The sequence below is a fragment of the Janthinobacterium sp. TB1-E2 genome, assembly GCF_036885605.1.
GTDB classification, from domain to species: Bacteria; Pseudomonadota; Gammaproteobacteria; order Burkholderiales; family Burkholderiaceae_D; genus Janthinobacterium; species Janthinobacterium aestuarii.
Genome location: NZ_CP142523.1, coordinates 5,886,440 through 5,944,110, shown reverse-complemented (window position 1 = coordinate 5,944,110; position 57,671 = coordinate 5,886,440). Strand labels below are relative to the sequence as shown.

General features: G+C 63.9%; 45 protein-coding genes, 1 tRNA gene and 2 pseudogenes (2 of these 48 running past the window's edge). 23 read left to right on the top strand and 25 right to left on the bottom strand.

Annotation, left to right across the window (positions count from 1 at the left end; genetic code table 11):
* Positions 1–859: the 3' portion of a LysR family transcriptional regulator gene (locus tag OPV09_RS26755; protein WP_338679873.1), read on the top strand. 47 nt of this gene lie to the left of the window's left edge; 859 of the gene's 906 nt are visible here — the last part of the coding sequence; its start codon lies off the left edge, out of view; the stop codon is at positions 857–859.
* Positions 860–959: 100 nt separating this feature from the next.
* A complete protein-coding gene (locus OPV09_RS26750; protein ID WP_070301074.1) occupies positions 960–1,361 on the top strand; it encodes a DUF2809 domain-containing protein in 402 nt (133 codons plus the stop codon).
* Positions 1,362–1,367: 6 nt separating this feature from the next.
* On the opposite strand, the gene OPV09_RS26745 is transcribed toward OPV09_RS26750, so the two are convergent.
* The 3 genes from OPV09_RS26745 to OPV09_RS26735 all read right to left on the bottom strand — a co-directional run bounded on the left by OPV09_RS26745 (position 1,368) and on the right by OPV09_RS26735 (position 5,357).
* The gene (locus OPV09_RS26745; protein WP_338679870.1) at positions 1,368–4,196 is read right to left on the bottom strand and encodes a pitrilysin family protein; all 2,829 of its coding nucleotides are present in this window, start codon (positions 4,194–4,196) and stop codon (positions 1,368–1,370) included.
* A 90-nt stretch (positions 4,197–4,286) separates the two neighbouring features.
* Entirely contained in the window at positions 4,287–4,628 is a 342-nt protein-coding gene (locus OPV09_RS26740; RefSeq protein WP_338679868.1) for a hypothetical protein, read from the bottom strand.
* Entirely contained in the window at positions 4,629–5,357 is a 729-nt protein-coding gene (locus OPV09_RS26735) for a hypothetical protein (protein ID WP_034746168.1), read from the bottom strand.
* 191 nt (positions 5,358–5,548) lie between these two features.
* On the opposite strand from OPV09_RS26735, the gene OPV09_RS26730 reads away from it, so the two are divergent.
* Positions 5,549–7,321: a GGDEF domain-containing protein gene (locus OPV09_RS26730; RefSeq protein ID WP_319990591.1), complete on the top strand. Its 1,773-nt coding sequence runs from the start codon at positions 5,549–5,551 to the stop codon at positions 7,319–7,321.
* On the opposite strand, the gene OPV09_RS26725 is transcribed toward OPV09_RS26730, so the two are convergent.
* The gene (locus OPV09_RS26725; protein WP_338679866.1) at positions 7,311–7,793 is read right to left on the bottom strand and encodes a CinA family protein; all 483 of its coding nucleotides are present in this window, start codon (positions 7,791–7,793) and stop codon (positions 7,311–7,313) included. The genes OPV09_RS26730 and OPV09_RS26725 overlap by 11 nt on opposite strands.
* A gap of 223 nt (positions 7,794–8,016) precedes the next feature.
* Here OPV09_RS26725 and OPV09_RS26720 point away from each other — a divergent pair, with 223 nt between their 5' ends.
* The 3 genes from OPV09_RS26720 to OPV09_RS26710 are packed head-to-tail and all read left to right on the top strand — an operon-like array spanning position 8,017 to position 13,250.
* Positions 8,017–8,634 carry a YfiR family protein gene (locus tag OPV09_RS26720; RefSeq protein ID WP_175444472.1) on the top strand — a complete coding sequence of 206 codons (618 nt, stop codon included), beginning with the start codon at positions 8,017–8,019 and terminating at the stop codon, positions 8,632–8,634.
* Complete coding sequence (locus OPV09_RS26715) at positions 8,635–10,665, top strand: ATP-binding protein (protein WP_219328017.1); 2,031 nt, start codon at positions 8,635–8,637, stop codon at positions 10,663–10,665.
* Positions 10,662–13,250, top strand: a complete 2,589-nt coding sequence (locus tag OPV09_RS26710) for an EAL domain-containing protein (RefSeq protein ID WP_338679864.1) — start codon at positions 10,662–10,664, stop codon at positions 13,248–13,250. Before OPV09_RS26715 ends, OPV09_RS26710 begins: the two co-directional genes overlap by 4 nt.
* Before the next feature lie 6 nt (positions 13,251–13,256).
* On the opposite strand, the gene thiL is transcribed toward OPV09_RS26710, so the two are convergent.
* Entirely contained in the window at positions 13,257–14,237 is a 981-nt protein-coding gene (gene thiL, locus OPV09_RS26705) for a thiamine-phosphate kinase (protein WP_338679862.1), read from the bottom strand.
* Between the two features lie 89 nt (positions 14,238–14,326).
* On the opposite strand from thiL, the gene OPV09_RS26700 reads away from it, so the two are divergent.
* Entirely contained in the window at positions 14,327–14,932 is a 606-nt protein-coding gene (locus tag OPV09_RS26700; RefSeq protein ID WP_338679861.1) for a hypothetical protein, read from the top strand.
* On the opposite strand, the gene OPV09_RS26695 is transcribed toward OPV09_RS26700, so the two are convergent.
* Positions 14,929–15,450, bottom strand: a complete 522-nt coding sequence (locus OPV09_RS26695) for a MarR family transcriptional regulator (protein WP_331777198.1) — start codon at positions 15,448–15,450, stop codon at positions 14,929–14,931. The two genes, OPV09_RS26700 and OPV09_RS26695, sit on opposite strands and share 4 nt — an antisense overlap.
* Before the next feature lie 120 nt (positions 15,451–15,570).
* Between OPV09_RS26695 and OPV09_RS26690 the strand changes: the two genes are divergently transcribed.
* From OPV09_RS26690 to OPV09_RS26675, 4 genes are all read left to right on the top strand, one after another.
* On the top strand, positions 15,571–16,764 hold the full coding sequence (locus OPV09_RS26690) for an MFS transporter (protein WP_338679859.1): 1,194 nt from the start codon (positions 15,571–15,573) through the stop codon (positions 16,762–16,764).
* 40 nt (positions 16,765–16,804) lie between these two features.
* Positions 16,805–17,398, top strand: coding sequence for an SMI1/KNR4 family protein (locus OPV09_RS26685; RefSeq protein WP_338679858.1), 594 nt, complete (start codon positions 16,805–16,807; stop codon positions 17,396–17,398).
* Positions 17,391–17,744, top strand: a complete 354-nt coding sequence (locus OPV09_RS26680; RefSeq protein WP_338679857.1) for a hypothetical protein — start codon at positions 17,391–17,393, stop codon at positions 17,742–17,744. The genes OPV09_RS26685 and OPV09_RS26680 overlap by 8 nt, the downstream gene beginning before the upstream one ends.
* A 198-nt stretch (positions 17,745–17,942) precedes the next feature.
* Complete coding sequence (locus OPV09_RS26675; protein ID WP_034746204.1) at positions 17,943–20,261, top strand: NADP-dependent malic enzyme; 2,319 nt, start codon at positions 17,943–17,945, stop codon at positions 20,259–20,261.
* Between the two features lie 250 nt (positions 20,262–20,511).
* Here the strand turns inward: OPV09_RS26675 and OPV09_RS26670 are convergent, their stop codons facing one another.
* Together OPV09_RS26670 and OPV09_RS26665 are read right to left on the bottom strand one after the other, a co-directional pair.
* Positions 20,512–21,525 (bottom strand): response regulator, encoded by a 1,014-nt coding sequence (locus OPV09_RS26670; RefSeq protein ID WP_338679856.1) that lies wholly within the window; start codon positions 21,523–21,525, stop codon positions 20,512–20,514.
* Positions 21,522–24,869 carry an MHYT domain-containing protein gene (locus OPV09_RS26665; protein WP_338682388.1) on the bottom strand — a complete coding sequence of 1,116 codons (3,348 nt, stop codon included), beginning with the start codon at positions 24,867–24,869 and terminating at the stop codon, positions 21,522–21,524. The genes OPV09_RS26670 and OPV09_RS26665 overlap by 4 nt, the downstream gene beginning before the upstream one ends.
* A 295-nt stretch (positions 24,870–25,164) precedes the next feature.
* On the opposite strand from OPV09_RS26665, the gene OPV09_RS26660 reads away from it, so the two are divergent.
* Positions 25,165–25,968: a class I SAM-dependent methyltransferase gene (locus OPV09_RS26660; protein WP_319990603.1), complete on the top strand. Its 804-nt coding sequence runs from the start codon at positions 25,165–25,167 to the stop codon at positions 25,966–25,968.
* On the opposite strand, the gene OPV09_RS26655 is transcribed toward OPV09_RS26660, so the two are convergent.
* The 3 genes from OPV09_RS26655 to OPV09_RS26645 form a co-directional block, all read right to left on the bottom strand.
* Entirely contained in the window at positions 25,965–26,465 is a 501-nt protein-coding gene (locus OPV09_RS26655) for a hypothetical protein (RefSeq protein ID WP_338679855.1), read from the bottom strand. The two genes, OPV09_RS26660 and OPV09_RS26655, sit on opposite strands and share 4 nt — an antisense overlap.
* A gap of 64 nt (positions 26,466–26,529) precedes the next feature.
* The gene (locus OPV09_RS26650) at positions 26,530–27,276 is read right to left on the bottom strand and encodes a M56 family metallopeptidase (protein ID WP_338679854.1); all 747 of its coding nucleotides are present in this window, start codon (positions 27,274–27,276) and stop codon (positions 26,530–26,532) included.
* Entirely contained in the window at positions 27,276–27,692 is a 417-nt protein-coding gene (locus OPV09_RS26645; RefSeq protein ID WP_070301089.1) for a GNAT family N-acetyltransferase, read from the bottom strand. The genes OPV09_RS26650 and OPV09_RS26645 overlap by 1 nt, the downstream gene beginning before the upstream one ends.
* 128 nt (positions 27,693–27,820) lie before the next feature.
* On the opposite strand from OPV09_RS26645, the gene OPV09_RS26640 reads away from it, so the two are divergent.
* Positions 27,821–28,213, top strand: a complete 393-nt coding sequence (locus OPV09_RS26640; RefSeq protein WP_099376409.1) for an Imm10 family immunity protein — start codon at positions 27,821–27,823, stop codon at positions 28,211–28,213.
* A gap of 124 nt (positions 28,214–28,337) precedes the next feature.
* Here the strand turns inward: OPV09_RS26640 and OPV09_RS26635 are convergent.
* Positions 28,338–28,424, bottom strand: a tRNA-Leu gene (locus OPV09_RS26635).
* 172 nt (positions 28,425–28,596) lie between these two features.
* Here OPV09_RS26635 and OPV09_RS26630 point away from each other — a divergent pair.
* On the top strand, positions 28,597–29,361 hold the full coding sequence (locus OPV09_RS26630; protein ID WP_338679851.1) for an SDR family oxidoreductase: 765 nt from the start codon (positions 28,597–28,599) through the stop codon (positions 29,359–29,361).
* Between the two features lie 66 nt (positions 29,362–29,427).
* On the opposite strand, the gene OPV09_RS26625 is transcribed toward OPV09_RS26630, so the two are convergent.
* The gene (locus tag OPV09_RS26625) at positions 29,428–30,744 is read right to left on the bottom strand and encodes an enoyl ACP reductase FabMG family protein (protein ID WP_338679850.1); all 1,317 of its coding nucleotides are present in this window, start codon (positions 30,742–30,744) and stop codon (positions 29,428–29,430) included.
* Between the two features lie 273 nt (positions 30,745–31,017).
* On the bottom strand, positions 31,018–33,375 hold the full coding sequence (locus OPV09_RS26620) for a DNA polymerase II (protein WP_338679849.1): 2,358 nt from the start codon (positions 33,373–33,375) through the stop codon (positions 31,018–31,020).
* A gap of 133 nt (positions 33,376–33,508) precedes the next feature.
* Here OPV09_RS26620 and OPV09_RS26615 point away from each other — a divergent pair, with 133 nt between their 5' ends.
* Positions 33,509–35,188, top strand: a complete 1,680-nt coding sequence (locus tag OPV09_RS26615; protein WP_338679848.1) for an AMP-binding protein — start codon at positions 33,509–33,511, stop codon at positions 35,186–35,188.
* A 74-nt stretch (positions 35,189–35,262) separates the two neighbouring features.
* Here the strand turns inward: OPV09_RS26615 and OPV09_RS28430 are convergent.
* From OPV09_RS28430 to hutC, 9 genes and pseudogenes are all read right to left on the bottom strand, one after another.
* A pseudogene (locus OPV09_RS28430) lies at positions 35,263–35,382 on the bottom strand (PEP-CTERM sorting domain-containing protein); the annotation flags it as partial.
* Between the two features lie 51 nt (positions 35,383–35,433).
* Positions 35,434–36,243: pseudogene (locus tag OPV09_RS26610) on the bottom strand (choice-of-anchor A family protein); the annotation flags it as partial.
* Positions 36,244–36,442: 199 nt separating this feature from the next.
* Complete coding sequence (locus OPV09_RS26605; RefSeq protein WP_338679847.1) at positions 36,443–38,167, bottom strand: glycosyltransferase; 1,725 nt, start codon at positions 38,165–38,167, stop codon at positions 36,443–36,445.
* A 151-nt stretch (positions 38,168–38,318) separates the two neighbouring features.
* Positions 38,319–38,588, bottom strand: coding sequence for a type B 50S ribosomal protein L31 (locus OPV09_RS26600; protein WP_034746247.1), 270 nt, complete (start codon positions 38,586–38,588; stop codon positions 38,319–38,321).
* A 378-nt stretch (positions 38,589–38,966) separates the two neighbouring features.
* A complete protein-coding gene (gene rho, locus OPV09_RS26595; RefSeq protein ID WP_034746249.1) occupies positions 38,967–40,229 on the bottom strand; it encodes a transcription termination factor Rho in 1,263 nt (420 codons plus the stop codon).
* A gap of 155 nt (positions 40,230–40,384) precedes the next feature.
* A complete protein-coding gene (trxA, locus tag OPV09_RS26590; protein ID WP_034746251.1) occupies positions 40,385–40,711 on the bottom strand; it encodes a thioredoxin TrxA in 327 nt (108 codons plus the stop codon).
* A 314-nt stretch (positions 40,712–41,025) separates the two neighbouring features.
* Positions 41,026–41,484 carry a response regulator gene (locus OPV09_RS26585; protein WP_319990613.1) on the bottom strand — a complete coding sequence of 153 codons (459 nt, stop codon included), beginning with the start codon at positions 41,482–41,484 and terminating at the stop codon, positions 41,026–41,028.
* A 70-nt stretch (positions 41,485–41,554) separates the two neighbouring features.
* Complete coding sequence (locus OPV09_RS26580) at positions 41,555–44,878, bottom strand: PAS domain S-box protein (RefSeq protein ID WP_338679845.1); 3,324 nt, start codon at positions 44,876–44,878, stop codon at positions 41,555–41,557.
* 331 nt (positions 44,879–45,209) lie between these two features.
* A complete protein-coding gene (gene hutC, locus OPV09_RS26575) occupies positions 45,210–45,929 on the bottom strand; it encodes a histidine utilization repressor (protein ID WP_034746253.1) in 720 nt (239 codons plus the stop codon).
* 228 nt (positions 45,930–46,157) lie between these two features.
* Here hutC and ada point away from each other — a divergent pair, with 228 nt between their 5' ends.
* The 3 genes from ada to OPV09_RS26560 all read left to right on the top strand — a co-directional run bounded on the left by ada (position 46,158) and on the right by OPV09_RS26560 (position 49,651).
* The gene (gene ada, locus OPV09_RS26570; RefSeq protein ID WP_072454961.1) at positions 46,158–47,213 is read left to right on the top strand and encodes a bifunctional DNA-binding transcriptional regulator/O6-methylguanine-DNA methyltransferase Ada; all 1,056 of its coding nucleotides are present in this window, start codon (positions 46,158–46,160) and stop codon (positions 47,211–47,213) included.
* Complete coding sequence (locus tag OPV09_RS26565) at positions 47,210–47,899, top strand: 2OG-Fe(II) oxygenase (protein WP_425324012.1); 690 nt, start codon at positions 47,210–47,212, stop codon at positions 47,897–47,899. The genes ada and OPV09_RS26565 overlap by 4 nt, the downstream gene beginning before the upstream one ends.
* Positions 47,900–47,974: 75 nt before the next feature.
* On the top strand, positions 47,975–49,651 hold the full coding sequence (locus tag OPV09_RS26560) for a mechanosensitive ion channel family protein (RefSeq protein WP_338679843.1): 1,677 nt from the start codon (positions 47,975–47,977) through the stop codon (positions 49,649–49,651).
* Between the two features lie 5 nt (positions 49,652–49,656).
* Here OPV09_RS26560 and OPV09_RS26555 read toward each other — a convergent pair whose 3' ends face one another.
* Both OPV09_RS26555 and OPV09_RS26550 read right to left on the bottom strand, forming a co-directional pair.
* Complete coding sequence (locus OPV09_RS26555; RefSeq protein ID WP_338679842.1) at positions 49,657–50,082, bottom strand: hypothetical protein; 426 nt, start codon at positions 50,080–50,082, stop codon at positions 49,657–49,659.
* A 19-nt stretch (positions 50,083–50,101) separates the two neighbouring features.
* Positions 50,102–51,172 (bottom strand): hypothetical protein, encoded by a 1,071-nt coding sequence (locus OPV09_RS26550; RefSeq protein WP_338679841.1) that lies wholly within the window; start codon positions 51,170–51,172, stop codon positions 50,102–50,104.
* Between the two features lie 144 nt (positions 51,173–51,316).
* On the opposite strand from OPV09_RS26550, the gene OPV09_RS26545 reads away from it, so the two are divergent.
* From OPV09_RS26545 to OPV09_RS26525, 5 genes are all read left to right on the top strand, one after another.
* Entirely contained in the window at positions 51,317–52,990 is a 1,674-nt protein-coding gene (locus OPV09_RS26545) for an amidohydrolase (RefSeq protein WP_338679840.1), read from the top strand.
* A gap of 126 nt (positions 52,991–53,116) precedes the next feature.
* The gene (hutU, locus tag OPV09_RS26540; RefSeq protein ID WP_034746271.1) at positions 53,117–54,826 is read left to right on the top strand and encodes a urocanate hydratase; all 1,710 of its coding nucleotides are present in this window, start codon (positions 53,117–53,119) and stop codon (positions 54,824–54,826) included.
* An 8-nt stretch (positions 54,827–54,834) separates the two neighbouring features.
* Complete coding sequence (hutH, locus tag OPV09_RS26535; RefSeq protein WP_046684340.1) at positions 54,835–56,394, top strand: histidine ammonia-lyase; 1,560 nt, start codon at positions 54,835–54,837, stop codon at positions 56,392–56,394.
* A gap of 20 nt (positions 56,395–56,414) precedes the next feature.
* Positions 56,415–57,203 carry an N-formylglutamate deformylase gene (gene hutG / locus OPV09_RS26530; protein WP_319990618.1) on the top strand — a complete coding sequence of 263 codons (789 nt, stop codon included), beginning with the start codon at positions 56,415–56,417 and terminating at the stop codon, positions 57,201–57,203.
* Positions 57,188–57,671 carry the 5' end (the start) of a formimidoylglutamate deiminase gene (locus OPV09_RS26525; RefSeq protein ID WP_338679839.1) on the top strand. 893 nt of this gene lie beyond the right edge of the window, so the window shows 484 of its 1,377 coding nt (coding positions 1–484); it begins with the start codon at positions 57,188–57,190; its stop codon lies off the right edge, out of view. The genes hutG and OPV09_RS26525 overlap by 16 nt, the downstream gene beginning before the upstream one ends.

Genomic DNA, 57,671 nt, shown 5'->3' with positions numbered 1-57,671 from the left:
GCGCGTGGTCGAGCTGGGCGGCTTTTCCGCCGCCGCGCGCGCTTGCGGCATGACGCCGTCGGCCGTCAGCAAGCTCGTCTCGCGGCTCGAAGAGCGCCTGGGCGCGCGCCTGCTGAACCGCTCCACGCGCCAGCTGCAGCTGACGGCCGAGGGTTGCGGCCTGTACGAACGGGGACAGCACGTGCTGGCGGCGCTGGACGAGGCCGAGCGCTGCGCGGGCGTGCAGGACGTGCCGCGCGGCAGAATCAAGGTCAATGCGAACGTGCCCTTCGGCCAGCATTTCTTGTTGCCGCTGGCGCCGTTGTTTCTCGAACGCTATCCCGAGGTGACGCTCGACATCGTGCTCACGGACGCCGTGGTCGATATCCTCGAGCAGCGCACGGACGTGGCCGTGCGGGCGGGGCCATTGAAAAGTTCCAGCCTGCTGGCGCGCAAGCTCGGCCAGACGCGCATGGCCATCGTGGCATCGCCAGCCTACCTGGCGCGGCGCGGCACGCCGTTGACTGCCACCGACCTGGCATCGCACAACTTGCTCGACGCCAATTACGTGCGCGCCCGCTCGGGCTGGCCGCTGCGCCTGCCCGAGGGCGACATCGTCGTGCCCGTCGCGGGCAATGCGCAAGCGAGCGATGGCGAAGCCTTGCGGCAACTGGCGCTGGCGGGACTGGGGCTGGCACGCCTGGCCGCTTTCCAGGTGCGCGCCGATATCGCGGCCGGCCGGCTGCAGGCCGTGCTGGAAGAGTGCAATCCCGGCGACAGCGAGGAAGTGCATGCCGTGTTCGTGGGGCAAGGCGGGCATGTGCCGCTGCGCGTGCGCGTGTTTCTCGATTTCCTGGCGCAGCACGTCGACCTTGGCTGAGGTTGTCCAAGCGCATTAGGCTACAGGCAGACACGGCCGCGCAGTACAATATCGGACGGGCCGCAATGGTTCGGCCCGTATTGTGCCTTTGAATGGAAATATGTTCCTGGTAAAACCTGAACGCCGCCGCCTGCTGCAGGTGGGCGCAACCGTGGCTGTCATCGCGCTGGGCCTGGCCTCGCGCGCCTTTCCCCAATTCGTCCCTGCCGCGCTCGGCAAGTATCCGGGCGACGCCCTGTGGGCCATGATGATCGTCTTTGCGCTGGGCATTGTCGCCACGCGCATGCGCACGTGGCAGCTGGCGCTGACGGCCTTGCTGATCTGCTTTGCCGTGGAATTCGGCCAGCTATACCAGGCGCCGTGGATCGTCGCGTTGCGCGCGCATCCGCTGGGACACCTGGTGCTGGGTTCCGCCTTCGGCTGGGTCGACCTGATCGCCTACACGGCGGGCGTGGCGATCGCGGCGCTGGTGGATCAAGCGGCGCTGTTCAAGCGCCGCTAATCCTGATTACTTGACGTTACCTTCCGCGTCGCGCAATTCGACGGGCGCCAGCTTCAGCTTCGACAATTGCGGAGCGATCTTCGCCTTGTCGCCCACGCCGATGACGATCAGCTTTTCCGGCTGCAGGTATTTCTTCGCCACCTGCTGCACCTGCTTGTCCGTCACGCTGGCAAAGCGCTGCGGCAAGGTCGTGTAGTAGTCGAGGCCCAGGCCGTAGATATACGTGTTGGCCATGCTGGCGCTGATGCTGGCATTCGTCTCGAACTGGCCGGGCAAGGACAGCACTTGCGAGTTGCGCGCATTCGCCAGTTCTTGGCGAGGCAAGGGTTTTGCGATCATGGCGCGGATTTCCCTGACGGTTTCCGATACGGCCGGGCCCGTCACATCGGTGCGCACGCTGGCGGCAATCGAGAACGGTCCAGGCTGATTGCGGTACTGGAATTGCGAACGCACGCCATAGGTGTACCCCTTTTCTTCGCGCAAGTTGGTGTTCAGGCGGCTGGTAAACAAACCGCCCAAGGCTGCGTTCATCACTTGCAGCGGCGCGTAATCGGGCGTGGCGCGCGGCACGGCGATGGTTGACAGGCGCACGGCCGTTTGCGGCGCACCCGGCTTGTCGACCAAAATCAATTTTGCCTTCGTCGTCTGCGGCGCCGCAGCCACGGATGGCGCCACCGTGCCTGCCTTCCAGCTGCCAAACTTCGCTTCGGCCAGCGCCTTCAATTCCGCCTCGCCGATATCGCCCGAAACGATCAGCGCCGCATTGTTCGGCAGGTAATGCTGCTGCCAGAAACCTTGCAGGTCGGCGCGGCTGGCCGCTTTCAAGGCTGCTTCCGTGCCCAGCTGGATGTAGCCATATGGATGCTGCGGGCCATACAGGGCTGCCGCTTCCACTCTGGCCGCCACGGCGCCCGCGTTTTCGCGCTGCTGCGCCAGTTCACCGATGCGGCTGGCGCGCTGGCGCTCGACTTCTTCCTGGGGGAATTGCGGGTGCAGCACCACGTCGGCCAGCACGTCGAGCGCTTGCGGGAACGTGGCTTTGAGCGACGTCAGCTGGGCGAACGACGCGTCCACGCCGGAGCCGGTATTGAGCAGGGCGCCCAGCTGCGCCACGTCGTCGGCGATCTGCGGCGCGCTGCGCGTGGCCGTGCCTTCCTGCAGCAATTGCGCCGTAAAGCTCGACAAGCCCGGCTGCGCCAGCGGATTGGCGCCCGAGCCGCTTTTCACCACAAGCTGGCTGGACACGAGCGGCACGGCCCCGTTGTAGTGGTGGATCACGGTCAGGCCGTTCGCCAGGGTGAACGATTTTCCTTGCGGTAAAACAATCTTCGGTGCGGGATCGGCCTTCGGCACGGCATTGCGCCATGGTTCGTCCGCATTGATGGCCGTGCCAGGCGCAGGCTTGACCTTGCCCGGCGCCGGCGTCGGCACTTCCGCGCCCAGGTCCGGCGTGCCGGGCACGCCATAGACCACCACGCGCGACTGGTTCTTCAGGTACTGGTCGACGGCGCGCTGCACGCCGGCCACCGTCACCTGGCGGTAGCGTTCGATATCCTTGGCCAGGTAACCGGGGTCGCCCACGTACTGGTTGTATTCGTTGAGCAAGTTGGCCACGCCGTGGCCGCCCATTTTTTCCACTTGGCTCAGCATGCTCGTCTCGATGCTGTTGCGCGCGCGCTCCAGTTCCTTCTCGGTCGGGCCCTTGGCGCGCAATTGTTCCAGCTCCGCCTGCAAGGCTTGCTCGATTTCCTCGGGCTTGCGGCCCGGGCGCGCCGTCGCGTCGATGGTGAAAATCGACGTGAGGGCGTTCGAGCCCTGGCTGGCGCCCACGTCCTGCGCGATCTGCTTGTCGTACACGAGGGATTTATATAAACGGCTGGACTTGCCGCCGGCCAGGATGTGCGCGGCCATCGACAGTTCCGCGTCGTCCCTGGTGTAGGCGGACGGCGTCAGCCAGGCCATGAAGACGCGCGGCAACTCGACCCGGTCCTGTACCACGATGCGGCGTTCCTGCGTGATGGGCGGCGTCACGACATTCGGTTTTGGCACGGCCGGGCCGCTCTTGAAGCTGCCGAAGTATTTGTTGACCAGTTCCTTGGTCTTCGCCTTGTCGATGTCGCCTGCAATCACGAGGCTGGCGTTGTTGGGACCATAGTATTTGGTGAAGAAATCCTTGATGTCGGCCAGTTTCGCGTTCTGGATGTCCGCATGCGAACCGATGACGCTGGCGTAATACGGGTGGGTCTTGGGAAACAGCTGATGGTACAAGGCTTCCTGCACGATGCCGTACGGCGCATTCTCCACGCTCTGGCGGCGCTCGTTGCGCACGACGTCCTGCTGGTTCGTCAGCGCCGTCTGGTCGAGCACGTCGAGCAGATAGCCCATGCGGTCGGAATGCGTCCACAGGGCCAGTTCCAGCTGGTTCGATGGCACCGTGTCGAAATAATTGGTGCGGTCGAAATCCGTGCTGCCGTTCGAATCGGTGGCGCCCGCGCCTTCGAGCAACTGGTCGGCCATGCCGCGCGGCACGTGCTTGGTGGCGGCAAACATCATGTGCTCGAACAAATGCGCAAAGCCCGTCAGGCCCGGCGCTTCATTCGCCGGTCCCACGTGGTACCAGATGTTGACGGCCGTGACGGGCAATTTATGGTCTTCCACGAGAATCACGTCGAGGCCGTTCGGCAAAGTGTATTTCTCGTAGGCGATATGGGGCACGGACGTCGCCCCTGTCGTGACGGCCGCATCGGCCGCATCGGCAGCATGGGCGAGGGTGAGCGGGGCGCCGTACAGCGACAGCAGCAGGGCGGGAATGGCCAGCAGTTTGATCGGTTTCATGCATGCTTCCAGGGATGGGTGGAGAAGACGCTGCGGCTCGCTCGTGGCTGGCGCAGCGCGACGGTGCTACGGTCGTTACTACGGCCGGTGCTACAGTTTATACAGCAGGGCCGCACCGCCGAGCACCAGCAGCGCGCTGGCGATGGAGACGATGGCAGCCGCGCCCAGCAAGCGCCATTCGCGCGGAGAAAGCCAAGCGGCGGACAGGGGCGCTTGCGGCGCAGCCTGGGGCACGGCCGCAGGCAAGCCGCCCGCCGCGCGCGCCTGGGCCGCCAGCGCCTGCGTGGCGGCGTCGAGCAGGGCCAGCTGGCGCTCGACGGTTTCCGCCAGCACGGCTTCGTTCAGCGCCACGAGGGCGAATATCGGGTCATCGACGTCGACCTTGATGCCCGTCTTGTCGAACACGTGGCTGCGCAGTTTGTGCTGGTCCATCTACCACTGCACCTTGTCGAGCTGTTCGAAGATGTCGCGGTAGACGACCTTGATGCGCTGCTTTTCCATGATGTTGAACTTGTCGTTCTGCAGCACTTCCTGCATCGTCAGGCGCGCCGTGTTCATTTTCTTGACGTCCGCGCCAAAGGTGTCGGGATTGCGCTGGCTCAAGGTGATGCTGCCTTTCACGCGCGCGCGGTTGTCGCTGTACGACTGCGATTCGACGAACTGCTTGCCGGACGCCGATTGCAGCAGGCCGAAGTGTTCGTTTTGCCACAGCACCAACGGCACCTTCGTCGATTGGGCTGTCGCGACAAAGCCCGTGGCCGTGTCGTGCAAGGTATCGCCGCCGCCGACGATGGTGTGGATGTACACCTTGCGGCCCGATTCTTCCAGCAGCGAAAAACAGTCGTTCTCCAGCAAGTAGCCCATCAGCGGCGAAAATGTGTTCGCGCCATTGTCGATCACGCAGTTGCCGTCCGTGTCGAGAATGTCGATCATCAGCGCGTCGAAGCGTTTCGGGTCGATGTTGCGCGCATCCGTCATCACGGGCACGTGCTTGACGTTCATCGCCTTGTAGCGCGAGAACGTGGCGTTTTCCTGATCGGTGTCATAGCAGCGCAAAGGCGTGTCGTCCTTGCCGCCTATCCACTGGGCCAGCAGGGTCGAGACGAGGGTCTTGCCGATGCCGCCCTTGCCCTGCAGGATGAAATGTACCGTGTTTTGCATTGCGACTACTCCAAGTTGTTGCGTCAGTGACAATCAAAGATCCGTGACAGCGGCGACTGGCATTTTTACCACAATCCTTTGCAAATATGCCATGCGGAACAGCGAATCTGGTTATGATGTTAATCAGGATACCATTGATGTAGAGCAAGTTTTGTGTGAAAAATCCACCCAAGAGTGTGAACGAGGACGCAGTGCCGATCTCCAGTCTCGATAAAGCCGACATTGACCGTCTAAATCAGCAAGCCCTGTCTTGCCTGGTCGGCAACCGCCGCCAGGCGCGCCGGCTGGCGCAGATGGCGCTGGCGGCCGCGCAACGGCAACAGTATGCGCGCGGCGGCGCGTATGCGGAACTCAATCATTGCTGGCTCGCGTATTACGCGGGCGAGGCCGAACCGTCATGCGAGCGCCTGGGCGCGTATTTCCAGCACAGCGGCGACCTGGAAGGGGGCATGGAAGTGGCCGCCCTGCAGGGCGCGTATGCGAGCCGGCGCGGCGATTTTGCCGATGCCGAGCAGCATTTCCTGCAGGCGCGCAGCCAGGCCGCGCAGATACCCGACTCGCTGCACAAATTCATGCTGTATGCGCGCCTGGGCGTCGATGCCCTGAACCGTGGCGATACGCAGGACGGCCCGCGCAATTTCCTGCTGGCGCTCGACATCGCCGAGCGCTTCGGCAGCCCCGCGCACCGGGTCAACAGCCTGTCGAACCTGGCGTCGTCGCAGCATGACCTGGGCAACGATGAAGACGCGATTCCCCTGCTGGTCGAGGCGCTCGAAATCATCGGCACGCAAAAGCTCAAATACCAGCAAACCATCGTGTCGGCCAACCTGGCCATGTGTTTATTGGCCACGGGCAAGCCGGCCGAGGCGCTGGCGCTGGTGGAACCGTTTTACGAGTGGCCGGAAGAAGACCTGGCCGTGCGCGCCTTTCTTTTCTGCATCGCCGCCCACGCCGCGATCCTGCTGCGCCAGCCCGACAGTGCCCTGCAATTGCTGTTGCGGGCCGAAGAGTACGCGCGCCGGGGTCAGGACCTGGAAGAGCAGATGCATGCGTGGCTGGTGCGCGGCAAGCTGGACTTGCACGCGGGCCAGACGGCGCAGGCGCTGGCGTCGCTGACGCAGGCGCACAGCCTGCTGAGCTGGACGCGCAATCCGTTTCACCAGCAGCAGATCCTGCGCGGCTTGTCCGACATCAATGCCCAGCTGGGCGAATGGCAGGCGGCGTATGGTTTCCTGCAGCAATACCAGGCCGCGTACGAGGCCAGCAGCAAGTCGGCGCGCGCGTCGCGCAGCCTGATGCGCAATCTGGAAAAGGAAATGCACAGCCTGAAAGCCGAGCGCGACAAGGCGCTGGAGCTGCAGGCCGCGCGCGAATCGGAAAACGTCAAGCTCGAACACCTGAACCGCGAACTGGCGCACCAGATCCTGCACGTCAATTCCCTGCAGGATAGCCTGAAGGAGCAGGCCATGCGCGACCACCTGACGGGCCTGTACAACCGCCGCCATTTTGAAACCTGCCTCAATGCTATCCTGCACGAGGCCGATGCGGATGCGCCCGTGGCCATCGCCATCATCGACCTGGATTTTTTCAAGCGCGTCAACGATACCTACGGGCACAACTTTGGCGACGAAGTGCTGATCCAGTTCGCGCGCCTGGTGGAAGGCCAGCTGCGCGGCACCGATATGGTCTGCCGCTATGGCGGCGAGGAATTCTGCCTGCTGTTGCGCGAAGCCGACAGCCTCATCGCGGCGCACAAGATCGACGATATCGCCGCGCGTTACCGCCAGCTGCTGATCCAGCAGGCGCCGCACAGCTTGACGGGCTGTACCTTTTCGGCCGGCATCGCCGAATATCCGCGCCACGGCGCCGGCCGCCACGAATTGCTGATGCGCGCCGATAGCGCGCTGTATGCGGCCAAGCAGGCGGGCCGCGACCGCGCCTGCATCGCCGACGCTACTGGATAAAGCGCAGCAGTTCGCGCAGCGCGTGCGCCACGGCCTGCTCGCGCACGGCCTGGCGGTCACCCGAAAATACCAGCCGCTGCGTCTGCACGCGCCCGTCCATGGCCCAGCCGAAGCAGACAGTGCCGACGGGCTTGCCCGGCACGCCGCCCGTGGGGCCGGCGATGCCCGTGGTCGAGACGGCCACCTGGGCTTCGCTGTGGACCAGGCTGCCTTGCGCCATGGCGGCGGCCACTTCCTCGCTGACGGCGCCGTGTGCGGCAATCAGTTCGGCAGGCACGCCCAGCATGCCGCTCTTGGCCCCGTTGGAGTACGTAACGAAACCCCGTTCGAACCAGGCGCTCGAGCCCGAGATATCGGTGACGGCCTGCGCCACGCCGCCGCCCGTGCACGATTCGGCCGTGGCCAGCAGCAGGCCTTTCGCCTGCAAGGCCAGGCCGACTGCGGTGGAGAGGGGGACGAGTTCGTTGCTCATGGATGACTCCTGCATGCGGTGAAAATGGTGGCAAGACTGTAGCATGGCCGACGGCAAAAGAAACTTTCCCCGGTACCAGCGAAAATGCGTACACTCTTTTATACATTTGCTACCACTTCGGGCCGGCAGGCGCTCTGTCGCTGCGCCACCCAGGTGCGCATCGCTCGAACAGGCAAGCGGCATGGTGCCGCGCCTTCGTATGCATTATCTTTACTCGGTTGTCATGGTAATTCTGAACTGGACCTGGTGGCGTCATCCTGGCCCCTTGCGCCGCCCCGCGCGCGGCGCCGCTTGCCGTTCCCTGCGCTGGGGCTGGCTATTGCTGCTTTTGGGCGTGCTGTGCGCCGATGCGCGATCGCAGGTGCCGGGGGAGCTGGAACGCCAGGTCAAGGCCGGGTATCTGTACAAGTTCGCCGGCTATGTCGAATGGCCTGACGGCAGCTTTGCCCGGCCCGACTCGCCGCTGGTGATCGGCGTGGCGGGCGCCGATGCGCTGGCCGAGCAGCTCGAACAGAGCGTGGCCGGGCATAGCGTCAACGGCCGTGCCGTGCAGGTGAAGAAAGTACGCCGCGGCGAAGCGCTGGCCGGGCTGCACGTGCTGTACCTGGGCGCGCTGGAGAAAACGGCGCTGCAGGAAATGCTGGCCGCCAGCCGTGGCCTGGCGTTGCTGACGGTGTCCGATTCGGATGAGGTCTACGCGATGGGCAGCATGATCAATTTTGTGATGGCCGAAGACAAGGTCCGCTTCGACGTGGCCTTGAAACCCGTGGCGCAGGCGCATATCCGCATCAGCGCGCGCATGCTGCTGGCCGCCTACCGCGTGCAGACTGGGGGCGCCTAGATGATCAGACTGCGTTCCATCCGCCACAAGCTGATGTCGGTGGTCTTGCTGACCACCCTGGTGGCGCTCGTCATTTCGCTGGGCACCATCGTCGTCTACGACTTGCGCGCCTACCACCGCAACCTGGTGGCCGACATCAGTACCCAGGCCGAGCTGCTCGGGCATATGAGTTCGGCCGCGCTGGCCTTCGACGACGAACGCCTGGCGCTGGAAAACCTCAATTTGATGCGCATCCGTCCGCGCGTGACGGCCGGCGCCCTGTACAAGGCCGACGGCAGCCTGTTTGCCAGCTACCGCGCGCATCAGCACGTGGGCGAACTGCCGGCGAAGGCGGGCCAGGAAGGCGTCAGCATCGCGGGCAAATCCGTCGAATTGTTCAAGCCCATCGTCGACAATGGCGAACTGCTGGGCACCGTGTATCTGCGCGCCGATTACGAGCTGGCCGGCCGCACGGCCGATTACCTGGCCATCGCGCTGGGCGTGACGGTGCTGGCGCTGCTGGTGGCCTTGCTGCTGCTGCGCCGCCTCGATTTCGTCATCACGCAACCGATCCTCGACATCGCCGACGTGGCGCGCGAAGTGATCGAGACGGGCGATTATTCGCGCCGCGCGCGCAAGCTCAGCGTCGACGAAGTGGCGCAGCTGGTCGATTCCTTCAACAAGATGCTGGCCGAGATCGAGCTGCGCACGCAGGCGCTGGAGCGCTCGAACGGCGAGCTGGCGCGCGAAGGCGAGCAGCGCACCGAGGCGCAGCAGGAAGTCATGCGCCTGAACCAGGAACTGGAAGTGCGCGTGCACGAGCGCACGATGCAACTGGAAATGACGAATGGCGAACTGGCCATGGCGATGGAAGAGGCGCGCAGCGCCAACTACGCCAAGTCGGCGTTTTTGTCGTCGATGAGCCATGAATTGCGCACGCCGCTCAACGCCATCCTGGGCTTCGCGCAAATCCTCAGTTCCGACCGCCTGCCGTCGACCCTGGAACAAAAGAAGGAGTTCGCCGGGCATATCCTGAAATCGGGGCGCCACCTGCTGACACTGATCAATGAAATCCTCGACCTGGCCAAGGTGGAATCGGGCACGGTCAGCCTGTCGCTCGAACCGGTGGGCCTGGACGCTATCTTGCAGGAATGCCGCGACATGATCGCGCCGCTGGCCAGCCAGCGCGGCATCGGCATGACCTTTCCCGACGCCTGTCCGCTGAACGTGCTGGCCGACCGCACGCGCCTCAAGCAAATCCTGTTGAACCTGTTGTCGAATGCGCTCAAGTACAACCGCGAGCAGGGGCAGGTGGCCATCGATTGCGCGCCGCAGGCGGCCGGCCGGGTGCGCATCAGCGTGCGCGATACGGGCGTGGGCCTCGACGGCGAGCAGGTGGCGCTGCTGTTCCAGCCGTTCAACCGGCTGGGACAGGAGGGCGGCACGGAAGAAGGCAGCGGCATCGGCCTGGTGGTCACCAAGCGCCTGGTGGAGCTGATGGATGGCAGCATCGGCGTGACCAGCGCACCCGGCGAGGGCAGCACCTTCTGGATCGAGCTGCGCGTGGTCGACGCCTTGCCCATGCCTGCGGCACCCGCCTTGCCGCGGCCGGACCTGGCCGGGGCGCTGCTCGATCACAGTGCCCCCGTGACATTGCTGTACGTGGAAGATAATCCCGCCAACCTGACCCTGGTCGAGGAAATCGTGCGCTACTGCCCGCAATTGCAGCTGTTGACGGCCACCGATGGCCGCCTGGGCGTGGAAATGGCGCGCACGCACCTGCCGCAGCTGATCCTGATGGACATCAATCTGCCGAACGTGAATGGCACGGACGCGCTGAAACTGCTGCGCGCCGATCCGCGCACGGCGCACATCCCCGTCATCGCCCTGACGGCCAACGCCATGCCGGGAGACGTCGAGCGCAGCATGGCGCTGGGCTTCTACCGCTACCTGACCAAGCCGATCAACCTCGATGAATTTACCGAGGCGATCAACAGCACCCTGGCCTATGTGGCGCAGCAGCGCCGGCAGAAGGGAACAGGCGCGCCATGATCAGCCAGGCCGATATCTATGCGGCGAAAATTCTCCTCGTCGACGACCAGGAAGTCAATCTGCGCCTGCTCGAGCATTTGCTGCAAAGCGGCGGCTACACGGCCATCACCAGCAGCCTCGACGCGCGCGCCGTGGCCGGCCTGCACCAGCGCCACCAGTTCGACCTGATCATCCTCGACCTGGTGATGCCGGGCATGAGCGGCTACGAGGTGATGGATGCCCTGCGTCCGCTGGAGCTGGAAGGCTACCTGCCCGTGCTGGTGATCGCCGCCGACCCGGACGCCAAGCTGGCGGCGCTGGAAGCGGGCGCGCGCGACTTCATCAGCAAGCCCTTCGACGCGCTCGAGGTGCTCACGCGCATCCGCAACATGCTCGAAGTGCGGCTGCTGCACCGCGCCGCGCGCCACTACAACACCCTGCTCGAACGCACGGTGGGCCAGCGCACGGCCGAACTGCAGCGCTTTCGCGGCGCCATGGACGCCACCACGGACGCCATCTTCCTCGTCGACGTGCTGGGCATGACCCTGGTCGACGTCAACGACGGCGCTTGCCGTTTGCTTGGCTATGCGCGCACCGAACTGCTGGCGCTGGCGCCGGGCACCTTGCTGCCATCGCCGCCGGCCCCGCCGCTGGCCGCGCTGCCGGGCGGCGCGGCCCATCTGGCCACGGAAGTGACGGAGTGCGAACTGGTGCGGCGCGACCTGAGCCTGATCCCCGTGGAACTGGGCTGGCACTGGTATGCGCAAGCGCCCGTGACGGGCGGCTATTCTGGCACCCCTGGCGCGGGCGGCCTGCTGCTGATCGCCGTGGCGCGCGACATCAGCGAGCGGCGCCAGGCGCAGGAGCGCCTCAAGCACCTGGCCCATTACGATGGCTTGACGGGACTGCCAAACCGCAGCCTGTTCTACCAGACCCTGGCCCAGGCCGTCGAACTGGCGCAAGAGAAAAGCTGGCGCATCGTGGTGCTGTTCATCGCGCTCGACCGTTTTAAAAGCATCAACGACACCCTGGGCGCGGCGCTGGGCGACGAACTGCTGCGCCAGTTCAGCAACCGCCTCGTCGAATGCGTGCGCCTGCGCGACACGGTGGGGCGATTGGGCAACGACGAATTCGCGCTGATATTGACGATGAGCCGCAACCAGCAGGAAGCCGTGGCCGTGGCCAACCAGGTGCGCGAAGCATTGAGGGCGCCATTCGACTTGCGCGGCCATGCGGCCACCCTGACGGCCAGCATCGGCATCGCCATGTATCCGGACGACGCCACCGACCCGGAAACCCTGATCAAATATGCGAATACGGCCATGGGCGGCGCCAAGCAGGCGGGCCGCGACGGCTACCGCTTTTTCACGGCCGGCATGAACGTACAGGTGCTGGCGCGCCTGGACCTGGAACTGGCGCTGCGCCATGCGCTCGAACACGACCAGTTCATCCTGTACTACCAGCCCAAAGTGGATTTGCGCACGGGCCGCATCAGCGGCGTGGAAGCGCTGCTGCGCTGGCGCCGTCCCGGCTACGGCCTGGTGGCGCCCGCCGAATTCGTGCCCGTGCTGGAAGACACGGGGCTGATCGTGCGCGTGGGTGCCTGGGTGATCCAGGCCGCCTGCCGCCAGATCGCCGATTGGCGCGACAGCGAAGTGGGACCCGTGCACGTGGCCGTCAATGTGTCGAGCCGCCAGTTTGCCGAAGGCGACCTGGAAGGCGAAGTGACGCGCGCGCTGGCGCATCACAACGTGGCGCCGGAATTGCTGGAACTGGAATTGACGGAAACGGCGCTGATGTCGAACGCCGAGCGCACCATCGTCGTGCTGGGCAAACTGAAGAAAATCGGCGTGAAGGTGGCCATCGACGATTTCGGTACCGGTTATTCGAGCCTCGCGTATCTGCAACGTTTCCCCATCGACAAGCTGAAGATCGACATCGCCTTTGTGCGCAACATCACCAGCAACCCGAACGACGCGGCCATCGCGCTGGCCATCGTCAGCATGGCGCACAGCCTGAAACTGAGCGTGGTGGCCGAGGGCGTGGAATCGCGTCCGCAGCTCGAATACCTGCGGCGCAACCGCTGCGACGAGATCCAGGGCTTTTATTTCAGCCGCGCCCTGCCGGCGCTGGAACTGGGGCAGATGATCGTCGCCGGCGCCGGCCTGCCGCCCGGCCACGACCCGGCCGCGCAGCCCGCGCAGACGCTGCTCATCGTCGACGACGACGTCAACGTGCTGTCGTCGCTGCACCGCCTGTTCCGTCCCGAGGGCTATCAGATTCTTACGGCCAGCACGCCGGCCGAAGGGTTTGAAATGCTGGCCCTGCACAGGGTGCACGTGATCGTCTGCGACCAGCGCATGCCGAGCATGAGCGGCACGGAGTTTTTGAGCAAGGTGAAAGAGCTGTACCCGGAAACCATCCGCATCATCCTGTCCGGCTACACGGGCCTCGAAGCCGTGCTCGACTCGATCAACCGGGGCGCCATCTACCGTTTCTATACGAAACCGTGGGACGACACCCAGCTGCGCGACAACATCCGCCTGGCCTTCCAGCACTACTGGATGGTGAACCAGCCGGGGCTGGCGCGGGTGGCGGTGCGCTAGCCGTCCTTATGCGCTGAAATGGTCGAAGGAAGACAGCTGCAGATCGAGCGGCTGCCCGGCCGCATCCACCAGCCGCAAGCCCGCTTTGGCCTCGATGCTGCCAACGCGCGTGGCTGGTGTGGCGCAGCTGGCCGCCAGGGCGGCGATGGCGTCGCGCGAGGCAGCGGGCGCCGTGAAGCACAATTCATAATCGTCGCCGCCGGCGGCCGTGTAGCGGCGGCGCAAGCCTGTCTCCTGCTGCGCCAGCACTGGGCCGGCAGGCAGGGCGTCGACGTCGAGGGTGGCGCCCACCTGCGACGCTTTCAAGATGTGACCGAGGTCTCCCACCAGGCCGTCCGAGATGTCGATGGCCGCATGCGCGAGGCCCGCTTCGGCCAGCGCGCAGCCGAGCGCCACGCGCGGCGTCGGCGTGTGCATGCGCGCGCCTGCCAAGGCCAGGTCGGCTGGCGGCAATGCCTGTTCCTTGCGGTAGCCGGCCAAGGCCAGGCGCGCGTCGCCCAAGGTGCCGCTGACCCAGATGTCGTCGCCCGCCACGGCCGCGCTGCGGCGCAGGGCCTGGCCCGGCGCCAGTTCGCCGAACACGGTGATGCAGATATTCAAAGGGCCCTTGGTGGTGTCGCCGCCGATGAGTTCGCAATTAAACGCGTCGGCCAGCGCAAACAGGCCGTCGGCAAAGCCGGCCAGCCAGGCGCGCTCCGCTTGCGGCAGGGCCAGGGCCAGGGTAAATGCCACGGGACGCGCGCCCATGGCGGCCAGGTCGGACAAATTCACGGCCAGGCTCTTGTGGCCGAGCATGCGGGCGTCGGCGCCGGCAAAGAAGTGCCGGTCCTCGACCAGCATGTCCGACGAGATGGCGATCTGCTTGCCGGCGCCGGGCGTGATCAGCGCGCAATCGTCGCCGATGCCCAGGGTGGCGCGGCCGGGGCGCTGGCGCACGAAATATTGTTTGATCAGGTCGAATTCGGAAAGCGCGTCGTGTGGGGCCATGGCGTGGTCAGTTCGTTGAGTGATGGTGTGGCCCGGCTATTATAGGCTGGCATACAATAGGCGCCTTTGCCACTGCCGATCCGCTTGCCATGCCCCTCCTCGATATTCACGTCTTACTGCAATCCTGGCTCGACCACGGCTGGCTGCGCGACCCGCAAGCCGTCGGCTTGCGCACCTTCGAAGCGCAGGAGCTGGCGGAGCGCGGCTTCGACGCCATCAGCGACGGCGGCCAGCTGTGCCTGTACGAAGATGCGCGCCTGTTCCGCCGCGCCGGCCGGCCCGTGCCGGCGTCGTTCAAGGTGTATCTGCAGCGCGGCCAGCTGGGCGCGAATGGCCTGGAACTCGGCTATCAGGTACACCTGGCCGGTTTCCTGCGCGCGGCGCGGCAGCCCTTGCCGGCGTGTCGCGTGCTGCTGGAACACGGTGGCCGCAGCGGCGCCCTGCTGTTCGACAACGGCCTGGTGCTGCAGTTTTGCGCCAACTTGCGTGGCAAGCCGCGCCATTACTACCTGACCCTCGTCGAGGGGCATGTGGCCGATGCCCAGCTTCCGGACCGCGACAGCGATATCGACTTGCGCGCGGCCAGCGCGCGCCATGTCCAGGCCATCTACGACAGCCGCGACCCTGCCGAACTGCGGCGCCTGGCCCGGCGCGGCAATGCGGCGCTGCGCGAACTGGCGAGTCTGCTCGCCTAAGCTTTCTTCGCCTGCGCCATGCCGTGCAGCAGCTTGGCCAGCAACTGGTCGAGCTGGCGCTGCTCGTCCGCGCTGAGCGCCGACAGCATGGCGCGCTCGTTCTCCACGTGCAGCAGCACCAGCTTTTCTATCAATTCCAATCCCCTTTGTGTCAGGGCCACCAGCACGCCGCGCCGGTCCGTCGGGTGCTTCTGTCGCTCGATCCAGCCGGCCGCTTCCAGCCGGTCGATGCGGTTGGTCATGCCGCCCGAGGACAGCATGGCCGCTTCGTACAGGGCCGTCGGCGTCAGGCTGTAGGGCGCGCCCGAGCGGCGCAAGGTCGCCAGCACGTCGAATTCGCCCGGCTGCAAGCCGTGCTCCGCGAACAGCGGATTGAGCCAGTCGCGCGCCATCAGCTGCGCCACCGTGCCCAACTGGCCCACCAGCTGCATGGCGCGCGTATCCATCTGCGGCAGTTCGCGCTGCCATTGTGCGGCGGCAAATTGCGCGCGCGTGTGTTCTTGCGGGGTAGTTGTCATGGGCATCCATTTATCTTGACCTCAAGATAGATTTCTATCTTTATGTTAAGATACTTTTCATCGAGTCATATTTGATGACGCATTAAACCATGTGCCTCCCAGCGAGGCAAGGACTATCCCATGCCTTCCGCCCGACCTGCCGCATCCCTTTCTGCTTCATCGTCTTCGGCCCTGCTGGTGGCCGCCATCATTCTGCTGGGCTTGAACCTGCGACCCATCCTGGCCGCCATCGGCCCCTTGCTCGACAGCATCCAGGCCGGCACGGGCCTCAGCAATGCCGATGCGGGCTTGCTGACCACCGTGCCCGTGTTCGCCATGGGCGTGTGCGCGCTGGCGGGCGCGCAGCTGCAGCGCCGGCTGGGCGTGGCGCGCGGCATCTCGCTGGGCATCGCCATCATCGCCGCCGCCTGCGCGCTGCGCTGGCCCCTGCATGGCAGCGGCGGCCTGATCGCCACGGCGGCCCTGGGCGGCCTGGGCATCGCGCTGGTGCAAGCCTTGCTGCCCGCCTTCATCAAGCGCCATTTCCCCGAGCGGGCAGGCCAGTTGATGGGCTTTTATACGACGGGCATCATGGGCGGCGCCGCCATTGCCGCGGCGTCCGCTTCACCGCTGGCGCAATCGCTGGGCTGGCAGGCGCTGCTGGCCCTGTGGGCGCTGCCGGCCTTTGCCGCCGCGCTGCTGTGGCGCCGGGCAGCCGCTCCGCGCGTGGAGGTATCCAGCGGCGCGGGCGCCAGCCTGCCCGTGGGCAGTGGCCGCGCCTGGCTGCTGATGGTGTTCTTTGGCATCGGCACGGGCGCGTACACCTTGGTGCTGGCCTGGCTGCCGCCGTTTTACACGGAGCTGGGCTGGAGCGCGGCCGACAGTGGCTTGCTGCTCGGTGGCCTGACCCTCGTGGAGGTGTTGGCGGGACTGGTGATTTCCAGCGTCATCCACCGTTTCCCCGACCGCCGCATCCTGTTGCTGGTCGTCCTGCTGGCCGTGCTGGGCGGCCTGGCCTGCCTGATTGTGGCGCCCGCGCAACTGGCGTTGCCCGCCGTGATATTGCTGGGCTGCGGCATCGGCGCTTTGTTCCCCTTGTCGCTGATCGTCAGCATGGACCACGTGGTTGAGCCGGCCGGCGCCGGCGCACTGCTCGGTTTCGTGCAGGGCGGCGGCTACATCATCGCCAGCAGCATGCCGTTCATCGCCGGCCTGATACGCCAGCATTCGTCCAGCCTGGCCCAGGCGTGGATGGTGATGGCGGCCGGCGTCGTGGTGCTGCTGCTGATCGGCGTGCGCTTCGCGCCGGGGGCGCGGCTGGCCAATGCCCGCTAAGGTGCGCGTGCCGTGTGCCGGCAGCTGATATATTTCGCCCATGCACATCGTCGACCACTATTTGGCAGGATTGCGCCAGGCCTTGCCACCAGAGCCGCTGGCGGAGCTGGCGCTGGCCAGCGGCGCCAGCGCGGCGCAACTGGCCAGCTTGCGCCAGACATATCCGCTGTGCCCGGACAGCCTGCTGCGCTTGCTGGGCCAGTACAACGGCACCTATTATCAGGAATATGCGGGCGGCATGGTGCTGGTGTACATGCTGGGCTCGGACGTGTTCGAGTATCCGTATTACCTGAATTCCGTCGAGCAGATCCTGCAGGACGGGCAGGCGAACCAGCGCAGCATCGCCGATATCTATGGCCATTACCTGGAGGAAGATCCCGGTATCGTCGACGCCCGCATCGACGCCGGTATCCGACAAGGCCGGCGCCTGTGCTTTTCGCATTGCATGAACAATGGCGGCTCCTCTCGGCTGTATATCGATTTCACGCCCGCGGCGTCGGGCAAGGTCGGGCAGGTCGTGCGCTTCCTGCATGACCCCGACAACTACCAGGTCATCGCCGACAGCTTCGACGCTTATCTGCAAATGCTGATCGATGACGACTACGCATTCCTGATCGAGGAAAATTTTGAATAATCCAGCCGCGCCGCCATCGCTGCTGCCCGCCAACCGCCGCATCGTGCTGTCCGGCGAGGATGCGCTGCGCATCCTGCGCGAGATCGAATTTTTGTTAATGTCGCTCAATAACATCGGCCGCCATTACTATCCCGATGGCGACGATGACGGCGCCGATGCAGAGCGGCGCGCGCAGTATTGCGCGGAGACGACGCGCTTCATCGACGCGCAGCAGGCGACGACGCGCCTGGCGCTGATGCGCCGCATTTTGTCCGCCCAATTCGACACCACTCTTGGGGACGACGAGATGGACGATATCGAGCGCGCCGTCGCCGCGCTGCCGCTGTGGCGTGTCCCCGGTCAGTGATCACAAAAACTAATTGAAATCTAAAATTTGATAGTTTTTCCTGTTGAGGACGTTTGTGCCGCCGGACGGCCTTACAATGCTAGGTTATGCGTTTTCGTGATATCAGACTGTGGCTAGCGGAAAATACCTAGCTAATTGAAAGAATCGGTCTGATAAAATCCGGAACACCCGATCGACCAAACAGGAAGGCAGCACAGCATGGATTCGTCATCTGATAAAAAAGAAGAATTGCGTCAACAATTGCGCTTGGCCGCACTCGAGTATCACGAGTGCCCGCGCCCCGGCAAAATCAGCGTGACGCCGACCAAACAACTGACCAACCAGCGCGACCTGGCACTGGCCTACTCGCCAGGCGTGGCGGCACCGTGCGAAGAAATCGTCATCGATCCGGCGAATGCCTATAAATACACGGCGCGCGGCAACCTGGTGGCCGTCATCACCAACGGCACGGCCGTGCTGGGACTGGGTAATATCGGCCCGCTGGCCGCCAAGCCTGTGATGGAAGGCAAGGGCGTGCTGTTCAAGAAATTCGCCGGCATCGACGTCTTCGACATCGAGATCAACGAGATGGATCCCGATAAACTGGTCGACATCATCGCTTCGCTGGAACCGACCTTCGGCGGCGTGAACCTGGAAGACATCAAGGCGCCCGAGTGCTTCTACATCGAGCGCCAGCTGCGCGACCGCATGAAGATTCCCGTCTTCCATGATGACCAGCACGGCACCGCCATCATCGTCGGCGCGGCCATCCTGAACGGCCTGAAAGCCGTCGGCAAGAAAATCGAGGACTGCAAACTGGTCGTCTCGGGCGCGGGCGCCGCGGCGCTGGCCTGCCTGGACCTGATCGTCGACCTGGGCTTCCCGCTCAAAAACATCTACGTCACCGACCTGGCCGGCGTCGTCTACAAGGGCCGCACGGAACTGATGGACCCGGACAAGGAACGCTTCGCGCAAGACACGCCGCTGCGCACCCTGGCCGAGATCATCCCGGACGCCGACATTTTCCTCGGCGTCTCCGCCGGCGGCGTGCTGAAGCAAGACATGGTGCGCAAGATGGCGCCGAACCCGCTGATCCTGGCGCTGGCCAACCCGAATCCGGAAATCTTGCCGGAAGAAGTCAAGGCCGTGCGCAGCGACGCCATCATCGCCACGGGCCGTTCGGACTATCCGAACCAGGTCAACAACGTGCTGTGCTTCCCGTACATCTTCCGCGGCGCCCTCGATTGCGGCGCGACGACGATCACGCGCGAAATGGAAATCGCCGTCGTGCACGCGATCGCCGATCTGGCGCATGCCGAGCAGTCCGACATCGTGGCCACCACGTATGGCATCAGCAACCTGTCGTTCGGTCCTGAATACCTGATCCCGATGCCGTTCGATCCGCGTCTGCTGATCAAGATCGCGCCAGCGGTGGCCAAGGCGGCCGAGGATTCCGGCGTCGCCACGCGTCCGATCAAGGACTTGCAAGCGTACGCGGACAGTCTGCAGCAATTCGTCTACCGCAGCGGCACCTTCATGAAGCCGCTGTTCCTGATGGCCAAATCCACGCCGGCCGAACTCAAACGCATCGTCTACGCCGAAGGCGAAGAAGAGCGCGTGCTGCGCGCCGTGCAAGTGGTGGTCGATGAAAAACTGGCGCGTCCTATCCTGGTCGGCCGTCCACCGGTGCTCGAAGCGCGCATCCAGAAGTTCGGCCTGCGCCTCAAGCAAGGCGTCGACTTCGACGTCATCAACCCGGACTTCGACGAGCGCTATCGCGATTACTGGAACACGTATTACGCGATGACGAGCCGCAAGGGCGTCACCGAGGAATACGCGAAGCTGGAAATGCGCCGTCGCCACACCCTGATCGGTTCGATGATGATCCACAAGGGCGACGCCGACGGCATGATCTGCGGCACCTTCGGCACCACCCAGCTGCACCTGAAATACATCGACCAAGTGCTGGGCAAGCGCGCCGGCAGCAATGTCTACGCCGCCATGAATGTCCTGATCATGCCGGAGCGCCAGCTGGTGATGGTCGACACGCACGTCAATGAAAACCCGGACGCCGAGCAGCTGGCCGAGATCACCATCATGGCCGCCGAAGAGATGACCCGTTTCGGCCTTTCGCCGCGCGCGGCCCTGCTGTCGCACTCGAACTTCGGTTCCAGCGACAGCGCCTCGGCGCAAAAGATGCGCGCCGCCCTGGCCATCGTCAAGGAACGCGCGCCGGACCTGGAAATCGACGGCGAAATGCACGGCGATACGGCCCTCGACAGCAAGCTGCGTCAAAAACTGATGCCCAATTCGGCACTGAAGAACGACGCCAACCTGCTCGTCATGCCGAACATCGAGTCGGCCAACATCGCCTACAACCTGGTGAAAACGGCCGCCGGCAACGGCATCGCCGTGGGCCCGATCCTGCTCGGCTGCGCCAAGCCCGTGCACATCTTGACGCCATCGGCCACCGTGCGCCGCATCGTCAACATGACGGCGCTGTGTGTTGTTGACGCCGTCGCCCAGCGCAAAGTCTAAGGCTGTCGCTGTCAGTTAAAAGCCGCGTCATCCGCGAGGGTGGCGCGGCTTTTTACGTCAGTGCGCCATCGGCAAGGCCATCGCGAGGAAAGTGCAAGTTATTTGATGTGCATCAAAATGCTTGGCCCGCTGCCGGCCATAATGGCATCGAGCTCCTTGCCCTTCCAGTGGTCTGCATCGGCGCCGGCGCCATCTGTCCGGCACTGTTTTGTGTGACGCAACAACGCTGGCCGTGGCGGGAGTTCACTTTTCAAGCGGCCGCATGGCTTTCCTCTTTCTCTGCCCAGCGCAGCCGGATGGCGTCGATGGCGGGCAGTTCCTTGACAAACAGCTCGACCAGCCGCGCATCGAAATGGCTGCCTTGTTGCGCTTGTAAATAGCCCACGGCGTCCGTCACCGACCACGCGCGCTTGTACGGGCGCACCGAGGTCAGTGCGTCGAAGACGTCGGCCACGGCGATGATGCGTCCCGCCAGCGGGATCGCCTCGCCCGCCAAGCCGTTCGGGTAGCCGCTGCCATCCCATTTTTCATGGTGCGACAGGGCGATTTCGCGCGCCAGCGCCAGCATGCCGCCTGCGGCATGTTCGCCGATGATGTCGGCGCCGATGCGCGCGTGCGTCTGCATGACGGCCCATTCGTCCGCGTCGAGCTTGCCCGGCTTTTGCAGGATGCGGTCGGGAATGCCGATCTTGCCCACGTCGTGCATGGGCGCCGCGTGCAGCAGGTCGTCCGCGGCAGCTTCGTCCATGCCGGCGGCCACGCCCAGCAGGCGCGCGTAATGGCTCATGCGGATCACGTGCAAGCCCGTTTCATTGTCCTTGTACTCGGCCGCCAGGCCCAGGCGCTGGACAATCTGCAGCCGCGTTTCCTTCAGTTCGTCGATGCGCACCAGCGACAGATGCGTGCGCACACGGGCCCGCACGATGGCGGGGCTGAGCGGCTTGGTGATGTAATCGACGGCGCCCGCTTCAAAACCGCTCAGTTCATCGCGCATGTCGTTCAGGGCGGTGACGAAAATGACGGGGATGGCGGCCGTCAGCGGCGCCGCTTTCAGCTGGCGGCAGGTGTCGTGGCCGCTCATGCCCGGCATCATCACGTCGAGCAGGATCAGGGCCGGGCGTTCCTGCTGCGCCAGTTCCAGGGCCCGCGCGCCATCCTTGGCGAACAGCAGCGCGTAGTCGTTCTGCAAGATCTGGCGCAGCAATTGCAAATTGGCCGCTTCATCGTCGACGACGAGAATCACGGGCCTGGCTTGTGCATTCATGGGGACTCCGGGGCGAAGGTGGGCAGCAGGCCGTGCAGGAGCGACTGTGCCAGGGGAAAATCAAAGTCGTCGATGGCGTGCAGCAGCGGCGCCAGCGCATCCGCTTGCGCGCCCATGGCGTGCTGCAATTGGGCTTGCGCCGCGTCATCGAGTTCGCCGCGCTGCAAGGCCTGCAGCAGGGCGCTGGCCGCTTGCCGGGCGGCGGGCGCGTCGATGGCGCTCGTCGTCGTTGCCGCCGGCAATGCAGGCGGTGCCAGCCGGGCGATGGCGGCCAGGGCCGCCGGCCATTGCGTCAGCAGCTTGCCCAGCGTCTCATCGAGCTGCGGCGCCGTGGCGAGGGCGGGACTGGCGCACGCTTGTTCCAGGGCCGCCAGGCTGGCGGCCAGCTGTTCCAGGCCGAGGTTGGCCGCCGCGCCGCGCAGCCGGTGACTTTGCGGCAGGAGCGCCGCGTGGTCGCGTGCTTCGATGGCGGCCAGCAGGGCAGGCGGCACGCGCGGATGCTCGTGTCCGAAACGGGCCAGCGCCGCGCGGTAGGCGCTGTCGTTGCCGGCCCAGCGCTGCAGGGCGCCCGCATGGTGCAGCACTCTTCCTCCAGCGGGCGCGGGGCTGTCATCGGCCGGCTCCGCCGCCAGGCCCAGCACGCGGGCGATTTCTTGCGACAGCGCTTGCCATTCGACGGGCTTGGTGGCGAAACCGTCCATGCCGGCCGCCCGCGCCGCCTTGCGGTGCGCATCGAGCACGCTGGCCGTCATGGCGATCACGGGCACGCGCGGGCGGCCATCGCGCAGGGCGGCGGCGCGGATGGCTTGCGTGGCGGCCAGGCCATCCATGCGCGGCATTTGCAAGTCCAGCAGCAGAATGTCGAAGTCGTCCTGCTGCGTCAGCTGCAAGGCTTCCACGCCATCGCCTGCCGTGATCACCGTGTGGCCGCGTTTGCCCAGCAGCAGGCTCAGCAGTTCCAGATTTTGCGGCACGTCGTCGGCGGCCAGCACGCGCAGGGGCGGCAGGCGCACGCTGCGGCGTTCGCTGGCGGGCAGCGCCGCCTGGCGTGCCGGCAGCAAGGGCAGCATGACGTGGAATACGCTGCCGTGCGGCACGCTGGCGTCGGCCCAGATGCGCCCCTGCATCAGGGTCACCAACTGCCTGCTGATGGTGGTGCCCAGGCCCGTGCCGCCAAAGCGCCGCGTGGTCGAAGCGTCCGCCTGCACGAACGGATCAAAAATGGCGTCGCGCCGTTCCGCGGGGATGCCGATGCCGCTGTCCCGCACCAGCAGGTGCAGCTGGCCGTCGTCGCGGCGCGCCGTCAGGCTGACAGCGCCGCTGGGCGTGAACTTGATGGCGTTGTCGAGCAGGTTGCCCAGCACTTGCCGCATGCGCAATTCGTCGCCATGCAACACGGCCGGCAGTTGCGGGTCGTACTGCACCTCCATGCGCAAACCCTTGTTGCGCGCATGGATGCCATACGTGGACGCCAGTTCATCGACCAGCGCCAGCAGGCTGTAGTCGCGCATTTCCAGCGCCACGGCGCCCTTGTCCAGCTTGGCCGTATCGAGCACTTCGTTGAGCAGGCGCAACAGCGAGCGGCCGGACTGGCGCACGGTGTTGAGGTGGCGCCGCTGCTCCGGCGCCAGCGGCGAGTCGAGCAGCACATCGGTGAAGCCGAGGATGGAGTTCATCGGCGTGCGGATTTCATGGCTCATGTTGGCGACAAAGCTGGCCCGCGTGGCGGCCGCCAGCTCCGCTTTTTCCTTGGCCTTGCGCAAGTCTTCCTCCATCTGCCGCCGTTCGCTGATATCGAGGATGACGCCGTCGACCCAGCGTACGGCGCCCGCCGCATCGTGCACGACGGTGCCACGCTCCCACAGCCAGCGCGCCGTGCCGTCGGCATGCAGCAGCCGGTATTCCAGCAGGTAGGGCTCGCCGCTGGCCACGCTGCGGTTGAAGACGTCGACGACGTAGGCGCGCTCTTCGCTGGCGATCAGGCCCGTGATGCTGCGGCGCGGTGCGGCGCCGAGAAAGTCGGCGGGCGGATAGCCGGTGACGGCTTCCACGCCATCGCTGATGAACAGCATGGGCTGGTTTTCCGCCGTGGTGCAGCGAAAGGCGATGCCCGGAATATTGCCGATCAGCGAGCGCAGCTGTTGCTCGCTTTCGCGCAGGGCGGCCAGCATGGCGCGCCGTTCGCTGATGTCCGTAATGAACAGCACATATAAATCCTGGTCGGCCAGACGCGCGCTGGCCACCGAACGCTGCACGGCGACCGGCACGCCATCCTTGCGCAGGTAGACGATTTCCTCGCTGGACTGGAAAGCGCCAGCCTCGCCCGTGCGCAGGTAATGCAGCAGGCCGTGCTGTTCCGACTGGCGCACGTCGCTGACCAGCACACTGACATGGCGGCCGACAATTTCCGCCGACCGCCAGCCGAGGATGCGCTCGGCCGCGCCGTTGAAGTCGATAATGCTGCCGTGCCGGTCGATCGTGATGACGCCGTCGACTGTGCTCGTCAGCAGCGAACGGGTCCAGTGTTCGCTCTGGTTCAGGTGACGAAACAGTTCGCGGTAGCGCAAGATGCCTACGGCCGAGGCGACCAGGATCGTCAGGGCAATGGTCAGCAGGGTCACGCTGATCACCAGCATGGGCCGGTTGGCATCGGCATCATTGCCCGGGGGGATCGTACCCACGAAGCGCGCCGCCTGCATGCCCATGTAATGCATCCCGGTAATCGCGCAACCCATGACGCAGGCGCTGATCAGCGTGCGCTGCGACGAGGGCACGCGGCTGCTCCAGCCGCGCAAGCCGAAACGTATCCACAGGGCCAGGGTGGCCAGCGCCACGGCAACGACGAGCGACAGCGCGAACAGCAGCGGATCGTAGCGCAGCGACAGGCCCACACGCATGGCCTGCATGCCCGTGTAATGCATGGCGCCGATGCCCAAGCCCACCAGCAAGCCGCTGCGCAGCAGCAGCGGCGCCGTGACGGCGCGCCGGCTGATGGTGGCCAGGGCCACGAACGAGGCCGCCACGCTGGGCACGATGGACAGCAAGGTCAGGCCCGGATCGTAGGCAATGCTGGTGCCCAGCTCGAAGGCCAGCATGCCGATGAAATGCATGGCCCACACGCCGCAGCCCAGCGCCAGGCTGCCGGCCAGCAGGCACAGCAAGTGCAAGCGGCGGCTGATGCTCGCCTGCGCGCGGCTGTACGCCGTCATCTGGAAAGCCATCCACGACGTGAAAATGGCGATCACGAGCGACAGCAGCACGAGGCCAGGCGCATGTTGGCCGTGGTGCAGCTGGGCCGGGTCGGCGGGAAGGTGGAACAGATGCTGGACGCTGGCAGGTATCATCGTAGGCAAACAGGTGACGCGTTTGGCGCTGGCGTGGGCGCCTGCCGCCACTGCGGGTGATCGATGCGAATTACCTTACCAGATTTCAGGAAACAAATATCTTAATTGTAATTATTTTCCCTGTCGTGCAAGCTATTCCCGAGCGGGATAGGTGGGTCGCGGACTTGTCGTGCCCGTGGAATGGCGATGCCGGCGAGGAAGTTGCCATCAAGAATTGTGTGGTTTTTTTACAAGGTGCGACGCCTTGCCTGGTGTCATGCTACATTCGCGTCCTGTTTTTTCTGAAAGGATGACGATGCCTTCAAGTGACAACTTCTTGCGGCATAATCAGCAAGCCTGGGATGCCCAGGCTGTACAGAACAGCCCATGGTCGCAGCCTGTCGACAGCGCCACCATCGCCGCGGCGCGCGCCGGGCAGTGGCAAATCCATTTGACGCCCGGCTCCTTGCCGGCCGGCTGGCTTGGCGATGTGCAAGGCAAGCGTATCCTGTGCCTGGCCGGTGCCGGCGGGCAGCAGGCGCCCGTGTTGGCCGCGGCCGGCGCACACGTGACCGTCTTCGATTTATCTGAGCAGCAACTGGCGAAAGACCGCATGGTGGGTGAACGCGACGGCTTGCACCTGGCCACCGTACAGGGAGACATGCGCGACCTGCGCCGCTTTGCCGACGCCAGTTTCGACCTCATCGTGCACCCCGTGTCGAACCAGTACGTGCCCGACATTGCTCCCGTGTGGCGCGAATGCGCGCGCGTGCTGGCGGACGGCGGCGTGCTGCTGAGCAGTTTCTTCAATCCGGCCGTGTTCATCGGCGACCGCGATCCGCAATGGGCAAAGCAGGGATTGATACGTCCCCGTTTTGTGCTGCCGTATTCGGATGTGGAGGATATGCCCGCCGATGCGCTGGCGGCGCGCATGGACAGGGGCGAGGCGCTGATCTTCGGCCACGGCCTGGACAGCCAGATCGGCGGCCAGCTGGCGGCGGGGTTCGTGCTGGCAGGCTACCACGAGGAAATGCATCCCCACCCGCGCTTTGAAATTGAAAAATACCTGCCCAGCTTTATCGCCACGCGCGCCGTCAGGCTGGCGCGCGCGATAGCTTAATTGTAGGGCTGCAGATCGAGCCACACGGCGTACGACAGGCGCTTGCCATTCCACAGGCCGCCGCCACGGATGACGGCGTCGCACGAGGTCAGCTGGCCCACCAGGTCCATGCGACCGAGGTTGCGGCGCAGGCGCAGGGCGTCGTTGTGCGACAGGTAGCCGACCAGCAGGCCATCGATGAAGACGGCGATGGCCTTGTCCTGGAAAGGATTGGCATCGTCGCAGACGAGCAGGGCCAGGCATTTTTCTTCCGCATTGCCGGGACCGTGCTCGCCGGCCAGCTTGGCGATGGCGGGCTGGTACATCGACTCGTTTTCCACTTCCGACGCAAAGCGGCCCTCATCGCTCCAGTGGTGCGCGGGGGTGCCGGGAGGAATCGCCGGCACGTACTGGCGCACCGAGACGAGCGGCTTGTGCAGCGGTTTGACGGGCGTGCGGCCACTGAAGACGTAGTACAGCAGGGCGATGACGATCACGATGGCAAGCAGGTAAAGCATGGTATCTCTCTGATTTCGAAGGGGGAAGCCGGGATCGCGGGCGCGCCGCGCGGCGTTGCCGCTACTATAGCAAGTTCGCCGCCTGGTCCCGCGTAAATCTGCCCATGATTTGCCGCCGGCGCCGCAGTGCCAGTGGGTCGCTCAGCACGATGGGCGAGGCGCCCGTCAGGCCCGAATAATACTGGCCGTGCTGGCGCAGCACGATGGCATAGTCGCGCAGCGCGTGGCCGTGCGCCAGCATGCGCGCGTCGCAATCCACTTCGATGGCAAAGCGCAGCCGGTGCAGTTGCCACCACAGGGGCAGGTTCCACGGCATGAGAATAATCAATGCGTACGCCACGGCCAGCAGCAGCGGATCGCGCGCGGCCAGCCGGCATTGTTCGTGCGCCAGCAGCAGCGCTTGTTGCGGCGGCAGAATCAATCGCAGCCAGACGGGCATCACGATGCGGGGCCGCAGCAGTCCCGCCACGCAGGGACCGATGCCGCCGCTCAGGAAGACGGGCGTGCCCAGCAAGGTGCTCTTTTGCCAGCGGCGCTGGTGCGACAGCAGCCAGACGCTGCGCAGCGCCAATATCAACAGCATGCCCGTCGACAAGACAAACCAGCCCAGCTTCAGCTGCGCCTGTTCCGCCGGCATGGCCGCCAGCACGCCGGGCAGCCATGCCAGGGGCAAGAGGACGGACGCGGCGATGGCCGCCAGCCACAGCCAGCGCGTCGTGCGGCCGCGCCGCTGCAGCAGGCGCTCGGCGCCCCAGGCGGCAGCGCTCAACAGCAGCGCCAGCGCCATGCTGCAAACCAGCCAGACTGGCACTAGCGTGTCAACGCCATGCCGACCGAGGCGGGCGCCGTGTGCTTGAAACCGAATTGCGCATACAAGTCTTGCGCCTGGCCATCGGCGATCAGGCTGACGTACGCGCTTTCCGGTACCTCCGTCTCGATGAATTGCATGATCTCGCCCATGATGCGCTTGCCCAGGCCCTTGCCTTGGTGGGCCGGCAGCACGGCGATATCGGTGACCTGGAAGAAGCAGCCGCCATCGCCGATGACGCGGCCGATACCCACCACCTCGTCGCCATGCAGGATTTGCACGGCAAACAGCGAGTTCGGCAAGCCCTTGGCCGCCGCCGCCGTGCTTTTCGCGCTCATGCCGGCGGCGACGCGCAGGTGCTGGTAGGTGGCGCTGGAGGGGATGGCCAGGCGGGTGGTGTAGGACGATGCTGCGGTCAAGGCGGTCTCCTGTGCAATATGGATGGAATGGCCATTATAGGCGGCACGCTTTATTCGCCGCGCGCTATGTTGTCCGGGACGCTTTTGCGCTATGGTGGCGTCATCCATCCATTTGTTGAAAGCACGCCATGTCCGCAGGATTTACCGCCACCGAGTTGTCCGTCATTAATGAAGACGACGCCCTGATCACCACCCTGGCCGCGCCAGCCGGCAAAGGCGAACCCGTCTACCTGATGCTGCAGCGCGCCGAAGAATATGACGAGCAGGACGTGGCCATGGGCATGGACGAGCCCTACATCGAATACTGCGGCCAGGAATTCGCCTGGTATGGCCACATGCACGCCGTGATTTTGCATCCGAACCGATTGTCCGTGCAGATGGATGCCGAGGCCGCCATGCAGATGGATGACGATGGCCAGATCGACGTGCGTTTCAATTTGACGCCAGAGCGCTACGCCCAGCTGCAGCAGGCGCTGCGCACCACGTTCGAGGGTTGCGATTATTATCGCGAGGAACGCTGATCTGCGGGGAAGGTGTCGGCCAGCTGGCCGGCTTGCTGCCCACTGCCCATGCGGGCGCTGACGTAAAAAAACCCGCAGCATCTGGCGATGGGCGGGTTTGATCAGGTGCTACTAAAGTGTTCTGTGGTGCCGGGAGCCGGAATCGAACCGGCACGCTGTTTCCAGCGCGGGATTTTGAGTCCCGTGCGTCTACCTATTCCGCCATCCCGGCAACGCGAGACGCATTATCACTGATTTGTCACAATCTGGCAAGTTTTATGCTTGGCGCGTGTTTTACACAAGCGTTGAAGTCTTTGACCGCGCCGATTCCAGCGCAAGAAGCGGAGTGCAGCGCCTGGCCTGCCGTCCTATCGTGTCCCTTCATTCACCTGGAGGGATATCCCATGAAGCAACTGGACAACAAGGTCGCCATCATCACGGGCGCCAGCTCGGGCATCGGCCATGCGGCGGCGCGGCTGTTTGCCCGCCATGGCGCGCGGCTGGTGCTGGTGGCGCGGCGGCGGACGGAACTCGATGCGCTCGTGGCGCAACTGGAGGACGGTGGCGCGCAAGCCGTGGCCTGTGCCGGCGATGTGGGCGACGCCGCGTGCGCGCAAGGGGCCGTGGCGCTGGCGCTGCAACGCTTTGGCGGCCTCGATATCGCTTTTAATAATGCGGGCACCCTGGGGCCCATGGGGCCCACGCAGGAAGTTGCCCTGGAAGACTGGCGGGCGACGGTTGATACCAATCTCACGAGCGCCTTCCTGGCGGCCAAGTACCAGTTGCCTGCCATGGCGGCGCGCGGCGGCGGCTCGCTGATTTTTACCTCGACCTTTGTCGGCCATACCTTGGGCATGCCCGGCATGGCGGCGTATGCGGCCAGCAAGGCGGGTGTGATCGGCTTGACGAAGGCTCTGGCGGCCGAGTATGGCGCGGCGGGCATCCGCGTGAATGCCCTGCTGCCGGGCGGTACCGATACACCGTTGGGGCGGCAAGTGGCCAGTACGCCCGAGGCGCAGGCCTTCGTGGCGGGACTGCACGCATTGAAACGCCTGGCCACGCCGGACGAGATCGCCCGCTCGGCGCTGTACCTGGCGTCCGATGCATCAAGCTTTACCACTGGTACGGCGCTGCTGGCCGATGGTGGCGTATCCATCGTACGCACCTAAGCCGCCTTGAAACGCCGACGGCCCGGGGATGAGCCGGGCCGTCGATGGTGTGCTGCTAGATCAAGCTCAGTTGTGAGCCGAGTTCAGCTGGCGCGCGATGATGTCGTGGTTGAGCCAGACGACCGGTGCCGGCGGTTCCGACATGGTGTGGAACATCAGCGGGCCCGTGCCTTCCAGTACCAGCGAGCTCAGGTGGTCGGTGATCAGTTCCTTGCGGTCCTTGTGCAGCTTGGTGATGTCGTCCGAGGTACCGATCATGACGTCGGCCAGTTCTGGCGTGTTGTCCATCGGCCAGGCGGCGAAGTTGCGGAATTGCACGCTGGTCGCGTCGCCATTGTAGGCGGCGATACGGTCGAGCAAGTCTTGCAGCGAAACGCCGTCTTCCAGCAAGCCCTGGCAGATTTTCCATTGCTCTTCGGCCCAGGCGCTGCCGCCTTCTTTTTTCAGCGCGTCGAGCAGGGGGAACAGCGACAGTTCCACGCCGACGAAAATGTCGGACGAGTTCGTGCGGATTTCCGGGCAATTGAAGACGGTGGCCTTGATGCCTTTGTCCCACGCGGCCTTGGCCACGTTTTCCAGGCGCATCTTCGCCAGGCCTTGCGTGTAGTTGCTGTAGGTTTGCCACTGGTACTTGCCGTCGATCAGGATCTCGGTGCCGTGGTAGCCGTAGGCGCTGTAGCGCACCTGGCCGCCCGTTTTCTCGATGCGGGCGCGGATGGCGGCGCTGCCGTCGATCAGGTGCTGCAGGGTGTTGGCCGTGACTTCGTCGAAATTCATCAGGATCAGCTTGCCCAGGTCGCTGTCGAGCAGGGCGCGCGAGGACATGAAGCGCTCGCCGCGGCCTTTGTAGATGCGGTTGGCGATCGCCAGGAAGACTTTGACCTTCGGAATGCCGCCAGCCATGGTGTGGGCGAAATACACATTGCTGCCGTCAGGAATCAGGTTGTCCAGCTCGGCCATCGCTTTGGCCACGGAAGCGCTGAAACGGGCGACGCCGGCTTCGCGGCAGCGTTCGATCTGCGCCCAGTCCAGCTTGTCTTCCTGCCAGCTCTTCAGGGTCATGTCGGCCAGCAGGGCCGTCGGCGTTGGTTCGCCGGCTGGCGCGTCGAGGTCGAAACCGGCCATCAGCGGCACATTGATGATGCGGCCGCCCAGGTTGGCTTCCGCTTCGGCCAGCTCTTCCGCGTTCAGCGGGCGCAGCGCCATGTTTTCATCGCGGCGGCCGACCGTCATGCCGACGATATTCATGCCCACCTTGCGCGCTTCGTCCAGCAAGCCATTTACATAGCCGCGGCCGAACAGCTCGCCGAACAGCACAAAGGTGTCGCCCTTGCGGAAGATATTTTTTTGCGGGATGTCTCTTAAGGACGTGATCTCGGTCATGGTGTCAATTCATTCTAAAATTAGCAGGGCAGATGGCTGGTGCGACTGCCCGCTGGTTCAACATAGTTGTAAATTATGCGCCATTTCAGCGAGGAAAATTCTGTTGCGAACGATTCTCGTCTGGAATGGCATCTTCTTCTGCATGCAGCTCTTATTCTTTCGCCATGGCGTATTTTACGCTGCCACGGCGCACAGCGCCCGCGGACAGGGTCAGATAAGCCCGGAAGGCGCCGATATTACCTCAGCTTGGCCGCCCAGGTCAGCAAAATTGATCTAAAACAAATCCTGCTGGCCCGACACGAGGCGCGAAAAATCGTCGCCGAGGAACGGCAGGATCGCGTCGGCCACCGGTTGCAGCTGGCGCGTCAGGTAATGGTGGTAGTCGATGGGCGAGCGCTGCGTTTCCAGCGGTTCCGGCCCCGCCACCGTGATCACATAGCTGATCCAGCCGCCGTTCTGGTACTGCAGCGGTCGGCCCTGCGCCAGGTTATAGGCGTCGGCCGTGCGCGCCGCGCGCACGTGGGGCGGCACGTTGCGCTGGTAATCGTCGAGCGGACGGCGCAATCGCTTGCGGTAGACCAGCAAGGCGTCGAACTCGCCGCGTACGGTACGCGCCACGTAGTCGCGCACATAGTCCTGATAGGCGGCGCGCTGGAAGATGCGCCGGTACAAGTCCTGCTGGAATTGCTGCGCCAGCGGCGTCCAGTCGCTGCGCACGGTTTCCAGGCCCTTGTAGACCATGTCCTCGCTGCCATCGGGTTTGCCGACCAGGCCCGCATAGCGCTTCTTGCTGCCTTCTTCCGAGCCGCGTATGGTGGGCATCAGGAAACGCCGGTAATGCGTCTCGAACTCAAGTTCCAGCGCATTCTCGAGGCCAAACTCTTCGCGCAGATAGGTATTCCACCAGGCATTCACGTGCGCCACCAGGGCGCGGCCGATCTTGCCCGCCTCTTCATCCGTATGCGCCGTTTTCAGCCACACGAAGGTGGAATCCGTGTCGCCGTAGATCACTTGATAGCCCTGCTCGGTGATCAGTTCGCGCGTGCGGTGCATGATGTCGTGGCCGCGCAGGGTGATCGACGACGCCAGGCGCGGGTCGAAAAAGCGGCAGCCGCTCGATCCCAGCACGCCATAGAACGCGTTCATGATGATTTTTAAGGCTTGCGACAGCGGCGCGTTGCGCTCGCGCTTGGCCGTTTCGCGCCCCTGCCACACCTGCTTCACGATGGCCGGCAGGCAATGTTTTATGCGTGAAAACTGCGCGCCCCGGTAGCCGGGCACGGTATCGGCCTCGTCGCCGCTCGTGCCCACCACCAGGCCCACGGGATCGATGAGGAAGGTGCGGATGATGGACGGATACAGGCTTTTGTAGTCGAGCACGAGCACGGAATCGTACAGGCCCGACTGGGAGTCCATGACGAAGCCGCCGGGGCTGTTTTCGCCGGAGACGTCGCCCATGTTGGGCGCCACGTAACCTTGCCGGTGCATCAGCGGCAAGTACAGATGTTCGAAGGCGGCCACGGAGCCGCCGCTGCGGTCGGCCGCCAGGCCCGTCACGCTGGCCCGTTCCAGCAAGAAGGTCAGCAGCTCGGTCTTGGCGAAGATGCGCGTGACCAGCTCGCAATCCTTGAGGTTGTAGCGGGCCAGCGCCGGCTTGTCTTCGCGGAAACGCCGGTCGATCTCGGCCATGCGCTGATAGGGATTATCGATGGACTTGCCTTCGCCCAGCAGCGTCTGCGCCACGTTTTCCAGGCTGAACGAGGAAAAATTCCATGTCGCCGATTTCAAGGCTTCGATGCCGTCAATGATCAACCGTCCCGCAGCGGCCGCAAAATAGTGTTCCTGCTTGCCGCCGTGTTCGCGCCATTCCATGACGGCGCCGCCGCGTCCCAGTTTCAACGGTACCTGGTAGCGTTCGGCGTGCTGGCGCAGCACGCGCAAGTCGAATTGCACCAGGTTCCAGCCGATGATGGCGTCCGGGTCGTGGCGCTCCATCCACGTGTTCAGGCGTTCGAGGATCTGTGCGCGCGTGTCGCAGTATTCGAGGTCGAAGTCCAAGGCGTCATCGCCGCCGTTTGGCGGCCCCAGCATGTAGACCTGGCGCTGGCCGCAGCCTTCCAGGGCCAGCGAATACAGCTCGCCATGCGCCGTCGTCTCGATATCGAGCGACACCAGTTTTAATGTGGGGCGGTAGCCGGGCGCCGGTTTCAGCTGTACTTCCGTTTCTCCACTGAACGATACCGGTGCCGTGATGAAACGCTCCATCAGGTAGCGCTCGGGCGGGCGGATGTCGGCTTCGTACACGTCGACGCCTTGCGCGCGCAGCTGCTTTTCCAGCTTCAGCAAATGCCGGTATTGCTTGCAGTACAGACCCAGCACGGGGCGGTGGTGAAAATCGCATAGCGACAGGGGACGCAGCTCCGCATGGCGCTCGCCGCGCAGCAGCTGTTGCGCCTGTTCCTGCTGCTCCATGGGAAGGAAGGCGACGGCCGTCTGCACGGGCAGGCGCACGTGGCGGGGCCCGGCATCCGTTGCCAGCCAGAAATCGACTTCCGTGCCGGCGCTCGTGTCGCGCCAGTGGCGGGTCAGGATGAAGCCCTGTTCGGGCGTGTGCTCGGTGTTGCCTGTCATGGTGCCGTGAGTGTCGGATGTGCTGGCCTGCACATTACAGCAAGCTGACGCAGGGCGGGGGCGGTTGCGGCTATAATTTTCTGCATCGAAGACGATAACAAGAGCGCGCCGCGCCACCCACCCCGGAGACAGCATGCAAGCAATCAGTTATGTACACGGCGCCCACGAGACGCCGTTGATCGGTGCTACCATCGGCGCCTACCTGGACGGCATTGCCGCCCGCTACGGCCAGCATGATGCCCTCATCGTGGCGCACCAGAACGTGCGCTGGACCTATCTTGAGTTCCAGCAGCGCGTGCATCGGCTGGCCGCCGGCTTGCTGAAACTGGGCTTGCAACCGGGTGACCGGGTCGGCATCTGGTCGCAGAACTGCGCCGAATGGGTATTGACCCAGTTTGCCACGGCGAAAGCCGGCTTGATTATGGTCAACATCAACCCCGCCTACCGGCGCTCGGAACTCGAATACGTGCTCGACAAGGTGCAATGCAGCGCGCTGATCCTGTCGCCCAGCTTCAAGTCCAGTGACTATCTGGCCATCGTGCAAGACGTGGTGCCGGACATCGCCCGTTCGCGCGCCGGCGCCCTGCAGTCGCCGCGCCTGCCGCAGTTGCGCCACGTCATCCGCCTGGGTGCGGCCGCCACGCCGGGCATGCACAACTTCGACGCCCTGATGGACGGCATTATGGATGCCGACCTCGCGCACCTGGAAGAAGTGAGCGCTGGCTTGCAGTTTGACGACGCCGTCAACATTCAGTTCACGTCCGGTACGACGGGCGCGCCGAAAGGCGCCACCTTGACGCACCACAATATCCTGAACAACGGCTTTTTCATCGGCGAAGCCATGCGCCTCACCGAACAGGACCGCTTGTGCATACCCGTGCCCCTGTACCACTGCTTCGGCATGGTGCTGGGCAACTTGGCCTGCGTCACGCATGGCGCGGCCATGGTGTTTCCCGGCGAAGGCTTCGATCCGAAAGCCGTGCTGGAAACCGTGCAAGCGGAGCGCTGCACGGGCTTGCACGGCGTGCCGACGATGTTCATCGCCATCCTCGACCATCCCGACTTCAAGCAATACGATCTGTCGAACTTGCGCACCGGCATCATGGCCGGCTCGCCGTGCCCGATGGAAGTTATGACGCGGGTCATCGAATTGATGCACATGGCGGAAATCACGATTGCCTATGGCATGACGGAAACGTCGCCCGTCAGCTTCCAGACATCGATCGAAGACCCGCGCGAAATGCGCGTGTCGTCCATCGGCCGTGTCCACCCGCACCTGGAAGTGAAAATCATCGATGCGGAAGGCCGGATCGTGCCGCGCGGCGAAAAGGGCGAATTGCTCACGCGCGGCTATTCAGTGATGCAGGGCTACTGGGGCGACCCTGAAAAAACCAGCGAAGCCATCGACGCGGCGCGCTGGATGCACACGGGCGACCTGGCCGTGATCGATGACAACGGCTTTTGCAGCATCGTCGGGCGCTCGAAGGATATGGTGATACGCGGCGGCGAAAACATCTACCCGCGCGAAGTCGAGGAATTCCTGTACCGCCATCCGAGCGTGCTCGACGTGCAATGCGTGGGCGTACCGGACGCCAAGTATGGCGAAGAGTTATGTGCCTGCATCATCTTGCGGCCCGGCACGCAGGCCACCAGCGACGATATCCGCGCCTTCTGCGATGGGCAGATCGCCTATTACAAGATTCCCCGCTACGTGCGTTTCGTCGAGGAATTTCCCATGACGGTGACGGGCAAGATCCAGAAATATGTCTTGCGCAAGCAAGTGGCGACGGATCTGGGCTTGAGCACAGAATAGGGTTTTCGCCAGTCCATAAAAAAACACCGGGACGCTCGCGCGGCCCGGTGTTTTGCATTGATTCAGCGTAAAGCTCAGGCCATCGCGGCTTGCGGTGCGCGCGCTGGCGTACGGCGGCGCATGAAGGCCAGCAAGCCCAGTCCGGCCAGCAGCATGGCGTAGGTGCCTGGTTCCGGCACGGCCGACACGTTGACCGTGTTGAAGCCGGCGCCATTCATCGCCACGTGGCCATAATTGATCGAGCTGACGGAATTGGCGATCAGGGTGCCGTTCATGTCGCCCGAACCCGAGAACGCGCTGTTCGGCGCCAGGATGCTGCCGTTGATGCCGACGTTCTGCAGGTTGGTGGTGGTGGCGTTGGCGAAGTTGAACAGCGTGCGGTTGGCGAAGCTGGCGAAATTGTCGAAGCCGCCGCTCAGGGTGATGTTGCTGGCCGTGCCGTTGATGATGATGCTGGCCGTGCTTTTCAGCGAGGACAGGTCCAGGGTCAGGTTATGCAGGTTCGACGCATCGATGTTGAAAATGTTCACGTCGGCGTTGACGTTGCCCACCAGGGTCATGTTGCCGTATTGCGAGATCACGGTGCCGTTCGACTGCAGCTTGGCCACGTCGCCCGACAGGGTCGTCAATTGCTGCTTGGCGCCCGCGAAGTCCAGGGTGGACGCGTTGCCTTTGCTGATGTTGTTGGTTGGGAACCATTGTGGCGCCGTCAGGGTGGCGTTGGGGTTGCTGACGCCGTACACGGCCGAACCGCCTAGCGTGCCCCAGCCCGTGTTCAGGTTGCCGCCAGCAACGACGGAATTGACGGCGCTGCCTGGCTTTTTGTTCGTGCCAACGTTGTAGTTGTCCAGGTAGATATTGCCGCCAGCGGCAATGCTGCCACCGACGCTGGTAAAGCCGCTGGCGCCGCTGCTGCCGATGTTGCCGAAGATGAAGGCCGAGTAGCCATTGGCGACGCCAAGGTCAACCACGGTGGCCTGGGCCGACGCGCTGAAGGAGAAAGCGAACAGGGCGGCGCTGATGAGCGGCAAGGTGCGGGTAGCAAATAATTTCATGGACAATCTCATAGTAAATTGGGGACGATTAGGGCGGGAAAGCAAGACACCGCCATCGCGCAGTCCGCTATTATAATATAAAAAGCAATTCTAGTTCAATTTAGGTAATTAACTATATTTTAAAGCAACACTTTTCCTACGGGCAGCAATTGTCTGGCGGGCATAAAAAAACCGGGCTGGCCCGGTTTTTTTTTACTGCTTACTTGACGCGCTGGTACAGGCGGAAACGTTCCACGTCATCCGTGGGGCGGCGCCCTTCCCATAGCTTGATCCAGTCCGCGCCGTGATGCTCGGGCAACTTTTCCTTGTTGTCGGGAACCTTGATGCTGTCTTGCAACAAGAACACATCGCATTCCTGCTGCCCTACGCTGGCAAACGGCAGGTGGCCGAAATAGGCGAACGAGGCGCGCTGGGCGGCGCCGACGTTGCTGTTGATGCACTTGCTGCCTGGCGGCAGGTGGACGGAAATCTGGTGCGCCACGCTGGCGTAGCTCTTGCTGTAGTTCAGCGGCGGCAGGAACAAGGTCATGATCAGCACCCAGATCAGGATCAGGCCGCCGGACGATAGCACCACGGCGCGCCACAGCACGGCCGGCTGGCGCGAGATGCGCCAGTGCACCAGCGCCACCCAGCCCGCGCTGGCGCAGGCGGCGACAAAGAAGGCCAGCAAGTCCAGCTCGGGCTTGAAGCCTGGCATGAGTTTCAGGGCGTTATGCGACAGTTTCGGCGGCCAGCCCGTCAGGATGGCGAACCAGAACAGCCACAGCGCGAGGGCACAGATGGTCAGCACCATCACGGAGAACCAGTCGATGGCGTTGATGGCGCCCCGTTTCATGGTCAGCAGGCCGAACGCGGCCATCACGGCCAGCGGCGGCAGCAGCGGCAGCAGCTGGCTCGGGTCCGGATCGGGATGGCACAGGCCCAGGATGGCCAGCATGGCGACAAAGGTCAGCGGCACGACGATGTGCAGCACGTGATGCTGGCGGCGCCAGGCATACACGGCCCAGGCGGCGAACGGCCACGCGGGCCAGAAGAACCAGATGCCGACACGCAAGAAATACTGGAGGCTTTTCAGGCTCGGGGCGCTGAACTGGCGGCAATTCCATTCCATCCATGCCTGCAGCGGCGAATGGCCGTACGGACGCAGCCATTCGCCCGGCAGCAGCCAGACGAGGGTCAGCGCGGCGCCGATCACGATGGCCAGCGCCAGGTGGCGCACGCTGCGCAGCAGCGGCAGGCGCAGGAAAACGGTGCACAGCAGCAAAGCGATGCTCAGCGCCGCCGGCGTGATCCAGCCGCGCGCGAGGGTCAGGCCGCCCAGCGCCAGGCCCAGCAGGGCTGCATTGCGCACGGAAGGGCCTTCCACGTAGCGCACGGCGCGGTACAGCAGATAGGCCATCAGCGATACGTACAGCGCTTCGGCCGTGATGTCGTGGCTGTGCTGCAGCAAGCCCAGGCAGCCCAGGTAGATGAGGACGGCGGCATCGGCCAGGGTGCGGCCGAAGTCGTCCGGCTCGGGCTGGCCGCCGAAGGCCAGGCGCAGCGGCTGGGCGTCGTTGCGGCGGCCCAGGTTGAAGGCCGTGTACCAGACGGACAGGGTGCTGACGACGAAGATGCCGATGGTCGACATGCGCGCGCCGAAGACGTCGCCGTCGATCCAGCCGAACAGCTTGATGAAGATGGCGCCCAGCCAGAAGGCCAGCGGGCCTTCATCGGGCAGCGACAGGCCGGCGATGTTGGGCCACAGCCAGTCGTTCAGGCCGCCATGCGCCATGGTCCACATGATGCCGAAACTGGCGGCGTCATCGTTCTTCCACGGTTCGCGGCCGATCAGGCCAGGCAGGATGTACAGCAGGCCAAGTGCAAACAAGGCCCATCGTGGCAGCGCGAGTGTGGCAGCGGCGGGAAGGCGGACTGGCTTCATCGATAGTTGTATCAGAATAGTGGCAAGACGCGACGAATGGCGTCGGGTATGCGCGAGTATAAAGTAAAGCGGCCAAAGACAAAAAAGGCAGCCGTGGCTGCCTTTTCTCTGGTAGCCGAAGCTGCCCTTTTTTGCCGCAATGCGGCAAAAATTAGCCTGCTGCGACTGCGGTTTTCGAACCAACCGAACCGAACTTCTGACGGAACTTCTCGACGCGACCAGCGGTATCGACGATTTTGTGCTTGCCCGTGAAGAATGGGTGCGATTCAGCCGAAACCTCGATCTTCACCAGTGGGTATTCTTTACCGTCGTGGGTGATTTTTTCGCGGGTTTGGATGGTCGAGCGGGTAACGAATTTGAAATCGCACGACAGGTCGTGGAAAACAACTTCGCGGTATTCTGGATGGGTATCGACTTTCATGGGATTCTCTCTAAGTAGGTAGCCAAACAGCACTTCGTCGGTCGTCTTGCTTCTTGACCCGATTGCCGATCACTTGCCAGGGTTTAAAATAATGCAACCGTCGATTATATAGCGCTTTCGGGCCGGCGGCAATAAAAAAGCCGCTCAATGAGCGGCTTTACATGATCGCGTGTGGTCGGCGTGGCGCAACGTAGGTCGGATTAGCGCGCGAGCGCGTAATCCGACAACACCACTAATCCGACCTACGTCTTTGGTGGCAGCATGTTGCCGCCGGGGAGGGAGAAACCGTAGCGAGCAGGCCGCAGTTGCGATCGAGTAGCGCAACCGTACAAAAGTACGGTGAGCAACGGAGATCGCAAATGTGGCCGCGCAGTAGGTTTATCCCCCCCGGCGCATCATGTCGAAGAACTCGGCGTTATTCTTCGTGGCTTTCATCTTGTCGAGAATGAACTCCATCGCCTCGATCTCGTCCATCGAGTACAGCAACTTGCGCAGGATCCAGATTTTTTGCAGTTCGTTCGGCTTGATCAGCAGTTCTTCGCGGCGGGTACCCGATTTGTTCAGGTTGATTGCCGGATAGACGCGTTTTTCGGCCAGACGGCGTTCCAGATGCACTTCCATGTTGCCGGTACCCTTGAATTCTTCAAAGATCACGTCATCCATGCGCGAACCCGTTTCGATCAGCGCCGTGGCGATGATGGTCAGCGAGCCGCCTTCTTCGATATTGCGCGCGGCGCCGAAGAAGCGTTTTGGACGTTGCAGCGCGTTCGCGTCGACACCGCCGGTCAGGACCTTGCCCGAGGCAGGGATAACGGTGTTGTAGGCGCGGGCCAGACGGGTGATCGAGTCGAGCAGGATGACCACGTCTTTTTTCATTTCGACCAGGCGCTTGGCTTTTTCCAGCACCATCTCGGCCACTTGCACGTGGCGCGTGGCCGGCTCGTCGAAGGTCGAGGCGACGACTTCGCCGCGCACGGAGCGTTGCATCTCGGTCACTTCTTCCGGACGTTCGTCGATCAGCAGCACGATCAGGGTGATATCCGGGTGATTTGCCGTAATCGCATGCGCGATGTGCTGCAGGATCACGGATTTACCGGATTTCGGCGACGCCACCAGCAAGCCGCGCTGGCCTTTGCCGATCGGGGCGATCAGGTCGATGATGCGGCCGGTGATGTTTTCCTGGCCATTCATTTCACGTTCCAGGCGCAGCGGCTCGTTCGGGTGCAGCGGTGTCAGGTTTTCAAACAGGATGCGGTGTTTCGACATCTCCGGCGATTCGCCGTTGACCTTGTCGACTTTGACCAATGCGAAATAGCGTTCGCCATCTTTCGGGGTCCGTACCTCGCCTTCGATCGAATCGCCGGTGTGCAGATTGAAGCGGCGGATTTGCGAAGGGGAGATGTAAATGTCGTCGGTGGACGCCATGTAGCTGGCGTCGGGCGAGCGCAGGAAGCCGAAGCCGTCAGGCAGCACTTCCAGGGCGCCATCGCCAAAAATCTGTTCGCCGGACTTGGCGCGTTTTTTCAGGATAGCGAACATCAGCTCCTGTTTGCGCAAGCGGGCTGCGTTGTCAATGTCAAGACCGATCGCCATCTCAAGCAGGGCGGATACGTGTAGGGCCTTTAGTTCGGATAAATGCATATGTGTTGAGTGTCCCGAGACGGGATGTAAAGGTAGGGGAGGGGACTGCGTGGCGTTGATTAATTATTGGGGAAGGCTGTGCACGAATGAGGGCAAAGCCGCTTCCCGGTTGTTCAGTCAGGCGGCGCTGCGGGCGCAGCGCTGCCCATCATACATTAAATGTTGCTGTCGACGAAAGCGGTCAACTGGCCCTTGGCCATGGCGCCTACTTTTTGAGCAGCTGCAACACCATCCTTGAACAGGATCAGGGTCGGGATGCCGCGGATGCCGAACTTGGCAGGCACTGCCTGGTTGGCGTCCACGTCCATCTTGGCGATCTGGATGCGGCCGGCGTATTCCTTGGCTACTTCTTCCAGGATCGGAGCGATGGCCTTGCAGGGACCGCACCATTCTGCCCAGAAGTCGACCAGTACTGGCAACTCGGATTGCAGGACGTCTGCTTCAAAAGATGCATCGCTAATGTGTTTGATATTTTCGCTCATATTTTCCTCAAATGAGGGTGGGATCAATAATGCCTGGAATTAACCATACGCTGGTTCGCCATCCATGCTTCCTGGAATGCAATGAGAAGATGGGGACAATGGGCACGAATTCAATGTTCTTGGAAGGTGCGACCAGAGGTATGCAGGCGGGGATGGCTGAAATAATAACCCATTTTTTCAAAGCGTGGCGATTATTGCAGAAAAACTTGAGGCATATCGCCAGCATATCGCTTCCGCGCGTGCCTGCAGGGCGGCAAAGCCGCATGCCTGCTGGCCTGCGGTGCCGTGCCCGCCCCTCCGGCCTGGCCTTGAGATCAGGCTTGCGCGTTGGCTTGACGCGCCGTGTGTTGCAATTGCAAGTTCACCATCAGCTGCAATTCCGCGCTTTCCATCGGCTTGCGGAAGGTGCCCAATATATGCAGGCCGTTGGCCATGGCCAGGCGCTCGGCCGCCAGGCGCACGGCCGAATGCAGGCCCGACAGCAGGACCACGCCGCCGCGGAAGCCGTTTTCAGCCGCCATGCGCAAGAATTCGATGCCGTCGATGTCGGGCATGGACAGGTCGCAGATCAGCAGGTCGGGCTGGTGCTGCTTCAAGGTCGACAGCGCCTGTTCGCTGTGCGACTCGCAGCGGATGTCGAACGGGCCCATCTGCTCGAGCATGTCGCTGAGCACGTCGAGCATGAAAACGTCGTCGTCCAGCAGCAGCACGCGCAACGGCGCCAGGCCTGCTTCATTGTGTTCCCCGTTTGCTTGGTTTGGTACAGTGTTCATCGTCCTGTCTTTCTGTTGATATGCATCGCTGTCGATGCCGATACCTTGCCATAGCGTAATTTGGCGGTAGCTAATCGTCATTGGCAAAGCTGGTGTTATTCATGATTTGTTCGGTAATCTGTTCCAGCAGGGGCCACAGGCGCGCGACGATGCGCCGTGCCCGCTCCGCCTCGTCGGCCGGTTCGCCCGGTGCCAGGGTTTCCAGGTTGTGGCACAGTTCTGCCAATCCCAGGGCGCCCACGGTGCGCGCCGACGACTTGATGCGGTGCCCCAGTTCGCGCACCTGGTGCACGTCGCCGCGCGCCAGGGCCGCATCGATGTCGCCAAAGCCATCCTGCGTCGTCTGCAGGAACTTGAAGGCGAACTTGCGCACCTTTTCCGGGTTGTAGCCCAGCAACTTGGCCAGGATGGACAGGTCGATCACTTGCGGGTCGCCGGCCAAGGTGGTCTTGAAGGCGGGCGCGGCGCGGCTGCGCGCCGGTGGCGGCGGCGTGTCGCGCGCCGGCAGCCAGCTGGCGATGGTCTGGTACATCATGGCCGGCTGGATGGGCTTGGAAATGAAATCGTCCATGCCCGCGTCCAGGCAGCGCACGCGGTCTTCGCTCGTGGCCGTGGCCGTCATGGCCAGTACGCGCAAATGCGCCAGCTGCGGGTCGGCGCGGATGTGGCGCGTCGCTTGCAAGCCATCCATCAGCGGCATCTGCACGTCCATCAGCACGCAGTCGAACTGGGTCTGGCGCAGCAAATCGAGCGCTTCTTCGCCATTGTTGGCCAGGCAGACGGAGGCGCCCGCTTCTTCCAGCAATTCCAGCGCCACTTGCTGGTTGAAGGTATTGTCCTCCACCAGCAGGATGCGCGCATGCTTGAGCGTGCGCATCACCAGGGCCGCGTCGGCGCTGGCGCGCATGGCCGCCGCCGTCTGCACCATGCTGTCGAGCATGGCCGGTGCCGCCTGGTCGGAAATGCCCAGGTTGGCCGTGAACCAGAAGGTGCTGCCGGCGCCGGGGCGGCTGTCGACGCCGACATCGCCGCCCATCAGCTGCGCCAGCTGCTTGCAGATGGCCAGGCCCAGGCCCGTGCCGCCATATTCGCGCGTGGTGGAGGTGTCGGCTTGCTGGAAGGACTGGAACAGTTTGCTCATTTCATCTTGCGACAGGCCGATGCCGTGGTCGCACACTTCAAAGCGCACCAGGCAGTGCTTGGCGTCCGCCACGACCTTGCGCACTTTCACGGTAATGCTGCCCTGTTCGCTGAACTTGATGGCGTTATTGGCGTAGTTGATCAGCACTTGCCCCAGGCGCAGCGGGTCGCCCACGAGCACGGCTGGCAATTGCGGGTCGATTTCAAACAGCAATTCCAGATTCTTGCCGGCGGCGCGCGGCGCCACCACCGTCATCAGGGTTTGTACGACATGGTCGAAACTGAAGTTGACGCGTTCGATCTCCAGCTTGCCCGCCTCGATTTTCGAGATGTCGAGGATGTCGTCTATGATGCCCAGCAAGTGTTCTCCGGCAAAGCGGATTTTTTCCAGGTAATCGCGCTGGCGCGGTTCCAGATCCGTTTTCAGGGCCAGATACGCCATGCCGATCACGCCATTCATTGGCGTGCGGATTTCATGGCTCATGTTGGCCAGGAATTGCCCCTTTGCCAGGCTCGCTTCTTCGGCCACCTGCTTGGCCTGGTCGAGCTGTTCGGTACGCTGCGCCACGCGCTCTTCCAGATGTTCATTGAGTTCGCGCAAGGCGCTTTCGCTGCGCTTGTGATACGTGATGTCCGTCAGGCTGGCCACCACCATGCCCACCTTGCCGTATTCATCGCGGATGGCCTCGGTATTTACGGACAGCCACGACAGGCTGCCGTCGGGCTGCTGCACGCCCATCAGCACGTCGCGCATGGCGACACCCGTCGACAGGGTGATGTGCACGGGATGGCTGCGCTGGTCGAAGGGGGAACCGTCCTCGTGGATGGCTTGCCACAGGCTGTTGCCGGCAGGACTAGCCGCCAGCATGCGCTCGGCGGCGGCGTTGCTTTCCAGGATGTGGCCGTGGCTGTCCTGCACCACCAGGCCATTCGTCACGGCGCCAAACACGGACGCCATGCGCTGGCTCGAGTTCGACAGCGCGATCGACGCCTGGCGCCGTTCCGTGATGTCGGTGATCATCGCCAGGGTGCCGCCCGGCTCGCCGTTGTCCGACTGGATGCTGGTGCTCGACAGCAAGCCCCACAGGCTGGACTGATCCTTGCGGAAGAAGCGGAAATCGACCTGGTCCGGCTGGCTGGCGAAGCTGCCGTGGCTGGCCAGGCGGCGCTGCATCAGCAGCTGGCTGTCGCGGTCCATGAAGTCGAGCAGGGGACGGCCCAGCATTTCCTGCACCGTGTAGCCGAGCATGTGCGCCATCTTCGGGTTGACGAAGGTGGTCTTGCCGTCCGCACCCGTCATCCAGATGCCTTCGGCGGCCGTCTGCACGATCAGGCGGTAGCGTTCCGAACTGGCGTGCAGCGCTTCCTCGGCGCGTTGCCGCTGCGTCATGTCGCGCAGCGAGACGATGGAAAACACCTGGCCGGCCATGCGCAGCGGCGACAGGCTGACCTTGGCAGGAAAATGCGTGCCGTCGCGGCGGCGCGCCATCATTACCCGGCCCGGCAGGCTGTGCCGCGCTTGCGGGTCGCCCACGGAATGGCTGGCCGTGCTTTCCGGTACCAATTGCTCCAGCGACATACCCGTCAATTCGGCCAGCGGATAGCCGAAGCAGCGCGCGCCGATCTGGTTGGCGTAATGCACCTTGCCCTCGACGTCGGCCACCAGCATGGCTTCGGGCGCCGCTTCCAGCATCGAGCGCATGCGCGATTGCTCGTCCTGCTTGCGTTCGCTGATATCGCAGATGATGCCGCTGGCCTGCGTGGCGGCGCCATCCGAAGCGCGTGTCAGCACAGCGCCGCGCGCCAGCAGCCAGCGCCAGTGGCCGTCGCTGTGGCGCAAACGGAATTCGCAATTGAAGGTGCCGGGCGCCTGGCCGTCCAGATGCTGGCGAAATGCCAGGCTCAGGCGCGCGCGGTCGTCGCGGTGCACTTCGGCCAGCCACTCGTCCAGTGTATGGTCGAGCTTGGCGCTCTTGTCGCCCAGCACGTCCTGGTACTGGGGCGCGAACTGCAGCCGCCCGGACTGGCGCCGCCAGGTCCAGCCTGCCAAGGCCGCGCCGCGCAAGGCTTGCCCCGCATCCTGTTCGGCCAGGGCGTGCGCGGGCAGGAGCAGGCGGCGCAACTGTTGCCGCAGCCGCCATGCTTGCCAGCAAGCCACTCCCGCCAGGGCGGTGGCGCTGGCGGCAGCGTACGGCCACAGCACTGTTGGAGCCATGCCGTGTACCGCCGCCTGCACCGGCAACGAAAGCGCCATGCCTGCCGCCAGCATCGTATGAGCGAGCCGGTGCAGCGCAGGGCGCCGAGGGCGTGGTGCGCTGAAACTCGTGTGGCTGCAATACGACAAATGCATCCCTTTCTGGGGCATGATGGAACTGGGCTGACAGTGCATGATGCGCGCTCAAATAAACGCCTGCGGCGCTTTCTGGCGGCAACTATAGCATCGAATATTTGCTCGCAGTAGTTAAGTTCAGAAACGGCCAAAACGGGATTTTTTTTGCCCCGGAATGGCTGTTTTTTTTGCGGTTTGGTGAGAATCTGAGAGAAAGTTGGCGCGAAATCGTGCTACGGAATGGCGTTGTATGACCTCAGGTAAAACTGCCGGCGAACTGATATCGGTGTCCGGGATGCCACATGGTGGCGATCGAGGCGATCTTGCCGCCTGAGCGGGTCTGGCGGCGCAGCACCAGGCATGGCTGTTTCGTGTCGATGGCCAGCATTTCGGCGATGTCGCGCGGCGCCGACAGCGCTTCGATGCTGTAGGTCGCGCCTTGCAGGGGCGCGGCCGCCATCAGGTATTCGTTCGGCGTGATGCTGGAAAAATCCTGTGTCATGTAGTCGGGCGCGCACTCGGGATTGACCCAGCGGTCTTCCACCTGGATCGGCACGCCGTTTTCAAAATGCACGATCAGCGAATGGAACAGCGGGTGCTCCGGCGGCAGGCCGAATTGCTTGGCCAGCAAGTCGGACGCCTTGGTGCGTTCCAGCAATTGCAAGCTGCTGCGGTGGATATGTCCGCGCGCCCGCACTTCATCGGCGATACTCTTGATTTCCAACAGTGTCGCCTGGTATTTTTGCTGCGCCACATACGTGCCGGAACCCTGGCGCCGGGTCAGCACCTGTTCGCTCGTCAGTTCGCGCACGGCGCGGTTGACCGTCATGCGCGAGACGCCGAATTGTTTTACGAGGGCTTGCTCGGATGGAATCACGTCGCCTTCCTTCCAGCGTCCGGCGGCGATACCGGCCAGCAGAAAATCCTTGATGCGCTGGAAAATGGGCGTATTTTCTTGTGTATTGTGATCGTCCAATGCGGTTTCTCCGAGGCGCGGGCAGGGCACGCCGCCGGCTGGAGGCGCGATGGCCGATTTTAGCACCGAGCACGATGCCTGCCGCCAGCCTTTTTTGAATTCAAAAGCAAGCGCCGGAGTGTGGTGCGCGCGCGTGCTGGCTATGCTGGTGACTTGGAGACTATCCCAGCAGGGGATGTATTCATCTACTGGGATAGGCTCTTAATATTGACTTGCACGGAGTTCGCCATGGAACACGCTTACCTGACTGACGATGAACGCTGGGATGCCCTGCAGCGGCGCGCGCCCGACGCCGACGGCGTCTTTTATTACTCGGTGCGCACGACGGGCGTGTATTGCCGGCCTTCCTGCGCCGCGCGTCCCGCCTTGCGCCGCAACGTGGCTTTCCACGCCAGTTGCGAACAGGCGGAGGCGGCCGGCTTTCGCCCCTGTTTGCGCTGCAAGCCGAATTTGCCGCCGCTGGCCCAGCGCCAGGCGGCCATCGTGGCCGACATTTGCCGGCTGATCGACGCCAGCGACGAGCTGCCTGACCTGGACAGCCTGGCACAGGCCGCCGGCATGAGCCGCTTTCACTTCCACCGCGTCTTCAAGGCGCACACGGGCATCACGCCGAAAGCGTACGCGGCGGCGCGGCGCGGCGAGCGCCTCAAGGCCGGTTTGCAGGGCGAAGCGAACGTTACGGAAACCTTGTATGCGGCCGGCTTCAATTCCAGCGGCCGCCTGTATGCGGCCACGCCCGGCTTGCTGGGCATGACGCCGGGCGCTTTTCGCGCGGGCGGCAGCGGCGCCGTGATCCGTTTTGCGATCGGCGCCTGCTCGCTGGGCGCCATCCTCGTGGCCAGCACGGACAAGGGCATTTGCGCCATCCTCATCGACGACGACCCGGAAGTGCTGCTGCGCGACTTGCAGGACCGCTTTCCGCAAGCCGAGCTGCGCGGCGCGGAAGCCGACTATGAACAGACGGTGGCGCAAGTCGTCGGCCTGGTCGAGGCGCCGGGCCTGGGACTGGACTTGCCGCTCGACGTGCGCGGCACCGTGTTCCAGCAGCGCGTGTGGCAAGCCCTGCGCGAGATTCCCGCCGGCAGCACGGTCAGCTATGCCGAGCTGGCCCGCCGCATCGGCGCCCCGCAGGGCGCGCGCGCCGTGGCCGGTGCCTGCGCCGCCAATGCGCTGGCCGTCGCCATTCCCTGCCACCGGGTGGTGCGCAACGATGGCGCGCTGTCCGGCTACCGCTGGGGCGTGGAGCGCAAGCAGGCATTGCTGGAACGCGAGGGCGAGCGGTGAGGGCGCTCGATTGGCAGCGGATCGAGGATGAGCTGAATGCGCATGGCTGCGCCGTCGTGCCGGGCTTGCTCGATCCCGCGCAGTGCGCGGCGCTAGCGGCGCAATACGACGACGCGTCGCGCTTTCGCAGCAAGGTCGTGATGCAGCGCCACGGTTTTGGGCAGGGCGAGTACCAGTATTGGGCGCATCCATTGCCGGACGTGGTGGCCGCCTTGCGCACGAGCTTGTATTCCCCCTTGGCGGCGATTGCCAACCGCTGGCACGCCGCCCTGGGCATCGAGACGCGCTTTCCATCCAGCCACGCCGATTTCCTCGCGCGCTGCCATGCGGCCGGGCAAACCCGGCCCACGCCTCTGCTGCTGCGCTACCGCGAAGGCGATTACAACTGTTTGCACCAGGACTTGTATGGCGAGCACGTGTTTCCGCTGCAACTGGCCGTGCTGCTGTCGCGCCCGCAAGACGATTTCACGGGCGGCGAGTTCGTGCTGACGGAGCAGCGCCCGCGCATGCAGTCGCGCGCCGAAGTGGTGCCGCTGGCGCAGGGCGACGCCGTCCTCTTTCCCGTCGCGCTGCGCCCCGTGAACGGCACGCGCGGCACTTACCGCGTGAACATGCGCCATGGCGTGTCGCGCCTGCGTTCGGGCTTGCGCCACACCCTGGGCATCATTTTCCATGATGCGAGCTGAGCAGTACGTGTGATCCTTGAGTTTCCAGGATTACATGGCATGATGGCTACTCCTTGTCACTCTTTCATTTCCGCCATGTCCGCGTTGCTCCGCCTGTTGTGCCTGTTGACCATTTTCCTGCTGCCCTCAGCCCATGCGGACGATGGCGTGCCCGCGCTCGTTGCGGAGGCCGGGACCGTCGTGGCGCCGTCGCAAGCCGCAGCCAGGACGGCGCCGTTGATGTTCGCCAATCGCAAGGTATTTGTCTTCCGCGCCGCGCTGGCCGGCTATCCGCCCGATGAGCGGGCCATCGGAGCGCAGCGCCGCCTGGAAAGCGTGCTGGCAAAAAACGGCCCCTTGCAGGCGAGCACGCGCACGATTTCCGAAGGTACGCAGGTGCTGCTCGATGGCGTGCAGCTGTTCGTCGTCGTGCCCGGCGACGTCAACCTGCTGGCGGGCGACACGACGGAAAGCGTGGCGAAAGCGGCGGCCGGCGAACTGAGCAAGGCTGTGTTTGACTATCGCGAGCAGAGCAGCTGGCGCTACCTGGCCATCGCCGCCGCCGTGTGCGCGGCCGCCACGCTTGTGTTCTGGCTGGTATGGATGGGCTTGACGCGCTTCTATCGCTGGGCCAAGCGCCGCAGCGGCATCCTGCTGGCCTCGCGCCTGCGCGACGTGCGCCTGAAGAATGTGCGCGTGCTCGATGCCGAACACTACATCGCCTTTGCGTATCAACTGCTGAGCGCCGTGCTGTGGGGCTTGCGTCTGATGGCCACGTACCTGTGGGCCGCCTTCGTGCTGGGCCGCTTGCCCTACACGCGTTCCTGGGGCGAAAGCCTGAACGGCTATCTGTTCGACGTGGCGGCCGACGTCTTCCACGCCATCATCGGCGCCTTGCCGGGGCTGGTGCTGGTGTGCGTGATCTTTGCCATCGCGCGCCTGATCGCCGCCACGGCTGCCTCGCTGTTCAAGCGCGTGGAAAGCGGAGAATTGCAAATCGGCTGGCTCGACAAGGACACGGCCCTGCCGACGCGCCGCATCGCTAGCGTGGTGATCTGGCTGTTCGCGCTGGCCATGGCGTATCCATATCTGCCCGGCTCGCACACGGCTGCCTTCCAGGGCCTGTCCGTGCTGGTCGGCCTGATGGTGTCGATCGGCGCGTCGAGCATCGTGGGGCAGGGCGCCAGCGGCCTGATCCTGATGTACACGCGCGCTCTGCGTAAGGGTGAATATGTACGCGTGGGCGACAGCGAAGGCACGGTGGTCGACGTGGGCATGTTCGAGACGCGCTTGCGCACGGGCCTGGGCGAAGAGGTCGCTTTGCCGAACGCGTGGGTGATGTCGCAAACGACAAAGAATTACTCGCGCGCCCAGCCCGGCGGCGGCTTCGTGCTCGACTCCACCGTCACCATCGGTTACGCCACGCCATGGCGGCAAGTGCACGCCATGCTGGAACTGGCGGCCTCGCGCACGCCGGAACTGTCCACTTCGCCAAAACCGTACGTGATGCAGCTGGCCCTGCAAGACTATTATGTGCAATACCGCCTTGTCGCCTACGCCAGTGCCGAAGTCCCGCGCCAGCGCGCCGAAGTGCTGAACCGCTTGCACCAGAACATCATCGACGTCTTCAACGAATTCGACGTGCAGATCACGTCGCCGCATTACATCGATGACCCGAAAGAATCGCAGGTGGTGCCGCCGGAGGAATGGTTCAGGGCGCCGGCGAAGCGAGGGGAGGAAGAGGCGGCTCAAGTGGTGCCTCTCAAGCCCTGAAGTTGCTAGGGATTGGATGGGCAGACTTCATCGATCCAGGCCTGCATGTCGCTGTTGATGGGGATGACTTGCTGGCCGCCATCCGCCGTAGCTCTCACGCAGAATTTTCCTTGATAACCATAGGTTGGATCGGACGGATCTTTGGGGCTGCCATTCAGGAACACATGATAAAAATGCCCGGGTATCAGTTTTTCAGCGCGTATACCCGTCGCGCCGGTAGGCACCTTTCCATAGCGGATACATATGCTGGCGCGGATGGGTAGCGGCATGTCTGGAGGTATGGAGAATCCCCATACTTCTTTTACTGGTTGCACGGACATGTCTGAAACCATGAGTGCGCCAAGAAATGGCAGGCCATTGCGCGCCTCTTCCTTTTTTGTAATCGAGAAGCAGGGTATGCCCTGCGCCGACTGGATAGCTGCTTCTGCCATACGGGAATATGCACATGTGTCAGGGAATATCGAATATAGGCTCATGGTCAATATCGTTGCCAGGCAAGTTTTTCGGGCTCTTACGGTCGTTAAAAAAATCATTGAGTACCTTTTTAAACAGTTCTCCGGAGTTTTTATAGCGCTGTTGGCGCATTGCGCGAGTGGAAGTTAAAAACCTCAGCACAAAGTAGTCCGCCAATAAATCACCTTGCGCTTCCATGTCATGGCTGGATAATTTCTGATTGGGGAGCAAGGTGTATTTGTAGTCCAGCCCCAAGCGAATGGCTCCCCGCAGTTTTATTTGATATCCGAGTTGATACTGCCAAACATGAACCATTTCGTGCATAAACCAGTGTTTCAGACTATCTTTTTCTTGGGAAAAGTCCTCCATGTAGTCCGATGGATGAAAATAAATCTCCCCATCCGGCGTCATGGCCACATCCTTCGGCTGCAAGCCAAACCATAGATACGGCTCCCCATGCACCTTGACCTTGCCGTAGTCGATCGCATCCTGGAACAGCATCCACGCCATGTCAAACTCGCCCTTGGTTAGCGGGCGAACTTTGTCCTTCACTTTGACCTGTTTCACGGACGAGCCGACATCTTTGTCGGTTGTCTTGATGCCATCGAGCTGGACGACCTTGATGGCTGGCGTCGCGTGTTTTGGCGCGGCGGCGCAGCATGGCGATTTATCCGCGTGCGGCAGGAACTCTGCCTGGGTAATCTGTTCCTCGCGCTTGCTGGCAATTCGCCCCGTGCGCCCCTTCGCATCCGTCGTCCCCGTCCACGTTTCGCCATTGCTCAAGGTGAGGCGGTAATCGGCGTGCGCTAGCGGAACGCTGTTTTGCGAGACGAATTCCAGCTGCTCGTCATAGCCGCAGCACCAGCATTCGTCGGGCTGGCCGGCCAGGCGGTGCAGTTCGCAGCCGCTTGTCGCGTTACGCAGGGTGGCGCCGAGCACGGGCTGGCCGTTGGCGCTGAACGTGACGATCATGCTGTCGAAGCGCGCGCCCAGGCTTTTCTTCTGGTGGGCCACGAGGTTGAAGAACACGTCGCACGCGGTGGTGCTGATGACATGGTGCCTGGCCATGGAGACTCCGTGACAAAACGCCAGCCTAGACTAGCGGCGGCGGAGAGATATTGACTGGGCGCAAGGCGCGCGCGCTTTGACCATTTTGCCAATTTCTATACACTCGTCTTTTCATTCATTGACTTTAAAGACCTGGAGATGGAAATGCCGAACCTGCCCTTGCGCCGTACCCTGCTCACGCTCGCCTGCCTGGGCGCCTTGCGTCATGCCCACGCCGACACGGTCATCGACAATGCCAACGGCTACACGCTCGATGCACATGGCAAGGTGGTGCGCTTCACGGCGCTGGCCTTTGACGATGCGGGCAAGCTGCTCGCCGTCGGCAGCGCCGCGCAGGTGAAACGCAAGGCGGCCAAGGGCGCGACCTACGTCGACGTGCAGGGAAAAACCGTGCTGCCGGGCCTGATCGACGCGCATGGCCACGTGTTTGGCCTGGGTACGATTGCCAGCGGCGTGATGCTGTACGGTTCGTCCTCGCTGCCGGCCGCCGTGCAGGCGGTGGGCGACTTCGCCAAGGCGCATCCAGAACGCAGCTGGGTCGTCGGCAATGGCTGGAATCAGGAAATATGGAAGCTGGGGCGCTTCCCTACGGCGGCGGAACTCGATGCGGCGGAAAGCGCGCGGCCCGTGTGGCTGCGCAGGGTCGATGGCCACGCGGGCTGGGCCAACAGCCGCGCGCTGGCGCTGGCCGGCATCACGCGCGATACGCCGGATCCTGCCGGCGGCAAGATTGAACGCGATGCACAGGGCAACGCCACCGGTGTGCTGGTCGACAGCGCCATGGACTTGATGGATGCCGTGCTGCCCAAGCCGGGCGACGTGGAAAACCGCGCCGCCCTTGATGGCGCGCTGGCGCAGCTGTCGCAGGTGGGCCTGACCAGCGTGCACGATGCGGGCATCGGCCAGATGCAGGACCGGCTGTTCCGCGACTATGCGGACCACGGCAAGCTGACGGTGCGCGTGTACGGCATGATTGCCGATACGACGGAAGACTTCGACGCGCTGGCGAAAAATGGTCCCTTGACCAGCTATGCGCGCGATATGTACGCCTTGCGCGCCGTGAAACTGCTGTCCGACGGCGCCCTGGGCAGCCGCGGCGCTGCCTTGCTGGCGCCGTACAGCGACGATCCCTCTACCAGCGGCCTGCTGTTCTACCCGGACGCCGCCATGCGCGCGAAGATGGAAAAAGCCATGCGCGCCGGCTACCAGGTGAACGTGCATGCCATCGGCGACGCGGGCAACCATCAAATCCTCGACGGCTATGCAGCCTTGACCGCGCAATACCGCAGCGTGGGCCTGCGCCACCGCATGGAGCACGCGCAGGTGGTGCAATTGAGCGACATCCCCCGTTTCAAGGCGCTGGGCATCGTGCCGTCGATGCAGCCGACGCACGCCACGTCCGACCAGAACATGGCGGAGCAGCGCGTGGGCCACGAGCGCATCAAGGGCGCGTATGCATGGCGAACCTTCCTCAAGCAAGGTTCGCGCATCGCCTGCGGATCGGACTTCCCCATCGAGTCGCCGAACCCGTTCGAGGGCATCCACGCGGCCGTCACGCGGCAAAACAGCAAAGGATTCCCGGCTGGCGGCTGGTACCCGCAGCAAGCGATGACGGTGACGGAAGCGCTGCGCTGTTTCACCCTCGACGCGGCCTGGGCGGCGCACCAGGAAAAGGTCATCGGCACGCTGGAAACGGGCAAATGGGCGGACTTTATCGTCGTCGACCAGGATCTGTTCAACGTGGTTCCAGCGGCGATTGGCAAGACGCAGGTGCTGCAGACGTGGGTGGCGGGCAAGCGCGTGTTCGAGAAAAAATAAAGGCTGGGGTCAGACCCGCCGGGTCTGACCCCAAAGAAAACCTGTTGACTTGGTTGTATAGACAACCTATGCTGGGAGCACCAGAGCGGACCACGCATGTCCGCTCGCACCCTACGAGGAGACAGCATGAACAGCACAATGGACACCGATCCACGCTTTGATGCCAGCCGTACCATCCGCGCCCCGCGCGGCACGGTCATGGCTTGCAAGAGTTGGCAGGCCGAGGCGGCCTACCGCATGTTGCAAAATAATCTGGACCCGGAAGTGGCGGAAAATCCGCAGCATCTGGTCGTCTACGGCGGCATCGGCCGCGCCGCCCGCAACTGGGCCTGTTTCGACCAGATCCTCGCCTCGCTGCGCGAACTGGAAGACGACCAGACCTTGCTGATCCAGTCCGGCAAACCGGTGGGCGTGTTCCAGACCCACGCGGATGCGCCGCGCGTGCTGATCGCGAACTCCAACTTGGTGCCGAAATGGGCGAACTGGGAACACTTCAACGAACTCGATCGGCAAGGCCTGTTCATGTACGGCCAGATGACGGCCGGCAGCTGGATCTACATCGGCACGCAAGGCATCGTGCAAGGCACGTATGAAACCTTTGCCGAAGCGGGTCGCCAGCATTTCGGCGGCGACTGGGGCGGGCGCTGGATTCTGACGGCGGGCCTGGGCGGCATGGGCGGCGCGCAGCCGCTGGCCGCCACGATGGCGGGCGCTGTCTCGCTTAATATCGAATGTCAGCAAAGCAGCATCGACTTCCGTCTGCGCACGCGCTACCTGGACAAGCAGGCGGCCAGCCTGGATGAAGCCCTGGAACTGGTCAAATATCACACCGAACGCAAGGAAGCGATCTCCATTGGCCTCTTGGGCAACGCGGCCGAAGTGCTGCCGGAACTGGTGCGCCGCGCGAAAGCGGGCGGCCTGGTACCGGACCTGGTGACGGACCAGACGTCCGCGCATGACCTGGTCAACGGCTATCTGCCGCGCGGCTGGAGCGTGTCGGACTGGAAGGCGGCGCAGCAAGACCCGCAGCGCCATGCGCGCCTGACGGTGGCGGCCGCCGATTCCTGCGCCGCCCACGTGCAGGCGATGCTCGATTTCCACGCCATGGGCGTGCACACGGTCGACTATGGCAACAACATCCGCCAGGTGGCGTTCGACCAGGGCGTGCAGAACGCATTCGATTTCCCCGGCTTCGTGCCCGCCTACATCCGCCCGCAATTTTGCGAAGGGCGCGGGCCGTTCCGCTGGGTGGCGTTGTCGGGCGACCCGGAAGACATCTATAAAACGGATGCGAAGATCAAGGAGCTGTTCCCGCACCACAAGCAGGTGCACCACTGGCTGGACATGGCGCGCGAGCGCATCGCCTTCCAGGGCCTGCCGGCGCGCATCTGCTGGCTGGGACTGGGCGAGCGCCACATCGCCGGCCTGGCCTTCAACGAGATGGTGCGCACGGGCGAGCTGAAGGCCCCCATCGTCATCGGCCGCGACCACCTCGATACGGGCTCCGTCGCCAGCCCGAACCGCGAGACGGAAAGCATGAAGGATGGCACGGACGCCGTCTCCGACTGGCCGCTGCTGAACGCCATGCTGAACACGGCCGGCGGCGCCACCTGGGTCTCGCTGCACCATGGCGGCGGCGTGGGAATGGGGTATTCTCAGCATGCGGGCATGGTCATCGTGGCCGATGGCACGGAAAGCGCGGCAAAACGCCTGGCTAGAGTGCTGGTCAACGACAGCGGCTCGGGCGTGATGCGCCATGCCGATGCCGGCTATGAAACAGCGGCCGCCTGCGCCAAGCGTAACAACCTGAACCTGCCGATGCTTAATACGAAGTGAAAGCAAACATGACACAGCACTCCAAAAGTTGGACCCTGAAACCGGGCGCGATGACCCTGGGCGACCTGCGCGCCGTGTGGGCCGCACCCGCGAAACTGATCCTTGCCGCCGAGGCCTATCCCGTCATCGAAGCATCGGCCGCCGCCGTGCAAGCCATCGTCGCCAAGGGCGATGCGGCCTACGGCATCAACACGGGTTTCGGCCTGCTGGCCAAGACGCGCATCCCCGATGAAAAGCTCGAGCAATTGCAGCGCAACCTGATCCTGTCGCACTCCGTCGGCACGGGCGAACTGCTGTCGGACGCCGTCGTGCGCCTGATCATGCTGATGAAGATCGGCAGCCTGGCGCGCGGCTTTTCCGGCGTGCGCCCGCTGATCGTCGACACCCTGATCGCGCTGTACAACGCCGGGATCATGCCGGCCATTCCCGCCAAGGGTTCCGTCGGCGCCTCGGGCGACCTGGCGCCGCTGTCGCACATGACTTTGGCCATGCTGGGCGTGGGCGAGGTGCGCGTCAACGGCGAATTGATGGCGGCGCCCGAAGCGCTGGCGCAGGCCGGCATCGCGCCCGTCGTGCTGGCGGCAAAAGAGGGCCTGGCGCTGATCAACGGCACGCAAGTATCGAACGCGCTGGCGCTGCATGGCCTGTTCATGGCAGAACGCCTGCTGGAAGCGGCCATGGTCACGGGCGCGCTGTCGCTCGACGCGGCCAAGGGCAGCGACTCGCCATTCGACGCGCGCGTGCATGCCGTGCGCGGGCAGCCAGGACAGATCCTGGCCGCGCAGATGTACCGTCAGCTGGTGGCGCACAGCGCGATCCGCGCCTCGCACCTGGAAGGCGACGAGCGCGTGCAGGACCCGTACAGCCTGCGCTGCCAGCCGCAAGTCATGGGCGCCTGCCTGGACCTGATCGGTAACGTCGGCCGCACCCTGCTGATCGAAGCCAATGCCGTCACGGACAATCCGCTGATCTTCCAGGATGGCCCGAACGGGCAGGCGGAGATCGTCTCGGGCGGGAATTTCCACGCCGAGCCGGTGGCCTTTGCGGCCGACACCCTGGCGCTGGCGATTGCTGAAATCGGCGCGCTGGCCGAGCGCCGCATCGCGCTGCTGATCGACGCCACGCTCTCCGGCCTGCCGCCCTTCCTCGTGCGCGACCCGGGCGTCAATTCCGGCTTCATGATCGCCCACGTGACGGCGGCCGCGCTGGCGTCGGAAAACAAGTCGCTCGCCCATCCGGCCAGCGTCGACAGCCTGCCCACTTCCGCCAACCAGGAAGACCATGTGAGCATGGCCACGTTCGCCGGGCGCCGCCTGGACGACATGGCGCACAACACGGCCGTCATCGTCGGCATCGAGCTGCTGGCCGCCGCCCAGGGCATCGATTTCCACCGTCCGCTGAAAACCTCGCCGCACCTCGAGCACGTGCATCAACAGCTGCGCCAGAAAGTGCCGTTCTTCGACGCCGACCGTTTCTTCGCGCCCGATATCGAAGCGGCCAAGCAGATGGTGCTGCAGGGTGAGTTGAGCAGCAAGTGCAAGAATTTGTTCGCCCCGCTTTACGCCTGAGCGGGCGCAAGGAGACAAGCATGGATTTCCGCTTCAACGAAGGCAGCATCCCGCTGCTCGTGTCGATGCCCCACGTGGGCACCGATATACCGGACGATATCGCCGCGCGCATGACGCCCCAGGCCCTGGTCAAGGCCGATACGGACTGGCATTTGCGCGAACTGTATGGCTTTTTGCAGGAGATGGATGCGTCCGTGCTGTCGGCGCGCTGGTCGCGCTACACCATCGACTTGAACCGCCCGCAGGAAGACACGAATCTGTATCCGGGCCAGGATACGACGGGCTTGCTGCCCAACGATACCTTCCACCGCGAGCCGCTGTACCTGGCCGGCAAGGAACCCGATGCGGCCGATGTGCAGCGCCGGCTGCAGCGCTACTGGGCGCCGTATCACGCGCAGTTGCGTGCGGAACTGGACCGGCTGCTGCGCGTGCATGGCGCCGTGGTGCTGTGGGATGCCCATTCCATCGCCTCGCATGTGCCGCGCTTCTTTGACGGCAAGCTGCCGGACCTGAACTTCGGCACGGCCGATGGCGCCAGCTGCGATGGCGGCCTGACGTCGGCCGTGGTCGATATCGCGCGCGCGCAGGATCAATTTACGGTTGCGCTGAATGGCCGCTTCAAGGGCGGCCACATCACGCGCCATTACGGCCAGCCGGACAGCCGCGTGCATGCGATCCAGCTGGAGATGTGCCAGTGCCTGTACATGGACGAGACGGCGCCTTTCGGCTACCGGCCCGACCTGGCGGCACAGGTGCAGCCGCTGCTGCGCCAGATGATGGAAGCGGCCGTGGCATGGGTGGCGCGTTGAGCGGCTGCTTGTTTGCGCGCCACGCGCTGCTGCCGCAAGGCTGGCGCCGCGACGTGCTGCTGGAATGGGATGCGGCCGGCGATCTGACGGCGGTGGCGGACAACACCGCAGCGCCGCCTGGCGCGAAAGTGGCCGAATATGTCTTGCCCGGCATGGTCAACCTGCATTCGCATGCGTTCCAGCGGGCGCTGGGCGGCATGACGGAAGTCGCCGGGGATGGCTTGGACAGCTTCTGGACCTGGCGCGACCTGATGTACCGTTTCGCGCACCACATCACACCGCAGCAGATGGAAACCATCGCCGCACAGCTGTTTGCCGAATGCCTGCGCCACGGCTACACGGCCGTCTGTGAATTTCACTACCTGCAGCGCGATGCGGCCGGCGCGCTGTATGCGCGCCCTGCGGAAACGGCGGAACGGGTGCTGGCCGCGGCGCGCCTCAGCGGCATCGGCGTGACCATGCTGCCCG

Coding starts and splice junctions, on each gene's coding strand:
- OPV09_RS26750 (WP_070301074.1), top strand. CDS start 960: ATGTTCCTGGTAAAACCTGAACGCCGCCGCCTGCTGCAGGTGGGCGCA.
- OPV09_RS26745 (WP_338679870.1), bottom strand. CDS start 4,196: ATGAAACCGATCAAACTGCTGGCCATTCCCGCCCTGCTGCTGTCGCTG.
- OPV09_RS26740 (WP_338679868.1), bottom strand. CDS start 4,628: ATGGACCAGCACAAACTGCGCAGCCACGTGTTCGACAAGACGGGCATC.
- OPV09_RS26735 (WP_034746168.1), bottom strand. CDS start 5,357: ATGCAAAACACGGTACATTTCATCCTGCAGGGCAAGGGCGGCATCGGC.
- OPV09_RS26725 (WP_338679866.1), bottom strand. CDS start 7,793: ATGAGCAACGAACTCGTCCCCCTCTCCACCGCAGTCGGCCTGGCCTTG.
- OPV09_RS26720 (WP_175444472.1), top strand. CDS start 8,017: ATGGTAATTCTGAACTGGACCTGGTGGCGTCATCCTGGCCCCTTGCGC.
- OPV09_RS26715 (WP_219328017.1), top strand. CDS start 8,635: ATGATCAGACTGCGTTCCATCCGCCACAAGCTGATGTCGGTGGTCTTG.
- OPV09_RS26710 (WP_338679864.1), top strand. CDS start 10,662: ATGATCAGCCAGGCCGATATCTATGCGGCGAAAATTCTCCTCGTCGAC.
- thiL (WP_338679862.1), bottom strand. CDS start 14,237: ATGGCCCCACACGACGCGCTTTCCGAATTCGACCTGATCAAACAATAT.
- OPV09_RS26700 (WP_338679861.1), top strand. CDS start 14,327: ATGCCCCTCCTCGATATTCACGTCTTACTGCAATCCTGGCTCGACCAC.
- OPV09_RS26695 (WP_331777198.1), bottom strand. CDS start 15,450: ATGACAACTACCCCGCAAGAACACACGCGCGCGCAATTTGCCGCCGCA.
- OPV09_RS26690 (WP_338679859.1), top strand. CDS start 15,571: ATGCCTTCCGCCCGACCTGCCGCATCCCTTTCTGCTTCATCGTCTTCG.
- OPV09_RS26685 (WP_338679858.1), top strand. CDS start 16,805: ATGCACATCGTCGACCACTATTTGGCAGGATTGCGCCAGGCCTTGCCA.
- OPV09_RS26675 (WP_034746204.1), top strand. CDS start 17,943: ATGGATTCGTCATCTGATAAAAAAGAAGAATTGCGTCAACAATTGCGC.
- OPV09_RS26670 (WP_338679856.1), bottom strand. CDS start 21,525: ATGAATGCACAAGCCAGGCCCGTGATTCTCGTCGTCGACGATGAAGCG.
- OPV09_RS26665 (WP_338682388.1), bottom strand. CDS start 24,869: ATGATACCTGCCAGCGTCCAGCATCTGTTCCACCTTCCCGCCGACCCG.
- OPV09_RS26660 (WP_319990603.1), top strand. CDS start 25,165: ATGCCTTCAAGTGACAACTTCTTGCGGCATAATCAGCAAGCCTGGGAT.
- OPV09_RS26655 (WP_338679855.1), bottom strand. CDS start 26,465: ATGCTTTACCTGCTTGCCATCGTGATCGTCATCGCCCTGCTGTACTAC.
- OPV09_RS26640 (WP_099376409.1), top strand. CDS start 27,821: ATGTCCGCAGGATTTACCGCCACCGAGTTGTCCGTCATTAATGAAGAC.
- OPV09_RS26630 (WP_338679851.1), top strand. CDS start 28,597: ATGAAGCAACTGGACAACAAGGTCGCCATCATCACGGGCGCCAGCTCG.
- OPV09_RS26625 (WP_338679850.1), bottom strand. CDS start 30,744: ATGACCGAGATCACGTCCTTAAGAGACATCCCGCAAAAAAATATCTTC.
- OPV09_RS26620 (WP_338679849.1), bottom strand. CDS start 33,375: ATGACAGGCAACACCGAGCACACGCCCGAACAGGGCTTCATCCTGACC.
- OPV09_RS26615 (WP_338679848.1), top strand. CDS start 33,509: ATGCAAGCAATCAGTTATGTACACGGCGCCCACGAGACGCCGTTGATC.
- OPV09_RS26605 (WP_338679847.1), bottom strand. CDS start 38,167: ATGAAGCCAGTCCGCCTTCCCGCCGCTGCCACACTCGCGCTGCCACGA.
- OPV09_RS26600 (WP_034746247.1), bottom strand. CDS start 38,588: ATGAAAGTCGATACCCATCCAGAATACCGCGAAGTTGTTTTCCACGAC.
- rho (WP_034746249.1), bottom strand. CDS start 40,229: ATGCATTTATCCGAACTAAAGGCCCTACACGTATCCGCCCTGCTTGAG.
- trxA (WP_034746251.1), bottom strand. CDS start 40,711: ATGAGCGAAAATATCAAACACATTAGCGATGCATCTTTTGAAGCAGAC.
- OPV09_RS26585 (WP_319990613.1), bottom strand. CDS start 41,484: ATGAACACTGTACCAAACCAAGCAAACGGGGAACACAATGAAGCAGGC.
- OPV09_RS26580 (WP_338679845.1), bottom strand. CDS start 44,878: ATGGCGCTTTCGTTGCCGGTGCAGGCGGCGGTACACGGCATGGCTCCA.
- ada (WP_072454961.1), top strand. CDS start 46,158: ATGGAACACGCTTACCTGACTGACGATGAACGCTGGGATGCCCTGCAG.
- OPV09_RS26560 (WP_338679843.1), top strand. CDS start 47,975: ATGTCCGCGTTGCTCCGCCTGTTGTGCCTGTTGACCATTTTCCTGCTG.
- OPV09_RS26555 (WP_338679842.1), bottom strand. CDS start 50,082: ATGGCAGAAGCAGCTATCCAGTCGGCGCAGGGCATACCCTGCTTCTCG.
- OPV09_RS26550 (WP_338679841.1), bottom strand. CDS start 51,172: ATGGCCAGGCACCATGTCATCAGCACCACCGCGTGCGACGTGTTCTTC.
- OPV09_RS26545 (WP_338679840.1), top strand. CDS start 51,317: ATGCCGAACCTGCCCTTGCGCCGTACCCTGCTCACGCTCGCCTGCCTG.
- hutU (WP_034746271.1), top strand. CDS start 53,117: ATGAACAGCACAATGGACACCGATCCACGCTTTGATGCCAGCCGTACC.
- hutH (WP_046684340.1), top strand. CDS start 54,835: ATGACACAGCACTCCAAAAGTTGGACCCTGAAACCGGGCGCGATGACC.
- hutG (WP_319990618.1), top strand. CDS start 56,415: ATGGATTTCCGCTTCAACGAAGGCAGCATCCCGCTGCTCGTGTCGATG.